The organism is Streptomyces sp. NPDC101165 (assembly GCF_044768135.1).
Classification (GTDB): Bacteria; Actinomycetota; Actinomycetes; order Streptomycetales; family Streptomycetaceae; genus Streptomyces.
Window position 1 is genome coordinate 284,719 of sequence record NZ_JBIWPG010000012.1, and the last position, 50,790, is coordinate 335,508.

General features: G+C 69.4%; 52 protein-coding genes, 1 tRNA gene, 5 pseudogenes and 1 riboswitch. Of the genes and pseudogenes, 31 read left to right on the forward strand and 27 right to left on the reverse strand.

What is annotated here, in order from left to right; translation table 11 throughout:
* From ACIRVH_RS26925 to ACIRVH_RS26940, 4 genes and pseudogenes are all read left to right on the forward strand, one after another.
* Positions 1 to 2,311, forward strand: a 2,311-nt coding sequence (locus ACIRVH_RS26925; protein ID WP_403957842.1) for a Pls/PosA family non-ribosomal peptide synthetase, incomplete at its 5' end; no start/stop codon positions are given.
* Positions 2,312 to 2,477: 166 nt separating this feature from the next.
* Positions 2,478 to 2,947 (forward strand): annotated as a pseudogene (locus ACIRVH_RS26930) (MFS transporter); the annotation flags it as partial.
* 173 nt (positions 2,948 to 3,120) lie between these two features.
* Positions 3,121 to 3,315 (forward strand): annotated as a pseudogene (locus ACIRVH_RS26935) (hypothetical protein); the annotation flags it as partial.
* Positions 3,316 to 3,433: 118 nt separating this feature from the next.
* Complete coding sequence (locus tag ACIRVH_RS26940) at positions 3,434 to 4,012, forward strand: histidine phosphatase family protein (RefSeq protein ID WP_403958016.1); 579 nt, start codon at positions 3,434 to 3,436, stop codon at positions 4,010 to 4,012.
* Between the two features lie 6 nt (positions 4,013 to 4,018).
* Here the strand turns inward: ACIRVH_RS26940 and ACIRVH_RS26945 are convergent, their stop codons facing one another.
* From ACIRVH_RS26945 to ACIRVH_RS26965, 5 genes are all read right to left on the reverse strand, one after another.
* Positions 4,019 to 4,372, reverse strand: a complete 354-nt coding sequence (locus tag ACIRVH_RS26945; RefSeq protein ID WP_403957844.1) for a hypothetical protein — start codon at positions 4,370 to 4,372, stop codon at positions 4,019 to 4,021.
* 92 nt (positions 4,373 to 4,464) lie between these two features.
* Positions 4,465 to 5,217 (reverse strand): CbtA family protein, encoded by a 753-nt coding sequence (locus ACIRVH_RS26950; RefSeq protein ID WP_403957847.1) that lies wholly within the window; start codon positions 5,215 to 5,217, stop codon positions 4,465 to 4,467.
* Between the two features lie 21 nt (positions 5,218 to 5,238).
* Positions 5,239 to 5,460, reverse strand: coding sequence for a CbtB-domain containing protein (locus ACIRVH_RS26955; RefSeq protein ID WP_086692985.1), 222 nt, complete (start codon positions 5,458 to 5,460; stop codon positions 5,239 to 5,241).
* A gap of 36 nt (positions 5,461 to 5,496) precedes the next feature.
* Positions 5,497 to 5,639: riboswitch (cobalamin riboswitch) on the reverse strand.
* A 112-nt stretch (positions 5,640 to 5,751) separates the two neighbouring features.
* Positions 5,752 to 7,938 carry an MMPL family transporter gene (locus ACIRVH_RS26960; protein ID WP_403957851.1) on the reverse strand — a complete coding sequence of 729 codons (2,187 nt, stop codon included), beginning with the start codon at positions 7,936 to 7,938 and terminating at the stop codon, positions 5,752 to 5,754.
* A gap of 578 nt (positions 7,939 to 8,516) precedes the next feature.
* Positions 8,517 to 9,104 (reverse strand): rhodanese-like domain-containing protein, encoded by a 588-nt coding sequence (locus ACIRVH_RS26965; RefSeq protein WP_403957855.1) that lies wholly within the window; start codon positions 9,102 to 9,104, stop codon positions 8,517 to 8,519.
* Positions 9,105 to 9,185: 81 nt separating this feature from the next.
* Between ACIRVH_RS26965 and ACIRVH_RS26970 the strand changes: the two genes are divergently transcribed.
* Entirely contained in the window at positions 9,186 to 9,473 is a 288-nt protein-coding gene (locus tag ACIRVH_RS26970; protein ID WP_403957858.1) for a metal-sensitive transcriptional regulator, read from the forward strand.
* Between the two features lie 34 nt (positions 9,474 to 9,507).
* On the opposite strand, the gene ACIRVH_RS26975 is transcribed toward ACIRVH_RS26970, so the two are convergent.
* The 4 genes and pseudogenes from ACIRVH_RS26975 to ACIRVH_RS26990 form a co-directional block, all read right to left on the reverse strand.
* Complete coding sequence (locus ACIRVH_RS26975) at positions 9,508 to 10,254, reverse strand: sulfite exporter TauE/SafE family protein (RefSeq protein WP_403957861.1); 747 nt, start codon at positions 10,252 to 10,254, stop codon at positions 9,508 to 9,510.
* Positions 10,251 to 10,640 (reverse strand): rhodanese-like domain-containing protein, encoded by a 390-nt coding sequence (locus ACIRVH_RS26980; protein WP_403957864.1) that lies wholly within the window; start codon positions 10,638 to 10,640, stop codon positions 10,251 to 10,253. The genes ACIRVH_RS26975 and ACIRVH_RS26980 overlap by 4 nt, the downstream gene beginning before the upstream one ends.
* A gap of 26 nt (positions 10,641 to 10,666) precedes the next feature.
* Entirely contained in the window at positions 10,667 to 12,034 is a 1,368-nt protein-coding gene (locus ACIRVH_RS26985; RefSeq protein ID WP_403957867.1) for a rhodanese-like domain-containing protein, read from the reverse strand.
* A 413-nt stretch (positions 12,035 to 12,447) separates the two neighbouring features.
* A pseudogene (locus tag ACIRVH_RS26990) lies at positions 12,448 to 12,687 on the reverse strand (substrate-binding domain-containing protein); the annotation flags it as partial.
* A gap of 206 nt (positions 12,688 to 12,893) precedes the next feature.
* On the opposite strand from ACIRVH_RS26990, the gene ACIRVH_RS26995 reads away from it, so the two are divergent.
* Complete coding sequence (locus ACIRVH_RS26995; RefSeq protein WP_403957870.1) at positions 12,894 to 13,643, forward strand: alpha/beta hydrolase family protein; 750 nt, start codon at positions 12,894 to 12,896, stop codon at positions 13,641 to 13,643.
* Positions 13,644 to 13,958: 315 nt separating this feature from the next.
* Here the strand turns inward: ACIRVH_RS26995 and ACIRVH_RS27000 are convergent, their stop codons facing one another.
* The 3 genes from ACIRVH_RS27000 to ACIRVH_RS27010 all read right to left on the reverse strand — a co-directional run bounded on the left by ACIRVH_RS27000 (position 13,959) and on the right by ACIRVH_RS27010 (position 16,803).
* On the reverse strand, positions 13,959 to 14,849 hold the full coding sequence (locus tag ACIRVH_RS27000) for a DUF6895 family protein (protein WP_403957873.1): 891 nt from the start codon (positions 14,847 to 14,849) through the stop codon (positions 13,959 to 13,961).
* Between the two features lie 232 nt (positions 14,850 to 15,081).
* The gene (locus ACIRVH_RS27005) at positions 15,082 to 15,462 is read right to left on the reverse strand and encodes a hypothetical protein (RefSeq protein WP_403957876.1); all 381 of its coding nucleotides are present in this window, start codon (positions 15,460 to 15,462) and stop codon (positions 15,082 to 15,084) included.
* Positions 15,463 to 15,636: 174 nt separating this feature from the next.
* On the reverse strand, positions 15,637 to 16,803 hold the full coding sequence (locus ACIRVH_RS27010) for an acyl-CoA dehydrogenase family protein (RefSeq protein WP_403957879.1): 1,167 nt from the start codon (positions 16,801 to 16,803) through the stop codon (positions 15,637 to 15,639).
* A gap of 262 nt (positions 16,804 to 17,065) precedes the next feature.
* Between ACIRVH_RS27010 and ACIRVH_RS27015 the strand changes: the two genes are divergently transcribed.
* Together ACIRVH_RS27015 and ACIRVH_RS27020 are read left to right on the forward strand one after the other, a co-directional pair.
* On the forward strand, positions 17,066 to 18,016 hold the full coding sequence (locus ACIRVH_RS27015) for a LysR family transcriptional regulator (RefSeq protein ID WP_403957882.1): 951 nt from the start codon (positions 17,066 to 17,068) through the stop codon (positions 18,014 to 18,016).
* A gap of 32 nt (positions 18,017 to 18,048) precedes the next feature.
* A complete protein-coding gene (locus ACIRVH_RS27020; RefSeq protein WP_403957886.1) occupies positions 18,049 to 18,870 on the forward strand; it encodes an alpha/beta fold hydrolase in 822 nt (273 codons plus the stop codon).
* A 110-nt stretch (positions 18,871 to 18,980) separates the two neighbouring features.
* Here the strand turns inward: ACIRVH_RS27020 and ACIRVH_RS27025 are convergent, their stop codons facing one another.
* A complete protein-coding gene (locus ACIRVH_RS27025) occupies positions 18,981 to 19,268 on the reverse strand; it encodes a hypothetical protein (protein WP_403957888.1) in 288 nt (95 codons plus the stop codon).
* Between the two features lie 351 nt (positions 19,269 to 19,619).
* On the opposite strand from ACIRVH_RS27025, the gene ACIRVH_RS27030 reads away from it, so the two are divergent.
* Together ACIRVH_RS27030 and ACIRVH_RS27035 are read left to right on the forward strand one after the other, a co-directional pair.
* Positions 19,620 to 20,192, forward strand: coding sequence for a TetR/AcrR family transcriptional regulator (locus ACIRVH_RS27030; protein ID WP_403957891.1), 573 nt, complete (start codon positions 19,620 to 19,622; stop codon positions 20,190 to 20,192).
* Between the two features lie 38 nt (positions 20,193 to 20,230).
* Entirely contained in the window at positions 20,231 to 21,196 is a 966-nt protein-coding gene (locus ACIRVH_RS27035; protein WP_403957894.1) for an alpha/beta hydrolase, read from the forward strand.
* 20 nt (positions 21,197 to 21,216) lie between these two features.
* On the opposite strand, the gene ACIRVH_RS27040 is transcribed toward ACIRVH_RS27035, so the two are convergent.
* A complete protein-coding gene (locus tag ACIRVH_RS27040) occupies positions 21,217 to 21,801 on the reverse strand; it encodes a PadR family transcriptional regulator (RefSeq protein ID WP_403957897.1) in 585 nt (194 codons plus the stop codon).
* 490 nt (positions 21,802 to 22,291) lie between these two features.
* Here ACIRVH_RS27040 and ACIRVH_RS27045 point away from each other — a divergent pair, with 490 nt between their 5' ends.
* From ACIRVH_RS27045 to ACIRVH_RS27055, 3 genes are all read left to right on the forward strand, one after another.
* Positions 22,292 to 22,465, forward strand: coding sequence for a hypothetical protein (locus ACIRVH_RS27045; protein ID WP_403957900.1), 174 nt, complete (start codon positions 22,292 to 22,294; stop codon positions 22,463 to 22,465).
* Positions 22,465 to 22,707, forward strand: coding sequence for a hypothetical protein (locus tag ACIRVH_RS27050; protein ID WP_403957902.1), 243 nt, complete (start codon positions 22,465 to 22,467; stop codon positions 22,705 to 22,707). The genes ACIRVH_RS27045 and ACIRVH_RS27050 overlap by 1 nt, the downstream gene beginning before the upstream one ends.
* A 243-nt stretch (positions 22,708 to 22,950) precedes the next feature.
* A complete protein-coding gene (locus ACIRVH_RS27055) occupies positions 22,951 to 23,157 on the forward strand; it encodes a cold-shock protein (protein WP_403957905.1) in 207 nt (68 codons plus the stop codon).
* Between the two features lie 256 nt (positions 23,158 to 23,413).
* Here ACIRVH_RS27055 and ACIRVH_RS27060 read toward each other — a convergent pair whose 3' ends face one another.
* Both ACIRVH_RS27060 and ACIRVH_RS27065 read right to left on the reverse strand, forming a co-directional pair.
* Positions 23,414 to 23,890, reverse strand: a complete 477-nt coding sequence (locus ACIRVH_RS27060; protein WP_403957908.1) for a hypothetical protein — start codon at positions 23,888 to 23,890, stop codon at positions 23,414 to 23,416.
* Between the two features lie 206 nt (positions 23,891 to 24,096).
* Positions 24,097 to 24,561, reverse strand: coding sequence for a GNAT family N-acetyltransferase (locus ACIRVH_RS27065; RefSeq protein ID WP_403957911.1), 465 nt, complete (start codon positions 24,559 to 24,561; stop codon positions 24,097 to 24,099).
* Between the two features lie 270 nt (positions 24,562 to 24,831).
* On the opposite strand from ACIRVH_RS27065, the gene ACIRVH_RS27070 reads away from it, so the two are divergent.
* Positions 24,832 to 25,209, forward strand: a complete 378-nt coding sequence (locus ACIRVH_RS27070) for a hypothetical protein (RefSeq protein ID WP_403957914.1) — start codon at positions 24,832 to 24,834, stop codon at positions 25,207 to 25,209.
* 72 nt (positions 25,210 to 25,281) lie between these two features.
* On the opposite strand, the gene ACIRVH_RS27075 is transcribed toward ACIRVH_RS27070, so the two are convergent.
* The 5 genes from ACIRVH_RS27075 to ACIRVH_RS27095 all read right to left on the reverse strand — a co-directional run bounded on the left by ACIRVH_RS27075 (position 25,282) and on the right by ACIRVH_RS27095 (position 32,286).
* Positions 25,282 to 25,467 carry a hypothetical protein gene (locus ACIRVH_RS27075; protein ID WP_403957917.1) on the reverse strand — a complete coding sequence of 62 codons (186 nt, stop codon included), beginning with the start codon at positions 25,465 to 25,467 and terminating at the stop codon, positions 25,282 to 25,284.
* Positions 25,454 to 26,107 (reverse strand): DUF6338 family protein, encoded by a 654-nt coding sequence (locus ACIRVH_RS27080; RefSeq protein ID WP_403957920.1) that lies wholly within the window; start codon positions 26,105 to 26,107, stop codon positions 25,454 to 25,456. The genes ACIRVH_RS27075 and ACIRVH_RS27080 overlap by 14 nt, the downstream gene beginning before the upstream one ends.
* Complete coding sequence (locus tag ACIRVH_RS27085) at positions 26,104 to 27,159, reverse strand: hypothetical protein (protein WP_403957923.1); 1,056 nt, start codon at positions 27,157 to 27,159, stop codon at positions 26,104 to 26,106. Before ACIRVH_RS27085 ends, ACIRVH_RS27080 begins: the two co-directional genes overlap by 4 nt.
* Positions 27,156 to 30,671, reverse strand: coding sequence for a CHAT domain-containing protein (locus tag ACIRVH_RS27090; RefSeq protein ID WP_403957926.1), 3,516 nt, complete (start codon positions 30,669 to 30,671; stop codon positions 27,156 to 27,158). Before ACIRVH_RS27090 ends, ACIRVH_RS27085 begins: the two co-directional genes overlap by 4 nt.
* A gap of 832 nt (positions 30,672 to 31,503) precedes the next feature.
* Positions 31,504 to 32,286, reverse strand: coding sequence for a TIGR03084 family metal-binding protein (locus ACIRVH_RS27095; protein WP_403957929.1), 783 nt, complete (start codon positions 32,284 to 32,286; stop codon positions 31,504 to 31,506).
* 286 nt (positions 32,287 to 32,572) lie between these two features.
* On the opposite strand from ACIRVH_RS27095, the gene ACIRVH_RS27100 reads away from it, so the two are divergent.
* Positions 32,573 to 32,827 carry a transposase gene (locus ACIRVH_RS27100; protein ID WP_403957931.1) on the forward strand — a complete coding sequence of 85 codons (255 nt, stop codon included), beginning with the start codon at positions 32,573 to 32,575 and terminating at the stop codon, positions 32,825 to 32,827.
* Here the strand turns inward: ACIRVH_RS27100 and ACIRVH_RS27105 are convergent.
* A complete protein-coding gene (locus tag ACIRVH_RS27105; protein WP_403957934.1) occupies positions 32,745 to 33,092 on the reverse strand; it encodes a transposase in 348 nt (115 codons plus the stop codon). The genes ACIRVH_RS27100 and ACIRVH_RS27105 overlap by 83 nt on opposite strands.
* A gap of 207 nt (positions 33,093 to 33,299) precedes the next feature.
* Between ACIRVH_RS27105 and ACIRVH_RS27110 the strand changes: the two genes are divergently transcribed.
* From ACIRVH_RS27110 to ACIRVH_RS27130, 5 genes and pseudogenes are all read left to right on the forward strand, one after another.
* Positions 33,300 to 33,674, forward strand: coding sequence for an SAM-dependent methyltransferase (locus ACIRVH_RS27110; RefSeq protein ID WP_403958018.1), 375 nt, complete (start codon positions 33,300 to 33,302; stop codon positions 33,672 to 33,674).
* The gene (locus ACIRVH_RS27115; RefSeq protein ID WP_403958024.1) at positions 33,598 to 33,774 is read left to right on the forward strand and encodes a hypothetical protein; all 177 of its coding nucleotides are present in this window, start codon (positions 33,598 to 33,600) and stop codon (positions 33,772 to 33,774) included. Before ACIRVH_RS27110 ends, ACIRVH_RS27115 begins: the two co-directional genes overlap by 77 nt.
* Positions 33,771 to 34,868, forward strand: a complete 1,098-nt coding sequence (locus tag ACIRVH_RS27120) for a hypothetical protein (RefSeq protein WP_403957937.1) — start codon at positions 33,771 to 33,773, stop codon at positions 34,866 to 34,868. The genes ACIRVH_RS27115 and ACIRVH_RS27120 overlap by 4 nt, the downstream gene beginning before the upstream one ends.
* A 131-nt stretch (positions 34,869 to 34,999) precedes the next feature.
* Positions 35,000 to 35,277, forward strand: a pseudogene (locus ACIRVH_RS27125) (hypothetical protein); the annotation flags it as partial.
* 217 nt (positions 35,278 to 35,494) lie between these two features.
* Positions 35,495 to 36,013: a protein-L-isoaspartate O-methyltransferase gene (locus ACIRVH_RS27130; protein WP_403957940.1), complete on the forward strand. Its 519-nt coding sequence runs from the start codon at positions 35,495 to 35,497 to the stop codon at positions 36,011 to 36,013.
* Positions 36,014 to 36,018: 5 nt separating this feature from the next.
* Here ACIRVH_RS27130 and ACIRVH_RS27135 read toward each other — a convergent pair whose 3' ends face one another.
* A complete protein-coding gene (locus ACIRVH_RS27135; protein ID WP_403957943.1) occupies positions 36,019 to 36,471 on the reverse strand; it encodes a YbhB/YbcL family Raf kinase inhibitor-like protein in 453 nt (150 codons plus the stop codon).
* A 109-nt stretch (positions 36,472 to 36,580) separates the two neighbouring features.
* Here ACIRVH_RS27135 and ACIRVH_RS27140 point away from each other — a divergent pair, with 109 nt between their 5' ends.
* Positions 36,581 to 37,141, forward strand: coding sequence for a nucleoside-triphosphatase (locus tag ACIRVH_RS27140; RefSeq protein WP_403957946.1), 561 nt, complete (start codon positions 36,581 to 36,583; stop codon positions 37,139 to 37,141).
* A gap of 526 nt (positions 37,142 to 37,667) precedes the next feature.
* Here ACIRVH_RS27140 and ACIRVH_RS27145 read toward each other — a convergent pair.
* Positions 37,668 to 38,189: a transglycosylase SLT domain-containing protein gene (locus ACIRVH_RS27145; protein WP_403957949.1), complete on the reverse strand. Its 522-nt coding sequence runs from the start codon at positions 38,187 to 38,189 to the stop codon at positions 37,668 to 37,670.
* A gap of 646 nt (positions 38,190 to 38,835) precedes the next feature.
* Between ACIRVH_RS27145 and ACIRVH_RS27150 the strand changes: the two are divergent.
* The 6 genes and pseudogenes from ACIRVH_RS27150 to ACIRVH_RS27175 form a co-directional block, all read left to right on the forward strand.
* A pseudogene (locus ACIRVH_RS27150) lies at positions 38,836 to 39,351 on the forward strand (Scr1 family TA system antitoxin-like transcriptional regulator); the annotation flags it as partial.
* 545 nt (positions 39,352 to 39,896) lie between these two features.
* The gene (locus ACIRVH_RS27155; protein ID WP_403957951.1) at positions 39,897 to 41,159 is read left to right on the forward strand and encodes a phenylacetate--CoA ligase family protein; all 1,263 of its coding nucleotides are present in this window, start codon (positions 39,897 to 39,899) and stop codon (positions 41,157 to 41,159) included.
* Entirely contained in the window at positions 41,156 to 42,439 is a 1,284-nt protein-coding gene (locus ACIRVH_RS27160) for an MFS transporter (RefSeq protein ID WP_403957954.1), read from the forward strand. The genes ACIRVH_RS27155 and ACIRVH_RS27160 overlap by 4 nt, the downstream gene beginning before the upstream one ends.
* Positions 42,439 to 43,575, forward strand: coding sequence for a GNAT family N-acetyltransferase (locus tag ACIRVH_RS27165; protein ID WP_403957957.1), 1,137 nt, complete (start codon positions 42,439 to 42,441; stop codon positions 43,573 to 43,575). Before ACIRVH_RS27160 ends, ACIRVH_RS27165 begins: the two co-directional genes overlap by 1 nt.
* Positions 43,572 to 44,738, forward strand: coding sequence for an acyl-protein synthase (locus ACIRVH_RS27170; RefSeq protein WP_403957960.1), 1,167 nt, complete (start codon positions 43,572 to 43,574; stop codon positions 44,736 to 44,738). The genes ACIRVH_RS27165 and ACIRVH_RS27170 overlap by 4 nt, the downstream gene beginning before the upstream one ends.
* Positions 44,735 to 47,260, forward strand: a complete 2,526-nt coding sequence (locus tag ACIRVH_RS27175) for an acyl-CoA reductase (protein WP_403957962.1) — start codon at positions 44,735 to 44,737, stop codon at positions 47,258 to 47,260. Before ACIRVH_RS27170 ends, ACIRVH_RS27175 begins: the two co-directional genes overlap by 4 nt.
* 5 nt (positions 47,261 to 47,265) lie before the next feature.
* Here ACIRVH_RS27175 and ACIRVH_RS27180 read toward each other — a convergent pair whose 3' ends face one another.
* Positions 47,266 to 47,634, reverse strand: a complete 369-nt coding sequence (locus tag ACIRVH_RS27180) for a hypothetical protein (protein ID WP_403958021.1) — start codon at positions 47,632 to 47,634, stop codon at positions 47,266 to 47,268.
* A gap of 188 nt (positions 47,635 to 47,822) precedes the next feature.
* Between ACIRVH_RS27180 and ACIRVH_RS27185 the strand changes: the two genes are divergently transcribed.
* The gene (locus ACIRVH_RS27185; protein WP_403957965.1) at positions 47,823 to 48,188 is read left to right on the forward strand and encodes a helix-turn-helix domain-containing protein; all 366 of its coding nucleotides are present in this window, start codon (positions 47,823 to 47,825) and stop codon (positions 48,186 to 48,188) included.
* Entirely contained in the window at positions 48,185 to 48,505 is a 321-nt protein-coding gene (locus ACIRVH_RS27190) for a hypothetical protein (RefSeq protein WP_403957968.1), read from the forward strand. Before ACIRVH_RS27185 ends, ACIRVH_RS27190 begins: the two co-directional genes overlap by 4 nt.
* 385 nt (positions 48,506 to 48,890) lie before the next feature.
* Here ACIRVH_RS27190 and ACIRVH_RS27195 read toward each other — a convergent pair whose 3' ends face one another.
* Positions 48,891 to 49,304 carry a DUF4345 domain-containing protein gene (locus ACIRVH_RS27195; protein ID WP_403957970.1) on the reverse strand — a complete coding sequence of 138 codons (414 nt, stop codon included), beginning with the start codon at positions 49,302 to 49,304 and terminating at the stop codon, positions 48,891 to 48,893.
* 90 nt (positions 49,305 to 49,394) lie between these two features.
* Here ACIRVH_RS27195 and ACIRVH_RS27200 point away from each other — a divergent pair, with 90 nt between their 5' ends.
* Both ACIRVH_RS27200 and ACIRVH_RS27205 read left to right on the forward strand, forming a co-directional pair.
* The gene (locus ACIRVH_RS27200; RefSeq protein WP_403957973.1) at positions 49,395 to 50,024 is read left to right on the forward strand and encodes a TetR/AcrR family transcriptional regulator; all 630 of its coding nucleotides are present in this window, start codon (positions 49,395 to 49,397) and stop codon (positions 50,022 to 50,024) included.
* A 315-nt stretch (positions 50,025 to 50,339) separates the two neighbouring features.
* A tRNA-Met gene (locus ACIRVH_RS27205) sits at positions 50,340 to 50,413 on the forward strand.
* 65 nt (positions 50,414 to 50,478) lie between these two features.
* On the opposite strand, the gene ACIRVH_RS27210 is transcribed toward ACIRVH_RS27205, so the two are convergent.
* On the reverse strand, positions 50,479 to 50,748 hold the full coding sequence (locus ACIRVH_RS27210; RefSeq protein ID WP_403957976.1) for a hypothetical protein: 270 nt from the start codon (positions 50,746 to 50,748) through the stop codon (positions 50,479 to 50,481).
* Positions 50,749 to 50,790 lie beyond the last annotated feature (42 nt).

The window sequence follows — 50,790 nt, forward strand, 5'->3', positions numbered from 1 at the left end:
CTACCGGCACCCGACGATCCGGAGCATGGCCACCGCGTTCACGGAGGCTCCAGCCGCTGGCCAGTCCCCGGCACCATCGCACGCCACATCACAGACCGCCTCGCCAGTCCCTGCGGCGAGCGACGCCCGATCCGGCGTATCGGCCGCGCCCCGGTGCGGCCCATGGCAGCACGCGCTGTGCGGGACGGCCCAGCTGTTGATCTTCCTCGTCTTCTCCTCCCTCGGCGCCACGATCGCCGTACTCGGCTACGAGTGGACCCTGGAAGGCTCGGGGACGGCCGACGTCTACCTGAGGGCGGTCCTGTTCAGTGCGGCGCTCTTCATGGGCGCTTGCGCATGGCCCATCGCGGCCAAGTGGATACTCATCGGCCGCTTCACCCCCCGCAGGATCCCCCTGTGGAGTCTCGCCTACCTGCGCTTCTGGTGCGTCAAGACCCTCATCCGCACCAGCCCGGTACGTCTGTTCACCGGTTCGCCGCTGTACGTGCTGTACCTCAGAGCGCTCGGCGCGCACATCGGAAAGGGCGTCACCATCCTGTCCCGTGCCGTCCCGGTCTGCACCGACCTCCTGACCATCGGCGACGGCACAGTCGTCCGCAAGGACGTGCTGCTGTCCGGCTACCGGGCGCACGACGGCTGCATCGAGACCGGTCCCGTCACCCTCGGCGCAGATGTGACCGTCGGCGTGCAGGCCGTCGTCGACATCGACACGTCGATGGGCAACCACAGTCAGCTGGGCCACGCCTCCTCCCTGCACTCCGGGCAGACCATCCCGGACGGAGAGTCGTGGCACGGCACGCCGGCCGAGCCGACGACGACCGACTTCCGCGCCGTCGAACCCGTCGCGTGCGGCCCCCGTCGCAGGGTCCTCTACAGCCTGTCGCAGCTGCTCGCCATGCTGCTGCTGTACCTGCCCCTGTCGCTGGCCGGAGTGAGCCTCCTCTTGACCGCGGTGCCGCAGTTCAACGCGGTGTTCGACCCGGGGCCGGCGGCCTTCACCAGCCCCGTGTTCTACGTCGAGGCACTGGTTGCGTCCCTGGTGGCCTTCTTCGGCGCCATCGTGGCGGGACTGCTGGTGGTGAGCACGCTCCCGCGGCTGCTCAGCCGGGCGATCGAACCGGGCAGGACCTACCCGCTGTACGGCTTCCACCACGGCATCCAGCGGGCGATCACACGGCTGACCAACATCAGGTTCTTCAACATGCTCTTCGGCGACAGCTCCGCGATCGTGCACTACCTGAGGTGCCTCGGATACGACTTGTGCCACGTCGAACAGACCGGGTCGAACTTCGGCACGGCCGTCAAGCACGACACCCCCTACCTCAGCACCGTGGGGAGCGGGACGATGGTCGCCGACGGCCTCTCGATCATCAACGCCGACTTCTCCAGCTCGTCCTTCCGCTCTTCCCCCACCGCGATCGGGCCGAACAACTTCCTCGGCAACCGCATCGCCTACCCCTCACACGGCCGGACCGGCGACAACTGCCTGCTCGCGACCAAGGTCATGGTTCCCGTCGACGGCCCGGTACGCGAAGGCATCGGACTGCTCGGCTCACCCAGCTTCGAGATCCCGCGCACGGTGCTGCGCGACACCCGGTTCGACCACCTCGCCCAGGGTGACGAACTGCGCCGCCGGCTCACCGCGAAGAACAGGCACAACGCGCTCACCGCGAGCCTGCACCTGCTGGCGCGCTGGTTCCACTTCTTCGTACTCGCCCTCATCACCATGGCTGCCGTCGATCTCTACGAGACCATCGGTGCGCCGGCCTATGTGCTGGCGAGCCTGCTCACCCTCGCGTTCACCGTCCTCTACTTCACGCTGATCGAAAGAACCGTCACGGGATTCCGGCCGCTGAGGTCGCTGTACTGCTCGATCTACGAGCCCGACTTCTGGAGCCACGAGCGCTACTGGAAGCTGACGTCCCACGACTACATACAGGTCTTCAACGGCACGCCGTTCAAGGCCATGGCTTGGCGGCTCCTGGGCGCCAGGATCGGTCGCCGGGTCTTCGACGACGGCTGCACGATGACCGAGCGGGCCCTCGTCAGCATCGGAGACGGCAGCACCCTCAACGCCGGCAGCGTCATCCAGTGCCACTCGCAGGAGGACGGCACCTTCAAGTCCGACCACGCCAAGATCGGCGCGGGCGTCACCCTCGGCGTGGGAGCCTTCGTCCACTACGGCACCACGCTCGGCGACCAGGCACAGCTCGCCCCCGACTCCTTCCTGATGAAGGGCGAGGAAGTCCCCCCTGCAGCACGGTGGGAGGGAAATCCCGCCCGGGAAGCAGATGCCGCCGGCGAACGGTAGGCCAACCGACCGATCTACAGCCGACCGTCACGGTGCCCGTATCGGCAATGACCGCAAGGACGCCGGGAGAGACCCGGAGTACAGCTCTCGAAGCACCATGAGGATCCCGTCACGGTCGTCGCCGGGGGTCAAAGGCAGAGTGCCGGGCAGGCGGCTGCTGCGGATCGTGACCAGCCTCAACACCCCTTCCAGCGGGGCCGCACTGCCCGCACTGTGCGTCACGCAGATCACCAACTGGGGCATCGTGTACTACGCGTTCCCCGTCCTGAACCCGCAGATCACCGCCGACACCGGATGGTCCACAGGAGCGACCACGGCCGCTCTCTCCACGGCACTGCTGGTCTCCCCCCTGGCGGGGATCCGCATCGGTCGCATGCTCGACCCCCGCGGGCCGCACACAATGATGACCGCCGGCTCGGCCCTTGGCGCGCTCAGCCTCCTGATCGTGGCCACAGTCCCAACACCGCCATCTTCACCCTCGGCTGGCTGCTCGCCTGACTCGCCAAGGCCTCCACCTTCTACCAGCCGGCCTTCGCCGCCCTGACCCGATGGTGAGCCCCGGACCACGTCCGCGCCCTGACCGTCGTGACACTCGCGGGCGGTTTCGCCTCCACCGTCTTCGCCCCAGCGACTGCAACATCCCATACTTGCGCCCACCTGGCCCATTGTGAGTTGCCCAGTCGCCGACGCGCCTGCGACACAGAAGATGAGCCACTGGGGCAGCGTCATCGTGTTCAGGATGGGCCCAACTGCCACGGTGGCCTTCTTGGCCTCACCTGCAGAGCACCGCTACAGCCCCACAATGGCATGTCTACGACATCCACTCCCCGCGCGTGCCCGGCGCGGGCGAGGCGGCCGACCTCCTGCGCCTCGGGCTCGCGGCCATCCCGGCCGAACGCCTGTGGGTCAACCCGGACTGCGGGCTCAAGACCCGCGGCTGGCCGGAGGTACGGGCCTCCCTGGAGAACCTGGTCACCGCGACGCGGACCGTGCGCACGGAGATCCAGTCACCGAGCCCGCCCCGGCCGGGGCGGGTCTGCACGGCTGCCCCGCAAGCCCGTACCGTCGTACGCACACAGTCCAGACACCCCGCCCCACGGCGGAAGCAGGAGGAGCAACCGCGTGACCAGCCGCGTCACTCTCATCTCACCCGCGACCACGCCCTCGCTGCGGCGGGCCCGCTTCGACGACGGCGACTCGATCGAGGACGGCGCGGCGGCACGGGCCAGGTCGGCGGCCGGGTCCCTGCCCGCACCAGGCCGCGTCCTCGCCTCTCCCAGCGTGCGCTGCCGGGAGACGGCCTCCGCGCTCGGCCTCGACGCCTCGGTGGAACCGGAGCTCTCGGGCCTCGACGTGGGCCGGTGGCGGGGGCGGACGCTGGACGACGTCGGTGCCGCCGAGCCGGAGATGGTGACCCGCTGGCTGGCCGATCCCGGGGCTGCACCGCACGGCGGCGAGTCGGTGCGGGAGCTGTGTGCACGGGTCGCGCGCTGGCTGGACACGAGTGGACTGGCGGACGGCAGGACGATCGCCGTGGTGGAGCCCGATGTCGTACGGGCCGTGGTGGTACACGCGTTGGGCGCGCCCGAGGCGGCGTTCTGGCGCCTCGACGTCCCGCCGCTCACGGCGACGGAGGTCACCGGCCGGTCCGGGCGCTGGAACGTGCGCCTCGGACACGGCCTCGCCCAGCCGGGGGACTGACGGCGGTCAGGGAGTGGCGTCCCGATGGCGACGCAGCAGTGCCGCGATGGCGCACCGCAGGCAGTCGGTGTCCGTGTCGCCGGTCGTGCCGTGGTCGCCGTGGCAGTCGACCGTCGTCCGTCGGCCCGCGCCCTCATCCGGTGTGCGGCAGGCAGCCGTTGGGCCATCGACCAGGGCTGCCAGCTCGTCGAGAAATCTCTCGGTCCGTTTGACCTGCTGGGCGAGCACCCGTACCCGCGCGCTCTGGCCGCCGATCTGGCGTCGGCTGGCGATGAGTTGGGCGTACTCCTCCATGGTCAGGGCGACCGCCTCGCGTCCGCCGAGAGTGATGTGGCACGGTTCGGGACGTTGTCTGGCCACTCGGCTCCTCCGCTCGTCGCCTCCGCAGGTGTCCCGGAAACGGGAGAGGGCCCCCGGACGGTTCCGAAGGGCCCTCTCGTGTCCTGAACAGATCAGTGCGTGGCGGGAACTCTCCGCCCGGACGCGGCCGTCGCGGGCTTCGGGTTCAGCTGCCGCTCGGCCAACTCGCCGAAGAGCAGGCCGAATCCACCCCACAGTACGGCCTGGATGGCCAGTGCGGAGAGGCGGAACCGCCACAGCAGGGTGGCTGGGAAGTCCTTCGGCACCTCGTTGACGGCCGGCAGGAAGGCGTAGGCCAGGCCGATCACGACGGCGAAGGCGGCGACCGCAACGACGGTCGCGTACCAGGTGCCCAGGGAAGGCGCCAGGCGCTTGCCCAGGATGGTGGCGGCGACCACCAGGAGCACGCTGAGCAGCATCATCAGGAAGTACAGGGTCGTCCGCTTGCCGATGGTGTCGGGATCACCGACCGACGGCGGGTTGGCCGGGTACTTCAGGAACGGGACGACGTACACGGCGAGCAGTGCACAGCTGGACAGCAGCAGCGCGGTCGCCCGCGGGCTGAAGCGGCCGACACGGCCGAGCGCGACGCAGAAGGCGAGCGCGGCGATGCCGCCGAAGGCGACCCCGTAGATGAGGACGCCGGTGGCCAGGCCCGCGGTGGACTGCAGGGAGCGGGAGACGACCTCCATCCCGTGCTCGTGGGAGTGGGCGTCCTCGAAGCTGATCGCGCTGTCGACGTTCGGCTCACCCAGGAAGTAGGCGGCTACGAGGGCGAGCACGCCGGCGGCCAGGCCGGCGAGCATGCCCCGCACGAGAAGGTTTCTCACGGTTGCGGAGTTCATGGTCGAGCGGCGTCCCTCGCGTCAGTGGCAGGGGAAGCCGAGAAGGTGGCGTGCGTCGTGCACCCACTCGTGGACGTCCGTGCCGTTGAACACGGAGGTGGCGCCCTGCTCGGCGCCGACGAAGTACAGCAGGACGAGCATGAGGATGCCGAAGAAGACCGCCCACGGTGCGATCGCCTTCAGCGGCAGCGTGGCGGGAACGGCGGGGGTGGTGGCTGTCGGCTGGGCGACGGTCTGCGCCATGGCAGGACCTCCTCTGGGAGTTCGCGTCCCATCTCGGTGGTGCACATGACGACGGCCACGGGTCTGACTCACGGGCCACCCAGGGGTGTTCCGCATACAGTGGCGCGACCGTTCCGGATTCCCACCGGCTTCCGACTCGCCGTCGTCGATATCGGACAGACCGTACCGCGTGGCGCGTGCATGGCCAAGACCGCGTGGTCCGTCGTGATCTTCCTCTCGCGTCGGCGCTGCGCCGACGGGCTGGGTCTGCCGGGCTGTGCGGCCCGGCAGACCTGCTCCGTCCTCGTGTCGCTAGCCGCGCCGACCCGACGGATCGGATGCGACCGTGTCCCGGTTCTGGCCGGGAACCGAGCCGGCGTCAGGAGATCCGGCACCGGTTGCCACTTGCCGCGCCTGGTCCCCGTGGCCCGGCCACCAGGCGGCGTGGCCGATCAGCGCGGTGAGGCTCGGCGTGAAGAACATCGCCATCACGAAGGCGGCGACCGCGATGCCGAAGGAGACCGCGAAACCCATCTCCGTGAGCAGCGCGTTGCCCGCCAGCATCATCGTGGCGAAGGTCGCCGCGAGGATGAAGCCGGCCGCCGCGACGGTCGGTCCGGCGTGCCGGAGCGCCATGCCGGCCGCCTCGCGGGGCTCGCGGCCCTCGCGGGCCTCCTCGCGGAGCCGGGCGATCATGAGGATGTTGTAGTCGGTGCCGATGGCCACCACGAACAGATACATGATCACCGGGAGCATGAACATCAGACCCGAGTGTCCCTGTCCCTCCTGGAAGATCCAGACCGTGGCGCCGAGCGTGGCACCGAAGCCGAGCCCCACCGAGGCCATCAGGTACCAGGGGGCGACCACACTGCGCAGCAGCAGCCCCAGGATGACCATGATGAGGAGGGCGGCCACGGGGAAGACCGTCCGGTAGTCGTGGTTGACCGCCGTGGCGATGTCCTTGAAGATCGAGGACATACCGCCGACGAGGGCTTCGGTGCCCTCGGGTGCGTCGGAGTGCGCGACGTCGCGCACCTCGCCCACGGCGTCGATCGCCTTGTCCGTCGACGCCTCGTACTTGAGCGTGACGGTGAAGTCGGCGGTGGTGCCGCCCTTGTTCAGCTGGGCCAGACGGGCGTTCGCGACGCCGTCCACGGCACCGAGCTTCTGCGCGTACGCGTCCAGGCCGGACTTGTCCAGCGGCTTGCCGTCGGTGCTGGACAGGAAGACGTCGGTGGGTGCGGCCGCGCCCGCCGAGTACGCCTTCTGCATCTCGTCCTGGACGACCATGGACTCCTTGGTCTTGGGCATGGAGCCCGCCGCCAGGTCGAACGTGGCGTTGAAGCCGAGGGTGCCGAGCGACAGTGCGACCAGGACGAGGCCGGACAGCGCGGCGGTCAGCGCCGGGCGGCGCTGCACGCCCCGGCCGAGGGCGGCGAACCGGGCGTTCTCCGGCTCCCGTTGCCAGGACTTGGAGGGCCAGAAGACCTTCGGTCCGATGAGCGAGACCACGGCCGGGATCAGGGTCAGGCCCGCGACCAGCGTGGCGGCGACCGCGATGGCGAGGGCGGGGCCCATCTGCTTGAGGAAGCCGAGCGTGGACAGCGCCAGCGCGAGGAAGGCGATGATGACCGCTCCGGCGGCCGAGGCGATGGCCTCGCCGACCCGGTCGACCGCGTTGATCATGGCCTGCTTCGGCTCGTCGCCGGCGCGCAGGCGCTCGCGGTAGCGGAACATCAGGAAGAGGAAGTAGTCCGTGCCCACACCGAAGAGCACGACGATCAGGATCGACGAGATCGAGCTGTTGGCCTGCAGGTCGAACAGCTTGGTGGCGTAGGCGATCAGGCCGTTGGCGACGGCGGACACCACGCCGATCAGGACCAGGGGGAGGATCGCCAGGATCGGCGCCCGGAAGATGATCAGCAGGGTGATCAGGATGATCGCGAAGGTGCCGATTCCGATCAGCGCCTGCCCGCGTTTGGACGAGTCCTGCTGGTCGAGGGCCTGCGCGGCGGAGCCTCCGAGCTTGACGTCGAGGTTCGTGCCCGTGGTCAGTTTCTTGACGTCATCGCGCAACGCCTTGGCCGCGTCGATCTGTTTGGGCTGGCCGGCGTTCCTGCTGTCCATCTGCACCAGGGTCAGGTCATACCTGCCGTCCTTGGACGGCTGGCCGGGGACGACCTTCTGCACCTGGTCGATGTGCTTGCTGCCCAGTTGTGAAGTGATCCGGGCGATGTCCTGTTTGTCGGCGGCGGTGAGCTTGCCGCCGTCGGTGCGTTGGTACAGCGCGATCGCGGACGGGGTGAAGGCGCTGGGGAACGCCTTCGCCTGTAGCTCCGCCGCTTTGATCGACTCGTAACTCTTTGGCAGGAAACTGCTCTCGTCGCTGTTCGAGGGCAGGCTCGGCGCGGTGGCGACGATCGCCACCGCCGCGATGAGCCATGCCACGATCGTCCAGACGGGATGACGGACGACGGCATTCCCAATGCGTCGGAACATGCGGAAGGTCCTCCTGGACAGGAAGATCACCGCAGCCCGGGGAGCGGACCCTGGCATCGGCGACCCTGACCGGCCGTCACTCTCGGGCCGGTCGAATGGTTGTCTTGTGATGCGATCGTAGTGACCGCACGCCGAGATCATTCCATCGCGCGACGCCTGGCCGGGAAAAACCCTTCTCTTTTCAGTCACGGCAGTTCATGCGGGGCTTGACGCGTGAACTCCCGTCTGAATGACGGGTGTTGGCGTGCGCCGCGCAGGACGGCGGCCGACACATGGACGCCCTATGGTCGCGCCTACCGCACGCCACTGTCCGGATCCGGCTCCGGCGTACGGACTTCCCCGGCGCTCACCTGCCGTGCCCCGTCGGCGCCCGTGAGGCATGCGCGCGAACACCGTGCACCCGGGGTTCGTCGAGACCGAGATGACCACCTCCGCGCCGCCGGTGGCCTCACCCCGCACGGCGGCGGCAAGTCCGTCTCGGACACGCTGCGTTCGTGAGCCGTTTCTCTGTGGAGTGAGGGCCTTGCGAATCTCCGGGGCGGCCGCGCAGCGTGCGTGGGCGCCCCGGAGCGTGTGGCTCAACGGCTGCGCAGGGCGGTGAGCGTGGCGTCGAGGTCGGCCGCGCGGGGACGGTTGTGCGGCAGCTTGCCGAGCAGGGCGGCCATGCCGCAGGTGTTGGTGAGCGCGGAGAAGACGAGACCGCCCGCAACGCCCGCCGACAGGATCTGGAAGGCCGGGTGCACGAGCAGCCCAAGGCCTATGCCGGCGAGCACCAGTGCGCCCGCCGTGAACCGGACCTGCCGCTCCATGCTCCAGCCGGCCCGGGTGTCACAGGCTGCGGGTTGCTGCAGGTCGTGGCCCGCGGCGGCCCAGCCGCTGGTGCCGCCGGCCAGGGTGGCGGTGGGTATGCCCTGCTCCGCGAGCAGCTTGCAGGCGTTCTCGGAGCGGGCTCCGGAGGCGCACACGACCAGGACGTCGCCGCGGTCGGCGGCGTGCCGGATCTCGGGCAGGGCGCGCCGGATCTGGTCCAGGGGGATGTTGAGGGCGCCGGGCAGGTGGCCCGAGGCGTACTCACCGGGGGTGCGTACGTCGATGACGGTCAGCTCGTCCAGCCGGGTGCGGGCCTGGTCGGTGCGGAGGGCGATGGGGGCGAGGGGGGCGTTCATGGCAGATGTGATCCTTGGTGTTCGACGCCGTCCCGTACCGGGACGTACAGTACCCCTAGGGGTATTTTTGGAGGAGTGATCGTGGAACTGGAACTCGCTGGTACGGAGCTGAAGTCCGTCCTGAACCGGCTGCGTCGCGCGCAGGGCCAGATCTCCGGCGTGATCCGGATGATCGAGGAGGGGCGCGACTGCGAGGACGTGATCACGCAGCTCGCCGCCGCGTCGCGGGCGCTCGACCGCGCGGGTTTCGCGATCATCGCCACCGGCCTGCAGCAGTGCATCACCGACATGGAGTCCGGCCGCAAGAACGGCGAGGACCCGGAGCAGATGCGGACCCGTCTGGAGAAGCTCTTCCTGTCGCTGGCGTGAGGGGGGCCGGCGCGGGGCTGTGAGCGCGGGCGCATCACAGCACCGCGTCGATCATCATGAACGCGGCCACGGCCAGCAGCACCAGGGCGAAGGTCCGCTGGAGCACGCGCCCGGACACCTTCGCCCCGAGCCGCTTCCCGTCCCATGCGCCGAGCACCGCGGCCCCGGCGAAGGGCCCAATGACGGCCCAGTTCAGACCGTCGGCCGTACCGGCGCGCATCGCCAGCGCGGCCAGGGAGTTGGCGGTGATCACCAGCAGGCTGGTACCGACCGCTTCACGCATCCGCATGCCGAGCACGCTCACCAGTGCGGGCACGGCGAGGAAGCCGCCGCCGACCCCGAGGACGCCGGTGACCGCGCCGAGCCCGGCACCCGCGGCCGCCGCCCGGTCCGGTCGCACCGGCACCGCTGTCTCCGGCACGGCATGGGGCCGGAACATCCGCACCGCGGCCGTTCCCGCCACCACGGCGAAGGCGGCCGTCAGAGCGCCGGCGGGCAGCCGTCCGGCGAGCGCACCGCCCAGCATGGCGGGGATCAGCCCGGCCGCCGCGAACAACAGCCCGGTCCGCCATCGCACATGACCGTCCCGGGCGTGCGCGGACAGCGCAGTGGCCGAGGTCACCGTGACGATGACGAGGCTGGCGGTGGTGGCCGCGACCGGGGTGAAGCCGAGCAGGTAGATCAGGGCGGGGACGGTCAGGACACTGCCGCCGCCCCCGAGCGCGCCGAGCGCCACGCCGATGACGGCACCGGCGGCCAGGGCGAGTACGACAGCGCTCACGCGACGGTCCCGTTCCCGCCCCGCGAGTCCACCACGGGAAGTCCCACTGCGGCCCAGTCCCGCATGCCGCCGATCACGTCCACGGCCTCGGCACCGCGCGCAGCGAGCAGATCGGCCGCCTGCCGGGAGCGGTTCCCCGAGCGGCAGATCACCACGAACGGACCCGCCTGCGCGCCCGCGGGCAGCCCGGCCCCGGCGGCCAGCGCGGAGAGCGGCAGGTGCACGGCCCGTGGCGCGTGCCCCGCCTGCCATTCATTCGGTTCGCGGACGTCCAGCAGTACGGCGTCAGCGCCACCGTCTCGGGCACTGCCGTGGCCGGTGCGGGCGGCAGCCTCCTGGACGGTCACCCGGCCCGGAACGCTCCGGTCTCGTCGGAAGATGCTCATCTTGGCTTGTCGCTCCTGTCGTGCGGTCAGGCGGTACGGACCGTGAGCCCTGCGCCCCCGGCCGCGTCGAAGCCGTCGTCCACGGCGACGACGTCGCGGCCGGCCGCGTCCAGCAGGGAGGCGGCGATGGCGGCGCGCATACCGCCCGCGCAGTGCACCCACACCGTGCCGTCGGGGATCTCGTCGACGCGGCGGTGCAGGGTGTGGACCGGTATGTGGACCGAGCCCTCGATGAAGCCGCCCGCCCGCTCCGCGGTGCGCCGGACGTCGAGGACGACGACGCCGTCCGCCGGGTACTGACCGGCGAGGTCCGCGAAGGTGGCCCGGGGGAAGGAGGCGAGGGTCTCGTTCTCGCGGATCCAGCCGTCCGGTTCCCCGGTGGCCGCGGCGGCCGGCCGGTCGATGCCCACGCGGACCAGTTCTCGCTGCGCCTCGGCGAGCTGCTCGGCGGACTCGGCGAGCAGCGTGACGGGCTTGCCCCACGGGATCAGCCAGGCGAGATAGGTGGCGAGCTGTCCCTCTGCCTCGAAGTTGACCGAGCCCGACACGTGCCCGGCGGCGAACGCGACCCGGTTGCGCAGGTCCACCACCCACTCCCCCGCGGCCAGCCGGGCGGCGATCTCGTCCGCGTCGGCCACGGCGGGCGGGGTCAGGTCGACCGGCGCGGGCCCCGCGGCGTTGGCCGGACCCATGTGCGCGTAGTACGCGGGAATGTCGCCGAGACCGGCCAGCAGGTCGGCGACGAAGGTGTCCACGTCCCGGGTGAGGGCCTCGTTGGACGCCTTCTCCTTGCCGATCGTGCTGTACTCCCCCTCCGCCTGCGACGACGCGCAGAAGCTGCCGAAGCCGTGCGTGGGCAGCACCTCGGTCTCGTCGGGCAGCTCGGTGGCCAGGCGGTGCGCGGAGGCGTACTGCGCACGGGCGAGGCGCTCGGTGAGCCGCGGCTCCACGAGGTCGGGGCGGCCGACGGTGCCGATCAGCAGGGAACCACCGGTGAACACCGAGACCGCCGTTCCGCCCTCCTCCAGCACGTACGAAGTGTGGTGCGGAGTGTGGCCGGGCGTCGCCACGGCACGCAGGGTCAGCCCGGCGGCGGCGTCGATCACCGTACGGTCACCGTCCTCGACCGGCACCCGCTCGAAGGAGACGGCGGCCCCGGCGGGAACCAGATAGGCGGCGCCCGTGATCCGGGCCAGCTCCAGGCCGCCGGTGACGTAGTCGTTGTGGACGTGCGACTCGACGACGTGCGAGATCCGCACCCCACGCAGGGCCGCCGCCGCGATCACCTGGTCGATGTCGCGCGGCGGGTCGACCGCCACCGCCGTCCGCTCGCCACCCGCCAGATAGCTGCGGTTGCCGAGCCCCGGCAGCTCGATCGTGTCGACGAAGAACACGAGGTACTCCCTTCCATCGGACGTCCCTCGAAGAATTACCCCCGGGGGTATGTATTCGACAGTACACGATTACCCCCGGGGGTATCTTGGAGGGAAGGCGGACGAGGGGACCGGGGGTGAGTGGCGAGCGACGGACGTACGACCCTGCGTAACCCCACCCGCATCAGAGATCGCCGAGCGCATCTCTGACCTCAGGGGAAGCACAGCGACCTGGAGCATGCCGGTGCTCTACCTCACGGGCATTGCGTACGGATCGGCACCGCGACTCGGGATCAGACAGCGTCCAGGAAGACCCTCAGGGCTAGGAGCGTGAGGGGTGCAAAAAGAGCTGGCGAGGGCCGTTCAGGCCGGGTTCCGTGGGGGTCGCGGTCGACCCAGCAGCATGCAGCGTGCGCGGGCCCGGCTTCGCCGGTTCAGCCCTGTGTCGCCCGCATCGGCCCGCTCGTCCCGCGCACCACCAGCTTGGGGTCCAGCACCGCCTCGCGCGGCGCCCGCTCCGGGTCCTCCAAGCGCTCCACGGCGAAACGCACCGCATGTTCCGCCATGAGCATGGCGTCCTGGCGGCCCGTCGTCAGGCCGATCGGCATCAGGTGGGAGAGATGACTGTCGTCGTAGCCGATGACCGACAGGTCGCGCGGGACCTCTAAGCCGGCTGACGAGCAGTGGGTGGTGCTGGAGCCATTGCTGCCGGTAGTGGTGCGGGGTGGGCCGCCGGTGAATAGGCGGAGGTTGATCGACGGAATCCGGTTGCGGGTGCGGCGAATGGCTGTGACCTGATCCTCATCGTTCTGGCCGAACGAGTCCAGAGGCGGAGGAGGAACCGCCGTACCCGTAGGCAGAGTCTCCCTACGATGTCGCCATGACGATCTCTGGGCGGCAGCCGCTGATACGTGTCTTGTATGACGAGTCCCGCAGTGACCTGCGGGATCCGGCCCGTCCGCGTCCCGTCCGTCTCTACTTGTGGGAGCCGAATCATCCGCTGGCTCTTCCCGTTCCGCTGGTTGTCGTCTCGCACGGCACCGGAGGCTCGGGCAGCAGTATGGAGTGGCTGGTTGGACCGCTGCGCGAGGCAGGTTTCCGAGTCGCGGCCCTGGACCACCACGGCAACAACTTCGTCGACGGCTACGAGCCGGAAGGCTTCCTGCACGTGTGGGAACGGCCCCGAGACGTCTCCTTCGCCCTCGATGCGCTCGCTCGTGAGCAGCCCCCTGGCCCGGTCGGCGTGGCGGGTTTCTCCCTGGGCGGTTACACGGCGGCGGCACTTGCCGGTGCTCGTGTCGATCCGCAGATCCTGCGGGCGGTGATGATGGGGGAGGTCCCCTTGCCGGAGATTCCCGAGTTCCCCAGCGCACTGGAGGCACTGGAGGCACTGGAGGCACTGGAGGCACTGCGCAAGAAGTACTCGCTGAATGAGTCATCGCGGCGTGCGCTGGACGCAGCTGGAGCGGACCTCTCGGATCCCCGAGTGCGGGCGGTCTTTCAAGTTGCCCCCGGAGTCGGCACTCTCGTGACACGGGAGAGCCTGGCAACCGTGCAGGTGCCCGTGGGCTCCGCTGGGGCGGAGCGGACACGGTCAACCCGTACGAAGTCGACACGCAGCCGTACCTGAAACACATCCCTACAGCGAGTGGCTGCTCGGCCGGCCCCGACGTTCGCCACGAAGACTTCTTCACGCCGGAACCCGCCAACTCTGCTGTCCGCGTCCGGGTAGGCAGGGAGGCAGCCGCCTTCTTCCATCAGCACCTTGTCTGACCCCTCGACCCGCTCGGGGGTGCATAGAAGCGGACCATACAAAGGCTGCATTGGCGTCGCGGGGATTCGCGAGTTTTGAGCCGCACCCTGGCGGAAGAGCGCGCATCAGGCCGGCGCGCCCAGCCTCACGACGGGCTCCTCGGCGCGTGGGCGACCGACACGGGGCCTGCATTCACCGGGAGTAGGGCGTTCGCCGGTCGTATTCGGCCAGCGCCGCCAAGGCGACCAGGGTCGGATGGTAGCGATTGGCGAAAGCACCGCTCGTGTCGTCCGCATGCCGGGGGTGCGGCGGCATACCGCTGCCGCGTTCCGCGACGGCGGCGAGGGCGTCCGCTGCGTCATGAACGTAACGGCTCGTCGGGGAGCCGGTGATGAGCAGGCTCAGCACGCACTCCGCCACCAGGTCGAGATCATGGCGGCGCAGGAAGACTGCCCCGCCCTCTTCCAGAAAGGCGCGAGCCCATCTGGCCGTGCCAGGGCTCCAACGCGCCGCCCGCCGTCCCAGCATGGTCGCGTAGAAGGCGAGATGAGTCAGGTCGTACATGTCCTGAACGGACTCGCCCGCAGGCCCGGCCGCGCCCGCCAGCTCGGCCAGCCGCGTGCGCGTCGTCTCACTGCAGTCCCGCATGCCTGCCACGTCGCAGGTGAAGGCCAGGTCCATCTCCACGCGTCCCGTAGGGCCTGCTTTCTCGGAGAGCAGAGCCCTCACCAGCGCGTGGTTGTCGAACCTGCGCCGTGTGATCGTTTCGAGTGCCGGGAACGGCAGCAGCAGAGCACGCGCGTGGGCCGATCGCGTGGCGGCGAGCGAGCGGAGAATGTGTTTCTCCTTGCGGTGCAGATCGGCCCACAGGACGTCGGCGACGCCGCGGGCCCAGCGCGTGTACGCGTCGCCTGACGCTCCCGAGGAAAGCGGGCGAGTCAGACCGAGAAGGACGATCGCGAATTCTGCGACTCTGATGAGCCCGTCGAGCCGGTGCGTGTCGGCGCAGAAGTCCGGCACATGCTGCTCCAGCCACTGACAAAGACGGCGTGCCGCACGCATGCTGCCATCCATCGCAGCCATCTGCCCTCACAATGCACGCACCGGTACCCCCGCGGACGCGGTGTCAGTTCCCGCGGGGGTCGTGCCGGCGTCCTGCGCCGCGCAGCCATCGCGGGAACGGGAACATCTTGTTGAGCAGATCTCTGCGATGGTGGCAGCCGCAGCCCGGGCCGGGTTCGATCCCCAGAGCCCTCGCGGCAAGGGCGAACACGTCTCCCAGCCCGGTCATCGTGCGGAGTCGTCCTGTGCGCGGTCAGCCCACCTGGTGCAGCTCGACATCGCACGAGCTCGACTTCGGCGGTGCGACGTGCAGGTTGTTCTTCGTGATGGTCAGGATCACCGGACCACCACTCTCCGCGTCCTCGCTGGTGAGGAAGCAGTAGAAGTCGTCCTTGCAGGTCCAGTTCTGACCGTCGGCCCGGAAGACCACGTTCCAGTAGTCCTTTCCAGTGCGCAGGAAACCAGTCCAGAAACCGGCCTGCATACCGGTCGCCTCTTTGCCGTTCTCCAGGGTCTCCCAGGTGTCGTTGTCGTAATGGTCCCTGTCGTAACGGTGGTTGGCCGTCAGGTTCGAGATGGTCCCACCCCACTGGTTCCGCACAACCACGGGAAGCCAGCTAGTCGGATTCGACATGATCACTCCTCTCTGCGCTGGGCAGCGATTTCTTCCGGAATATTCCGGCAGAATATGCCTCCCCATCAAACCCCGAAGAACCCCGAAGAGAACGTCGTTTCACCCTTTTGGATCATCTGTCCAGACACCGCTCGTCGGGGCAGCACGGGCAGGCGTCGCCGCAGCCCACGAGGTTCAGGTGTCGAGTCCTCCCCGCTTCACCAGCTGGGCCGCGATGACGTTGCGCTGGATCTCGTTCGTGCCCTCGCCCACGATCATCAGCGGGGCGTCGCGGAAGTAGCGCTCCACGTCGAATTCGGTCGAGTAGCCGTAACCACCATGAATACGAAAGGCGTTGAGGGCGATCTGCATGGCGGTCTCGGACGCGAAGAGCTTCGCCATGCCCGCTTCCATGTCCACCCGTCGGCCCGCCTCGGCCTCGCGGGCCGCGTACAGGGTGAGCTGGCGTGCCGCGGTCAGTGAAGTGGCCATGTCGGCGAGGAGGTTGCCGATGGACTGGTGCTGCCAGATCGGCTTGCCGAACGACTCACGCTCCTGGGCGTAGGCGAGCGAGTCCTCCAGCGCCGCCCGGCCGACCCCGAGGGCGCGAGCGGCGACCTGGAGCCGGCCAGTCTCCAGTCCCTTCATCATCTGGGCGAACCCCTTGCCCTCGACCCCGCCGAGCAGGCCGTCGGCCGCCACCCGGTGGTCCTCGAAGGAGAGCTCGCAGCTCTCCACGCCCTTGTAGCCGAGCTTGGGCAGGTCGCGGGAGACGGTGAGCCCGGGGCCGTGCTCGGCAAGGAGGACGGAGAGGCCCCGGTGCGCGGGGCTCGCCTCCGGGTCCGTCTTGCACAGCAGGGCCATCAGCTGGGAGCGGCGGGAGTTGGTGATCCATGTCTTCGCTCCGTTGACCAGGTATCCGTCGGTGTCCTTGCGGGCGACGGTGCGGATGGCCTGGAGGTCGGAGCCGCCGCCGGGCTCCGTCAGGGCCATCGTCGCCCGGACCGCCCCGGTGGCCATCCTCGGCAGGTAGCGGCGCTTCTGCTCCTCGGTGCCGAAGTGCAGCAGCAGCTTGGCGACCACCGTGTGCCCGCCCATCGCGCCGGCCAGGCTCATCCAGCCGCGCGCCAGCTCCTCGGTGACCAGGACGTAGCAGGGCATGGAGACGGGTGTGCCGCCGTACTCCTGCGGTACGGCGAGGCCGAAGATGCCGAGTTCCTTCATCCGGTCGATGAGGGCTTCCGGGTAGGTGTCGGTGTGCTCCAGTTCCCGGACGACCGGCCTGACGTCCTTGTCGACGAAGTCGTGCACGGTCCTGACGACGAGCCGTTCGTCCTCGGAGAGGATGTCGAGGGTGCTCATGGTGTGACGACGCTCCTTGGTGTCGGTGCTCGACGCTGCTCGTACTCGACTCTGTCCGTACCCGACTTTGTCCGTACCCGACTTTGTCCGTGCCCGACTTCAGATGACGCGGTTGGCGTGCAGCTCCGGCGTCGGGGCTTCCGGCAGGACGGTTTCCGGCCCGGACCAGGCAGTACCATCATGAAGATTCATGACAGGCCGAGTGAAATAGCAATGTGTGATCGAGCCATGCGTGCCGCGTATGACTCCGGAGGGACCGACCGTGGACGTCAAACAGCTCAAGGCCCTGGTCACCGTCGCCGAGGTGGGCAGTGTCACGCGGGCCGCCGAGCTGCTGCATCTGGTGCAGCCTGCGGTCACCCGGCAGATCCGGACGCTGGAGCAGGAGCTCGGCGTCCCCCTCTTCGAGCGCACTCGTCAGGGCATGCGGCCGACGGAGGCCGGCATGATCATGGTGGACCGCGCCCGCCGGGCGCTGAACGAGCTGGAGCGGGCGCGCGCCGAGGTGCGTCCCGTCCCCGGTGCGGTGACCGGGATCGTCACGGTGGGCCTGCTCGAGAGCACCTCAGAGCAACTGGCCGAACCACTCGTGAGTGCCGTGGCCCGGGAGCACCCGGGGATCGAACTGCGGCTGATGACCGCCTACTCCGGGCATCTGCAGCAGTGGCTCGACGACGGGGACATCGACCTGAGCCTGCTGTACAACCTGGACAGCACGCCGTCGCTCAACGCCCGTCCACTGGTGCGCGAACACCTGTGGGTGGTCGCTCCCGCGGCGGCCGGTCTGCGGGCCGGCCGTCCCGTCCCGTTCGCCGAGGCTGCCGCCCACCCGCTCGTGATGCCCGCCTCCGGCCACGCGCTGCGCGTCCTGATCGACGCCGCCGCGGGGCGGGCCGGGGCCGAGCTGGACGTCGCCGTCCAGACCAACTCCATGCGGGTGCAGAAGCAGCTCGTCCTGGCCGGGCACGGCTGGACCGTCCTGCCCGGCGTCGGTGTCGCAGCGGACCTCGCCGCCGGCACGCTGAGCGCCGCGCCGCTCGCCGAGCCCGACGTGTGGCGCTCCATCGTTCTGGCCACCCCGAGATCCGGGCGCACACCGCCCGCGGTGGAGGTGGTCGCACGCGAGTTGGTGCGGCAGATCCGCGCCGAGGTGACCAGCGGCGGCTGGCTCTCGGCTCAACTCCAGGGAACCGACGCCAACGAAGCCCAGTGACCCACACCCCCAGCTTGCACCGAAAGGCCGTCATGTCCGACACCGAGTCGCCGCTCCCCACCTACGCCCGCGCAGAGGACGGCACCGCCCTCGCCTGTCAGCGCCGCGGGGCCGGCTTTCCGCTCGTGCTGCTCGCCGGGCAGGCGAACAACCACCACTGGTGGGACGGCGTACGCGAGGACTTCCACGGCACACACTCCACGATCACGTTGGACTACCGGGGCACCGGAGCGAGCGACAAGCCCCAAGGCGGCTATTCGACACGGCAGTTCGCCGGGGACGTCATCGCCGTCCTCGACCACTTCGGCATCGAGCGGGCAGACGTCTACGGCACCTCGATGGGGGGCCGGGTCGCCCAGTGGGTGGCCGCCGACCATCCGGAGCGGGTACGGCGCCTGGTGCTCGGCTGCACCTCACCCGGTGGCCCGCACGCCGTCGAACGCGACACCTCGGTACGGCTCGCGCTGGCCCAGTCCGACCCGAGGGCCGCCCTGCATGCCCTGATCGACCTCATGTACTCCCCCGCCTGGCGGGCCGCCCACCCCGGCCCCTACAACACCCTCTGCGACCCCGACATGCCGCCGCACTCCCGGCACGGCCATCTGCTCGCCAGCAACCGGCACGACGCCTGGGACGCCCTGCCCGGTATCAGCGCGCCGACGCTGATCCTCCACGGCGACCAGGACCGGATGGCCCCGCCGGACAACCTCGCCCTGCTGGCCGCCCGCATCCCCCACACCCGGACGCACCTGTTCCCCGGCGCCCGGCACGCCTACTTCGAGGAGTGCCGCCCCGAGGCGAGCGCGCTGGTGGCGGCCTTCCTCGGAGATGCGGAGCAGTCAGGCGATGAGTAGTCAGATGAGGAGTAGCCATACGGGCAACGCACGGCGGGAGCACCCCTTCCTCTTGTTCTGCGGGACTCAGGAAGTCGCCGCCGTCCGACATTGCTCACCGGCCGGTGGCGTCAGGCGCGTTCCCGCTCGCTCGTCTCCTCGACGGCTGCGGCCCGCGTGCGACGGCGGCTCAGCAAGGTGCCTCCCACAGTCACCAGGCCGATGGCGATGACCTTGGAGGCCACGTAATAGCCGGAGGCCGGCTCCTCCGGGGTGCCGGGCAGCCGGAGAAAGACCCACGCTGCCGCGAGACCCCCGAAGACGATCAGTGCGACAGCCCCCCAGGTCCCGAGATCCGCCCACCAGGGCTCCGGGGCGCAACCCCGCTCGTCGGTCTGCTCAACGTCCTTGTCGGCCACGGTCTGTTCTCCTGAGTACGGGGTGGCGGTCGCGCGGGAAGACGCGGGCCCGGCGCAGAAGGTTCATCGGGCAAGAACCCGACCTGACCCTCGCGGCGCTTGCTGGACAACGTCCACTTCGGCGAGACCGGGATGCAGCTCAGCAATACCGGCCTCGGCACCGATCTCGTCGCCGTCGCTCAGGACGTCGGGGCATCCAGGAAGTCGTACGGATCACCGACCCGCCGCAGACCGAGGACCTCGCCGTACGGATCGAGGCGCGTGCCGCGACGACGTAGGCGAGCACCGTCAGGGAGCGCCCCCCTCTTGATCAGATTTACGCTCTTGCCGTTGAGTGTTAAATTCGTAGACATGCCGAAGGTCCCACTCGCCCAGGCCGTGCTCGACGCCGCCTATCGCTGCTTCTGCCGCAACGGATACCGCCGCACCACGATCACCGACATCGTGGAAGAGGCGCAGCTGTCGCGCCCGACCGTCTACAAGTACGTCGGGACCAAGGACGAGGCGATCGTCAAGGTCGTCCAGTCGCTGTTTGAGCAGGCCCTCGCGGCAGCACAGGCCGCGGCAGCCACGCCGGGCACGCCCGCGGAGAAGACTCTCGCCGTGCTCACGGTGAAGCTGGAGGTCGCCGTCCGGCTCTGGCACGACAGCCCCGCGCACGCCCGGGAACTGCTGTCCGCCGCCACCTCACAGGCACCCGAGCTGGTCACCGCCTACACCGACGGCCTGGCCGGACTCCTGACGTCGGCCCTGGCCGAGACCATCCCGGACACCGCGCGGCAGGCCGCCGCCGTACTACTCACGTTCACCCGCGGCCTGGAGGACGACCTGCGCGACATCGAAGCGGCTCGCCTCGAACTCGAGGCGGGCGTGCGGATGATCACCCGAGGGGCGCTGAGTCGCCCCGCACCACCGCCGGCCTGACCCGACAGCAGGCCGCACCCAGCCGGAAGGCCCCCACCATGCCCACCTCCGCCCCCGTGCACTACCGCGACCAGCAGGCCTGGCGCGATCTCCAGCAGTTCCTGCCCGCCCGCCTGCGTCTGGCCGACGACACGGCGCCCGAGGAGGAGTTCTGGACCTGGCGCGGACACCGCGTCCATCTCGACCGCTACCCCAACCCGAAGGCCGGGGCCAAGGTCGTCCTGCACCACGGCGTAGGCACCAACGGACGCCAGATGTCCCTCATTCTGGGCGCCCCACTCGCCCGGCGCGGCTTCGAGACCGTCGCTCTCGACAACCTCGGCTACGGCCTCACGCAGGTCAGGCCGGGCACGACGCCCTCCTACGACGACTGGGTCGACCTCGTCGTCGACTTCCTCGCCTTCGAGCAGTCGCGCGACGACCGCCCCATCGTGCTCTACGGGCTGAGCGCGGGCGGCATGCTCACCTACCACGTCGCCGCCAAGGCCCCTCGCGGCACGCTGCGCGGCATCGTCGGAATGACCTTCCTCGACCAGCGCGACCAGCAGGTTCGCGACGAGACCTCCCACGACAGGCTCACCGCCCGCGCTGGCGCCCCCCTCATGGGCCTGCTCGCCAAGACGCCGGCCGCCTCGATGAAGTACCCGATGAGCCTGGCATCCAAGATTTCCGCGCTCGCCAACGACCCCTCCGCCATGAAGGTCCTCATGAAGGACCGCACGTCCGCCGCCAACTGGGTCAGCGTCCGTTTCCTGGACCGCTACCTGAACTACGTTCCCGCCGTGGAGCCGGAGGACTTCGACGCCTGCCCGGTCCTGCTGACCCAGCCCGCCGAGGACCGCTGGACCCCGCACCATCTGAGCGTGCCGGTGCTGTCCCGCATCACCAAGGTGCCGGTCGACACGGTCCTGCTGGACAACGCCGGCCACTATCCTCTCGAAGAACCGGGCCTGCGGCAGATGCAGGACGCCATCGCCGACTTCGTCACCAAGCACACCCGCTGACGCGAAAAGCCGGCAGCGGCTCAGGAACCCTCGGCCCGTGCGGCAAGTGCCGCGGTGCGCTGGTCGAGCCGCTTCAGAGCGACCTCGCCCCACCGGAGGTTGTCCTGCTCAAGTGACAGGCCACGCAACAGGGTGAGGTAGGGGCCGATCCGTTGGGCGGTGGTGAAGTACTCGTCCTCGGTGCGTCCGGCCAGCAGCCGCTCCCGCATACGCTCGAAGCGGGCGACCTTGGAGGCGGCGAGTTCCATGCGCTGGGAGATCGCCGCACGGACGGCCTCGAGATCGCCGACATCGACACACTGGACCTTGACCAGCAGTTCGTCCCTGATCGCGGTCGGCTTGGCCGGAGGTTCGGTCGTGTAGGCGTGCACGGCCGCGAATCCGGCCTCGGTGAGCGAGAAGAGCCGCTTGTTGGGCCTGCGCTCCTGCTGGACGAAGCGAGCGGCGACGAGGCCCTCACTCTCCATGCGCTCCAACTCGCGGTAGATCTGCTGCGGCGTGGCCATCCAGAAGTTGGCGACCGAGGACTGGAACCCCTTCGCGAGGTCGTACCCGGACGCCTCACCCTCCAAGAGTGCGGCCATCACCGCGTTACGCAGAGCCATGGAGGTCAATTTAGCACCGGATGATAATATTCAACTGGTTGCATATTCGCATCCGGTGTCTGGCTGCGACCAGGCGGGATCCGCGGCCCGCTCGTTCATCGCTGTGAAGAGGGTGCGATCGACGTCGTCGCCGCGGCCGACGGTGCCCAGCTCGGCTGCGAGATCGCCGATCGGCTCGAGCGGATGGTCGACCTGGTCGATGACCAGGGTTGCGCCTTCGGCGAGCCGCTGGTGCAGCTCGACCGGATGGACACGCTGAAGCCGCGCTCGCCGTGACCCACGAACTCGCCGTCCCGCCCGCCACACTCAGAACGGCACAGCAGTTCCCCACTTCAGGGCTCGGCGGCCAATCAGGGCAGTGATCGCGCGGTTGCCTCCCGCGAGGCAACCGCGCTCCCGTTCGGGACACGCCCCGCCTGCCGCCTTCATAGGCTGTCGCCATGGAGTCGTCTGCCCCGCCGAAGTCCTGCTGCTCGTAACCGTCAGCACGGTGCCCGGAACCGAACCGAATGTCCTGGGCCAGCGGCTCGCCGACGCCGTTATCCACCTTCCGGTGCCCGCAGCGGTGGTGATCGGCGCCGGTGAAGTCCCCGCGGATATCCGCGAACGCACCCGGGAACTCGCCGAGCGCCAGGGAATGGCGATGGCGCCGCAGACCTGGTGATGTACTTCGCCCGCCTCTGGCTGCGACCCGGCACAGCACTGTCCGCGCACGCCATCGAGATCGCCATCGCCTGCCGACGCCTCTGGGAGCAGCACCTACGCGGCGCCGACCGCTCAGGCATGACGGACCTGACCTGCCTGCCCGCCCCAGATCCGGACAACTGGCTCCGCGGCGCCAAGTCCTGCACCTCGCTGGCGGCAACGACCAACGCCCCGGCAGGCCTTATCTCGGATGCCTTATGAGCCGGCCCGGCCCCCAGACTGTGCCCGAACGACGGTGATCTTGTAGGGGTGTCACCCGTGTGGGTGGGTCCGGGGTCGTACAGCTGCGCGGGGCCCCTGGGGCGCGCCCGGTGTCCCGTCGCGCTGAACATGGAGCCGGGCCGTAGCCGTATCGGCTCAACTCAAACGATCGCAGGATTCGTCGCTGCCCTGTTCCGGGGACTGTGGATCAGGCAATCAACAGCGAGCGTGCGGGGACGTGCCATGGCTACCGGAACCGTGAGACATTTCAACGACGCCAAGGGATTTGGATTCATCGCCCAGGACGTCTGCGGCCCGGACATCGTCGTCCACTACTCCCAGCTTCAGCCGCCCGGGACCAGGCTCGTGGAAAACACCAGGGTCCAATACGACCTGGGGACGGGATCGAAGGGACCGCAGGCGCTGAACGTCATCACCCTGGAGCAGTAGGCATCGGCAGCGTCAGATCGTGCGGTAAGCCGATGTCGGCACTTTCCGCACCTCAACTACTCACACATTACGTTCTGGACAGGAGTCCCGGCGCGGTCGGATCGCGGGGCGTTCCCCGCCGTGACGCTCCAACTCCGGGAGAGGTGAAGCGAGACCCCAGCGGGATCCGGCAGCTTGGACGGACATCGTCGATACGTACATAGCTGCGGTCCCAGCAGCACTCAGCGGCGCTGCCGCCCTCGCCGCGTGGCAGGTGTCACAGCAGTCGACCCCCTGAGACTTCCCGGACGCAGGCTATGTACTCTTCACGATCGAATACAAAGCTGAGAGGTTCCGAGAACCAGTCGACCGGCTCACCGATGTGCCGGGGAAGAGGCCGCTGCGGCGAGAATTCGGTGTTGTTCAAGCCAAACCGCCGCCATCGGACAACGTCATTAGCTGCAATGACCTCAACGATGACACACGTGCATGCGAAGTCGTAGTCATCGGGACATAGCAGGATTGGCAGTTCACACGTCAGCCCCTGAAGCTTGGTGCGACTCCGCACGTAGTCGAACCCTGCCTGGCTCTCAACATCGGCACCCCACCAGTGCAGCCACGCCGGAACCAGACCGTCGAGGTCCGGCTCGTGAAGGCGGGTGGCAAGGAGCGTGTCCAACCGCTGGCCATTCACGAACACGTGCGCAAATTCGGCGCCGGACAGAGCTACGCGGCCAGGCAGGATCCGATCCATTACTGCCTCATTTTTCAAGGAAGGTCACGAAGAAACTACTGAACTTGATTGAGTGATGTCGGGGCCGCTCGCCGGACGGCGGCGGGCCGGCTCCGGTAGCTCTGGGGCGTGAGGTACGCGCAGGGCGATGGGCTGACCGATGCACTCAGCGAAGAAGTGTCCTCCGGCTCGACGCCTGCCACCGTCCGCAATGACCTGTGGTCAGTTCACCGTGCCTCCAACAACTCGGTCGGAGACTGGAACCCGGATCGGCGGTAGAGCGGGACACTGCCTTCAGACGGCCAGACGATCAAGACGTCCATGCCGCTGCCCTGCGCATGCCTTCTCAGAGCTTGAAGAAGGGCTGCCCCGAACCCTCGATTGCGGTGTTCAGGCACCACGTAGAAGTTGGTGACGTAGCCGACCGGGGTGTTGTCCTCGTAGGGCTCCGGCATCCTCTCCACCAGGTGGAGGAAGACATGCCCGCAGATCTTGCCGTCGCTTTCGGCGACCCAGGCCAGCCAGCGTTTACTTGCGAGCCGGTCCCGGATCCAGTCCTCAGCGTGTTTCATGGGACGAACCGGCTCGGAGAGGTCCCCGTCATGGTCCTCTTGCTTGAATGCCCAGCGCAGACGGGCCAGTACTGGCGCATCAGCCGCGTCAGCCTCGCGCACGTTGACGTCTGTGATCATCACGCAATTCTCGCGCACCCCGTGTTGTCGCGCTCGCAGTTTTCTAGGCTCAGCTCCATCAGCCTGCCGGTAAGCCGTCCATGATCGGTCCGGTGGCGGCCAAGCAGCCGTCGACCAGGTCCGGGCGGTACTGGATCTGCTTGAGCCGGTGCTTCACGGCCCTGGTGATGTGACCGAGGTCAGCAGCGGCCAGATTGCCGATGTCGCGCTTGACCAGGGACCAGCGCCTGGTATCTGGAACTGGATCTTGTAACGGGGCAACGGAATCTCGTGACCGCAATCGTCCCTGACGAGGATCCGGCACGAGATCCGACGGTGTGCTTCAACCCGCGCGTAGGGCACGTGGACGTCCCCTACGAGGTTATGCGCTGGTTCATGCGCCAGGTCGATGAAGAGATCCGTACCTCCCGTGCCTGGATGCGGCTGAGACCCGAGCTCGTCGAGATCATCTACCAACTCCGTCAGGAGCACATGGGCGTCATCGACGATGACGACTTTTCTCAGGTTCTGGCGGAGGTGCGCGCTACGGTCCCGGAGGCAGACCTCCCCGCCGTTCTGGAGGCCGCCTTCGGGCGGAATCCTGACGGCACCGCCATGGACCATCCGCAAGCGCCCCGGTTTGCAGACGGTCAAGGAGACAGGCCCTGAGGGCGCCCGGGCCGAGGCTCCCGGTCCATGGCGGTCCGGCGGGCGCCGCCAGGAACCGCGCACGCGGTCACATCAGTGCGGCGACGTGTCGCCGTCCCGTTCCACGGTGGTGGAGACACCGGCCGGTCCCTCCGGAGGCAGGACCTGGTCCTCGGGCACGTCCTCCTTCTTGGGATGGTGGGTGCCCCGCGGCGGGCCCGCCCAGCTCGCGAAGTCGTCGTCGAGTTCCTCATAGTCGGCGGCGTCAGACTGCGTCATCGGCGTCTCCTCGCGTGTCGCGGCGCGGTTCGTGGAATTCCAGGAGGTCGACGTCGGCGGCCCGGACGTACAAGCCGGCCGTGCCGCTCATCCGTGGTCCGAAGGTGCCGTCCGGCTCCATCCGGTACTGGGACTCCAGGTAGAGGTCACCGGGCTGCGGATAGGCGGAGGCACGCGAGCGCGTTCCGTACCAGCCGCCGACCCAACCGCCGTTCTTCAGCCGGACCCGGACGAAACACGCCCCTCGGTCCTGGAAGAGAGCGTCCCACGCGGTGGGGGTCCCCTCGTGCACGGCGGCACGCCGACGCCGGATCCAGTACGCCTCCGCCCACGCCACCAGCGTCGGCACAACGACGACGAGAAGCAGCAGCCACAGCCCGGCCTCCCGCGGCTGCTCGGCGACACCGGTCACAGGCCGCTTCCCCCCGCCCCGCAGCAGACGTATCAGGTGTGGACCGACGGTGATCAGATATGCGGCGTCGAGCAGGACTCCGACGGCGAGGGCGCGCACAAAGCGGTTGTTCACCTCCTGCTCGGCCTCGCGGATCCCGAGGAGCCGCTCCCTCGCGAAGAGGTAGGAGGTGCCGGGCAGAATCAGCAGCACCAGGATCGCGAGCTGCTGGACGGTACTTGGTGTCATGGTCCGCTCCCCCGCTCGCGCGCGCTGACGGCCGCGTTCCGGGCCAGCGTGCTCAGTGCGCCGAGGTCCAGATGATAGGCACGGGTCTTCACCCACTCGGCCAGGGACGGCTTGATCAGCTCCACTTCCTGCCCGGCCCGCTTCATCAGCTCGATCGTCGCCGGCTCATCGTCCTCGTGGAAGGCGAGCTGGGCGCCTACGAGCAGCAGGAATGCCGCCAGCAGGCGTTCCCGTGGCCGGGCGCGCCGCTCCAGCAGGGCCAGGGCACGGGAGAAGCACGTCCTCGTGCGCGGCACGATGCCCCGCAACGCGCTCTCCACACCGTCGTCGACCAGAGCGCGCACCTCGCGCAGGGTGCCGGGGCCGAGCGGCGGTGCGTCCGCAGGGTCGCCGATGCGCCGGTCCGCTTCGAGCAGGAGCCGGGTCGTCTCCCGCCGCATCGACCGGGCGCCCCCGAGCGACTCGGTCAGCACCAGGACCCGGTCCAGGACGGCGATCGCGTCCGCCACCTGTCCGCGGTCGAGGAGCGCCTCCCCGAGCAACCGGGAGGCCCGCGCGGTTTCCGGCTGCCGGTCCGCCGCCTCGAAGACGGCACGGCACTCCTGGAGGAAGGCGAACTCGGCCTCCCCGGTCGGCCGCCCGGCCTCCAGCGCCAGCAAGGCGTTCGCACCGGCCTTGAACAGCGTCTCCTCGTCGCCGCCACGGCGTGCGTGCGTCCAGCTCTCGAGATACGCGGCGAGGCCCTTTTCGAGGTCACCTGCCTGGCTGTGAGCGACCCCGAGGTTGAGCAGGACGTGGCCGAGCAGCGCCGGGTCGTCCGTCGCCCGGCCCCTGGCGATCCGCTGTGCCCGCAGCCCTGCGGCGAAGGCCTCGTCGTAGCGTTCTTCCATTGCGTAAGCCAGGCAGAGCGAGCCCAGTATGGAGGCCACATCCCTGTCCGAGACCGTGCGCCGGACGGCCGGGGTGTCGACGAGCGCGAAGCGTGCGACCCGTTCGTAGGCGGGCATGTGCAGGAAGTCGGCCGCGGTCGTGTCCGGCACCTCGGTCATCATGCCCCCACCATGCTGAAGGGTGCCCACAGGAAGGGGTGCCGGAAGGGACGCGCCGGCACGCGGCGGGACATCAGCCGCCGGCGGATCTCGGCGGGGAGCCAGTGCAGGCCCAGCAGTTCGGGCACGGTGGCCGAGCGCAGCCACAACTGGGCCCACCGCAGCGCTTGTGTGGGCGATTCGGCAACGCCGGGCGGTGTGCCGTACGGGGGCGGCTCGACGCCATGGCCGAGCAGCCGCCGGTAGAACGCGATCATCAACAGCACGGCCGCGGTGTCGTTCGTCCTCCAGCGCGTGCAGACGACGCCCGCTCCCCCGGCCAGCAGGATGCCGGTCGGCAGCCCGATCGCCTCGTCCGGCAGGCTGGGGTCGACGAGCCCGGTGTCACAGGCCGACAGGGTCACCAGCCGGGCCCGCTCCAGCGGCCGGGGACGTGAGTTCAGCAGGTCGGCCAGGGTGATGCGCTCGCCGCCGAGGTCGAGCCTGGAGGCGAGCGGATCGGTCGGGTCGTAGGCGCCGTGGCATGCCAGGTGGACGTGGCTGCCGCCGGACAGCGCGTCGACCAGGTCCCCTTTTGTGCACCCGTCCTCCGCCCCGGGCGGATCGCCGGTGACGTCCCGGCTCTCCCCCACCGCGGCGAACAGCCGCCGCAGCGTCTCCACCTCCTGCGCGGCGAGCAGTCCTCCGTCCTGGCCCGGGGTGGACGCCGCCACGAGAAGGGGTTCCGACAGCGGTGCAGCGGCCCGGTGTCTGGCCGCAAGGAGCAGTCGCACCGACGGTGCGTACGCGACCGCACATGTCGCAAGCAGCGGCTCGCCCGTCGAAGGAAGGTGCGCGGCGTGCAGGGGCAGATGGGCGGTAGGGCCACAGGCGATCACGACCACGCCGGTCGCCGTGCCGAGCGCCACGGCGACGGGTCCGATCAACTCCTCCCCGAGCCGCGGGAGCAGCTCCCGCAGCTCCCCTCCCTTCTCGGCTACGGTTGCGGCGAAGGCGTCGGCCAGCGCACGGGCGTCCGCGGCGGTCAGCGTGGACTCCACGGCTTCGACGCGGAGCCCGGGATCGCTCTCGTGCCGGACGATCAGGGACAGGCTCCCGTTCTTCGTCGCGGCGATGTAGCAGAGCGGCTCTCCCGGTCGTGCGGCCCCCAGGATGTCGGTCCGCGTCGTCTCCCGCAGGAAGGACTCCATACCCGGCAGCGCCCTGACCCGAGCCAGGGCGGCGGCCAGCTCCGCCCTGGCTTCGTCGAGAACTCCGCCCAGCTCGTACTCGGCCGCCTCCAACTCCCGCCCGCCGTCCCGCGGGGCTCCCTGGCGGCTCAGCTCACGGTTACGGGCCTCCAGGGTCTGTACGGTTTCGGCGGCTCGCACGTAGGCGGTGTGGGTCTCCGGGTCCGTCTGCGCCAGCCGGTGAAGCTGGTCGTGATCCGGTGACAGGGCCAGATTGAAGTTGCGTGTTCTGCCGCGCTCCAGGCAGAGCAGCGCCTCTTCCAACCGGCCCGCGCGAGCGAGTGCGTAGGCGGCTCGCTGATGCAGATCCCCGGCCGAGTTCAGCTGCAGCTCCCGCGAGGAGCTCACCAGGCAGGCACGGAACAGCTGTTCGTCCGCCTCTACGGCCTGCTGGTACGCGTCGGCCGCCGCGGACCATTCGGTCCGTTCCGCGAGGGCGTCACCAAGCTCTTCTGCCGCGGTTCGCAGCAGGCCGCTGTGCCCGTAGGCACGCTCCATCGCTTCCCGCAGAACGGACAGCTCCCGCTGACGAAGTTCGTCCTCCCGCGAGGGGTCCAGCTTGCGACAGACCCGGCACGCCAATGCCAAGGAGATGAGCTGAAAGCCGAGTTCGAACCCGGTCGGGAGACCCTCGTAGGCGGCGACGGCGTCTTCGATGTGCCCCAGACCCCGCCGTGCCCTGGCGGCAGGCTTTTCCGCCTCGGCTCTCTCGGCCTGCTCGAGCAGGGCCCAGCCGAGCTTGGACATGCTGCGTGCCCACAGGTGGGGAGCGGTGTCCTTGTGGCGGTTCACGAGGGCGGCCTCGTGGCAGCGGATCTCCTCGTCGTACTCGCCGAGTTCGCCTGCGACGACGGCCAGCTTGTCGTAGGTGCTGGAGGCCTCGCCGCGGTCGCCGACCCGCTCGTAGACGGCGAGCGCCCGCAGCAGGTGCTCGCGTGCGCGAAGGCTGTTCTCCCGGCTGTCCCCGCGCATTCTCTTGGAGAGTGAGACCGCCAGTCGGGCCTGCGTGTTGGCCCACTGTTCGGGGTCGGTCTCTTCCGATTCGACGGCGTCCAGCTGCTCGTACAGCCGCACCACATGTTCCCTGTTGACGGCCGGGTCGCCTTGTTGCCGTACGTTGTACGCGCCGGCGAGGAAACTCTGAGCGTCGCACCAGAGCTCCTTGTCCCGGGCGGGGTCGAGCCGGGCGACGACCGGTTCCAGCAGGCCGATGGCCTCTTCGATCTGGCCGGGTGCGGACTGAGTGCCCTGATCGATCAGCACCTTCGCCAGCTCGCTGCGGACACGTGCCCACGTCCCGGTATTGCGCTCCGGCTCTGTCTCTTCCAGAGCCGCCCGCAGGTGCCGGATGGCCAGCTCCTGGTTGGCGTGGACGTCGCCCGTGTAGCGCTGGCCATAGGCGCGTGCCAGCTCGTATCGCGCTATGGCCCAGCCCTGCGGGTCCTCCTCCCTCGAAACGCTGCGCGCTCTGCGCAGCAGCAGGCCGATGGCCCGTTCCAGGCCGATGACGTCCTGCCCGCGGTTCACACTGCTCAGCATCATGCCCAGCGTCATCTCCAGGTCACCCCGCAACTCGGGCTGGTCACGGTCGCCCAACAGCTCCAGCGCCCGCTCCGCCAGACGCGCCAGCTCCTCCGCGAGCGGCCTGTCGCTCAACGACCGGCCGAGCCCGGCACGCCCGGACGCCACCAATTCGGCGCCGATCCGCAGCACTTCAGGCGGTGGTGCCGAGCGCCGGGGCTTGACCCTGCACATGCGCGGCCCTCCGCCCGCCGAGGCGCCGCGCGCAGTCGGCCCCAGCACTCCCCGTGCCGCGTCGAACGGCACGGACAGGACGCCGGAGTTCTCCGCCTCCTCCGCACTCACCGGCCCCAGCCTGTCGAGCAGCGCCTCCACGTAGAGCTTCTTGTTGGCCTCGTCCTGCTCAGGCGGGGTGTGGGGTGGATAGAAGTAGACCAACTGCCCAGTCGCCTCGCCGCGGTACACCAACAGTGGGAAGAACCGGGCCCTTCTCGCGCCACAGGACGGACAAGTGACCGACGGCACCTTGCCCTTGATCACTCCCTGCACCAAGTCCGGCCGCGCCAGGGCGTCGACGACCATGTACGTGTCGTCCTGGACGTCTTCGCCGCACCTGCGGCACTGCCAATCGTGCCTGATCCGAACCGAGTAGTTCACCGGCCCCCCAACCGACGTCACACGCTCCGAGTGAGGCCCCCCGTGCGCACCGGAGGTCCTCGGGGTGCAGCCGCCGAACCACAGACGCACCGTCACCCGCTGCCCCACTGTAGGGACACACAGTGACAGCCGCCGCGTGAACCCGTGATTCCGCCATCGGGCGCCTCACGTGGGCTCCCGATGCCTCCCCGCGCACCACCGAGGAGCGACAGCAGGTCGGCGCACTAGGATCCGTTTTCGAACAGATCTTGCCCAGAGCAGGGACGCGTGAGGCTGACCGCCGCTTCGTACGAGGTGGCGGTCTTGTCGTACCTGGTGGCAAGTCCGCGGGAGCCCTTGAGCCGGTTGAAGCAGCGCATGCCCGGAGTTGATCAGGAACCAGCGAGCATGCCTCACGGTCGGGCCTCACGAGGCCCACGCAGGTTCGAATCCTGCCCTCTCCGCCAGTACGCTTCCGGATGCACGCCTCAAGTTTGCCGATCGGTGGTCGCTGGTCTGCTCGTCACTGGCGTAGCAGGCGCCGTGTCTCCAGCCGCCAGGCGGTGTGCTCGAACGTCGAGAACAGCCGGTCGAACTCGTCGCCGGCGTTGATGAGCCGGGGCGCTCTCGTACCGCGGCCCGAAGTCCACCAGCGTGTTACGCGGCACAACGATTGCAACCTCATCCGGGCCCACCTGCTGCAGCTGGGCCAGATCGGCGGGGTCGATGAGTGGGGCCCCTGGACGATGACCTCCCCAGTGTCGAGGTCCTCGTGGACGCTGGGGAAGCCACCGCCGCCTGAGAGCCTGTCGGGTGGCCAGCTGATTACGCCGACATGAGCCGCTGACGGCCTCGGAGTTGTCGCACTGGCACACACCACGTGATCGGGACCGTCGCCGTGTCTGGAGGGCAGATCGCAACCGTCACGCGTCTCGCATGACCCAGGCACCCCGACACGCTTTCAGAGGAAGACGCGCGCCACCTCCAGCCACTTCTGGGCGTCCTCGCCGGTCGCCGTCATGTTGGTCTCGGACCAGGGGCGACGCCGGGTGACACACAGACAGAAGTCGATGGCGCCGCCCTGCACCCGTTGCGCGGCAGCCTCGGGGCCCCACACCCAGGTCCTGCCGTCAGGTGCCGTCAGCTCGACGCGGAAGGAGTCCGCCGGCTCAGGCAGTCCGACGGCGGCGAAGGACAGAGCCCGCCCCAATACCCCCAGCGACGCCACGTGCTGCAGTCGATCCGTCGGGCGGTGTGCCACGCCCACAGCATCGAAGACGTCCTGCCCGTGTGCCCAGGTTTCCATCAGACGAAGGGGCGCCATCAGGGCCGGGGTCACCTTCGACATGTACCAGGGGAATGCGTGATCCCATGGCGTGTCGCGCAGTGCCGCCGCCAGTTCCGCTCGACCGGCCCGCCACTCGTCCAGGAGTACCGACCGCGGTTTGGCCGCTCCCGCGGCGGCGGCCTTGTCTGCATACCCGCTGCCTTCGGCTTCCGCCCGCCCGAGCTCGGCGCCGAACGCGTCCGGAGTGCGTAAGGCGCTGAGTGCGTTCGCGTCCGCCCACGCGAGGTGGGCTATCTGGTGGGCGACCGTCCAGCCCGGCGCCGGTGTCGGTATGGACCAGTCCTCCACTGCCCTGACCAGGACGTCGAGCTCGTCGCCCTCAGCCACCAGCGCGGACAGGACACCGGCGTCATCTACATCGGGTACGGCGAGGTTGTAGTTCAACATGGGCGCCATGGTGCCACTCCCTCCTGGCCAACGGCGGAGACGAAGTGTGGGGGCAGACTCCGATGTCGCCGGAGTCTGCCCACTCGGTGGTGGGGGCCGTGGCACCACGGGACCACCGTGCTTCCTCGACGACGGCGCAGAGCGTGTCGGGCCGGCTGGTCATGCGAGACGCGTGACGATCGCGATCTGCTGTCCAGGCACGGCGACGGCCCCGGAATGATCACGTGGTGTGTGCCAGTGCGACAACTCCCAGGCCGTCAGCGGCCCGTGCTGTCCGTCCAGCCTGACCTATGAGATGTGGGAGGTCATCGGGCCGCTCCTTCCCGTGCGTAACCTGCGGAAAGGCGGTGGGATGCGTAAGTACGGAGACCGATTGGTGCTCGACTCGATCTTCTATGTACTGCGCTCGGGCTGCCAGTGGCGGATGCTCCCGCGCGACCTGATGCCCTGGTTCGACGCCGAACCGCTCATGGTGAGCATCGATGAAACGGATCAGCGCGGCGTTCGGGGGTCGAGCTCCGCCACGAAAGAGAGGCAGCCGCGGCCTTGAGGGTCTCGTTCGCCCACCGCAGCTCGGCGTTCTCCTTTTCCAGCTGCCAAATCCGCACGGACTCGTCACGGGCGTCAGCAGCCTGCGGGGCAGCCTGGGCATCGTGCTTCTTCACCCAGTGCCGCAAGGCTTCGCGATGAATGCCGAGCAGGTCACCGACCTCACGGATGATCCCCGGCCGTCCCGGGGTCTCGCGCTGCTTGTCTGCGACCATCCGCACCGCTCGCTCGATCAGCTCCGGTGGGTACTTCCGCTGGGCAGGCACGGACGCATCGTTCCAAGCATCAGCGCTCTCTACCGAGCCTGGAGAGGTTCACTCTCGGCTGCTCCGGGAGGTGTCCACCCACCGGTTCCTTGGGCTTGCGCTGCCGCTCGCGATGGGGGTCGGCGAGCCGTGGCCACGCTGCTTCTTTGATTTTGTCCCGGCCCCAGCCGGTCACCTGGGAGACCTCACCGAGTCGTGGTCTTCGGCGTGGGGCTGCCCACCCAGGTGGGCGTGCACCAGATCGCGCAGAGCATCGATGTGCGCTGCCGGATCGTCTACGCGGATGATGATCCGCTGGCGCTGACCCACGCCCGGGCCTGGTGGGAACGGCCGCGGCGCACCCTGGTCCTGCGGGCCGGGCCCGAACAGGCGGCCCAGCTGCTGCTGGACCCTCGGTTGCGCGCCCGGATCGCCCCTGCGCTGCCCAGGGCGGTGTTGTTCGTGTCCGCCGACCTCCGCAAAGGCAACCCCGACCCTGTCGATAGGCCTGCAGGAGCTCCCATGGGTGATCCGTGGCGCGATGCTGGACGGCCTGGTTGCCGCCGCCATGCTCACGATGGGTCGGCTGCTGCCAGCGCCTGACAGCCCCGCGTTCCGCACCGCTTTGCGCTCGTCGAGCTCCATCGCCCCCGCTGCGCGCATCATCAAAGGAGGGGAGGCCGTCGACGAGGAGTGGCGATGAGGTTGTCGTTCCTTGAACCCCTCTACGCGGAGCCGGGCCCGTTCGCCTCCGTGTACCTGGACACCTCCCGAAACGTCGAGCATCCCGAGCGGGCGATCGCGCAGCGCTGGCGACGGCTGCGCGAGAGCCTGTCCCGTCAGGGCTCGGACCGGGCGCTGCTGAACGTACTGGAGGAGGTGGTCGGCGCCGACACAGAGGTGCCGGGGGTCCACGGTCATGCCATCTTCGCCGCCCACGGCACGCTCGTCCTGGACGGGGAGCTGCCCAGGCCACCGGAGCACGACTCCGCCCGCTACAGCACCCTGCCGGACGCGATGCCCCTGGTCACCCAGCACCTTCCGGAGATCCCCTACATGGCCGTAGTCGTCCACTACGGCGGCCTTCCGACGGCCGAGACCCACGGCTGGGTAACTCTGGAGGCGGAGACCGGCGCCTGGCCCGTGTCGACCGTCACCCCGGGTGAGCGGATCCACTACAGGGTCGCGGTGGCGACCTGGCACCGTACCTCCCTCCGGCTCGGTCACCGGCTGGACGAACGGGCGCGGCGCGCCCATGCCGACGCCGTCGTCGTGGGCGGGGACGAGTGGGCGTGCAACGTACTGATCCGCCGACTGCCGCACAGCCTGCGGGACAAGGTCGTACGCGTGGGCGGCCGAACCCCGACCGACACCGGACGCGCCCTGTTGGAGCCGCAGCTCGACGGCGTCTTCCGCGGCCGTATGGCCGCGCACGACCGGGAACTCGTGGACATCTTCATCGGCCGGCGTGCCCTGGACGGACCCATGACGGACGGGCTGGCCGCCACCGTCGCCGCCCTCCAGCGCGGCCAGGTCGCGGCACTGCTGCTGAACCGGCCGCCAGGGTCTTCGCTGCGGCTCTGGACGGGCTCCCAGCCCACTCAGCTCGCCCTGACCGAGGCGGAGCTGATGTCCTTCGGCGTGCGGGCCCCGCGCGAGGAACGCGGCGACGAGGCCCTCGTCCGGGCCCTCGTCGGCACCGGTGCCGAGCTGGTCGTCGTACCGGAGAGCGAGCTGAGGCTGTACGAGGGCGTTGGCGCCCTGCTGCGGTACACCGACCCGGGGACCCCGTCCTGACGCCGCTGCGCTGCGCCTTCCGGATCATGGGTCGCACCCTTCGGCCCACCACCGCGCCGGATCGCGCCGCGCGGAACATGCCGACACTGGGCTGGAACGGCAGCGCGACGTATGAGCGGCGGGTGGGGCACATGCGCAGGAACAGGAGCAGAGCGGAGGAGACGGACGTTTCGATCACCCCGCCCAAGACCTGGGCGGTAGGCGTTCCGGCGGTGGCCAACCCGCTGCGGTACACCCGGGAGCAGACGATGGTCCGTCGTACGGCGCTGGCGCTGCTCAACCTCGACCAGACCAAGGGCTACGGCTGCCCGGGCTGCGCCTGGCCGGAACCGGGCCCCGCGCACCGGCACGGCAACGAGTATGCGAGAACGGCGCCAAGCACGTGAGCGACGAGGCGACGAGGCGACGAGGCGACGACGGGCGGCGAGCACGATTACGCCGCGCGGTTTCCGGAACGCACCACGACCGGGGCCGCCGGCGCCATCGCCACGGCCCCGCGGTCCGATGGCCCATGAAGGGGCCCCCGAGGATCTGGTCCGCGCGGCCTACGCCGTGGGCGTGACCGACGCCCGTCTCCTGGAGGCTGTACGGAGCATCCCGCGGGCGGATTTCGCCCCGAGGACGAGGTGGCATCCGCGTACCGGGACACGCCCGTTCCGCTCCCCCACGGACCGGTGACCACCCAGCCCTCGCTGATCGCCATGATGGTCTCCGCTCTCGGCCTCACCGGAGACGAACTGGTCCTGGAGATCGGGACCGGATACGGGCAGACCGCGGTGCTCGCGCGCTTGGGCGCGTACGTCGTCAGCGTCGAGCGCTGGCCCGACCTGGTCGACGAGGCCCGTCTGCGGCTGGCCGGGCAGGGCGTCGGCAATGCCGAGGTCGTGCTCGGCGACGGGACCCTCGGGATGCCGCCCCGTGCCCCGTACGACGCCGTCATCGTCTGCGCGGCCTTCCCGCGAGTGCCTGAGCCGCTCGTGGATCAGCTCCGCACCGGTGGCCGGCTCGTCCAGCCGAGGGGCCAGGGCGGGCAGGAGCGCGTCGAGCTGTACGAGCGGCGGGCCCACAACCTGGTGCACCGCAGGACGGTCACCGCGGCCCGGTTCGTCCGGCTGTACGGTGCCCATAGCTATGACCAGCGGTGACGCGCTCAGCGCTGGTAGGTCCCGACCAGGGTGCCGGAGGCCAGCTCCCTGCCCTTCAGGGCACGGTGCACGTCCTCGGCGCCCGGGTGGCCGTGCAGCGGCAGCGGCTCGGACAGGGCGTGCAGGCGGAAGAAGTAGCGGTGCGGCCCGTGCCCCGGTGGAGGCATCGGCCCTCCCCAGCCCACGCGGCCGAATCCATTGGGCCAGGGCAGGCCGCCCTGGGGCTTCTGGCCCTCCGCCGTCCCGCTGGTCCCCGGATCGATGCCGGTCACCAGCCAGTGCAGGAAGGTCGTCCCCGGCGCGTCCGGGTCCTCGCACAGGAGCACCAGCTCCGTGGCCTCGTGGGGCACCCCCGACCAGGTCAGGGGCGGTGAGATGTTCTCGCCCTCCCCGCTGTACCGACGGGGGATCACCGTTTTGTCGTCGAACGCGGTGCTGCTGAGTTGAATTCCGCTCATGCGCGCCGCCATACCCGCAACGGCGGCACCGGCACCGGTTCACAGCCCAAAACCCCCGCTCGGCCGACCCCACCCGGCCCGCCTCCGAAAGGGGGGTGAAGATGGCAGTGTGCCGACAAGGATCCTGCTCGAGGGCCGCCCTGGCGCGGGCAAGACGACCGCCCTGCGTCGGCTCGCCGCGCTGCTGCCCAGCCACGCGGCCACCGGCTTCACCACGGAGGAGATCCGGCAATCCGGCGCCCGCGTCGGTTTCGCCCTGGAGACCCTGGCAGGCCGGCGGGAAGTGCTCGCCCATGTCGACCTGCCCGGTCCGCCACGGGTAGGGAAATACGGCGTCGACCCGGGCGTCATGGAACGACTGGCGCTGCCGTCGCTTCGGCCGGCAGCAACCAAGGAGGCAACAGGGCTGCTGGTGCTCATCGACGAGCTGGGGCGGATGGAACTGGCATGCACGGCGTTCCGGCACGCGGTCGACGCGCTGTTCGTTGCCGACGTCGACGTCGTCGCCACGGTCCACACGCACCGCGATCCGTTCACCGACGCCCTCAAGCGGCGCGCCGACGTCGAGGTCGTCCAGCTCACTCCGGCAAACCGGGACGTCCTGCCGGGGGAGCTCGCGGCCCGGCTGCAGCAGCCCCGGATGCACGGAAGGCCCCCCTCTCACGGATGAGAGACCGCACTCCGACCTGCTGAAAGCAGAGTCGGGGCGACAGGATGTGAAGTCGCCCGGTCGGTACGACCGGAGGCGCCCATCACCACCTGACCGTAGGTGGCAGCAGTGGCGAGCAGGGTGCCGCCGAGGGCCACGCCGGTTGCACTGCCCAGCTGGCGGGTGGTGTTGACCCTGATGTGCGCGGAGGACACCTGTGGGGCCCGCGATCCTCGGCCTGCGTGGCAAGCCCCGACAGGAACCGGTGTGGAACTATCTCACCGACGCCTGGACCGCTGCGCGGTTGTGGGAGGCGAGCTGCGATTTGAGTGGTGTCGGCCTCCGTACGTTCCCGGGATAGCCTCACGACACGCACTCGCCGTCCGGGGAGTTCGAGACTGCGAAGGCGTCCATGACGGCTCCCCCGCCGCAATGACGTTGGTGACGGCGCGCACTGGCCCGGCTTTCACCGTGGCCGAGCCGAATCCCTGTCCACTGTGCTGGATGCGCTGGATGTGCACACCTCACGGCACTGCTACCCGTGGCGTCAGTACGCGGAGTTGACGTTGTCGATGGAACCGTAGCGGTGCGCGGCGTAGTTGGCGGCCGCGGTGATGTTCGCCACCGGGTCGGTGACGCTGTGAGCGGTGCCGGCGACGTGGTAGGCGTTGAAGGTGGGGTCGATCACCTGCAGGAGGCCCTTGGAGGGGGTGCCCTTCTGCGCGTTGACGTCCCAGTTGTTCTGGGCGTTGGGATTGCCGCCCGACTCACGCATGATGTTGCGGCGCAGGCCCTCGTAGCTGCCCGGGATGCCCTTCTCCTTCATGATGGCCAGGGACTTCTTGATCCAGCCGTCGAGGTTCCCCGCGCTGCCGCTGGTGCCCTTGGGTTCGGTGTGGCTGTCGCGGGCGGGCGCCGCGATGCTGTGGGCGGCCTGCGGCGCCTCCGCGGCCTGCGCGGAAGCCGGCATCAGCGTGAGAGCAGCGGCCGCGGCGCCGGTGGTGGCGATGCCGGTCAGGGCGAGAGTACGCAGGCGGGCAAGGCGGCGGGGGGCGGTGATCGCGGTCATGAGAATGGGACTCTCCTGTGAGACGTCTTAGAGGCGCCGGCCGGTGTCGGTCGCGGCCTGTAGGGCGTCGGGGCGAGGCCCCGTGCTGCGCGGCGGGAACGGACAGGCCTGGCGTTGAACGCCCGGTCGGCCTCGCAGCTCCCGGCAACGAGAAACATGATTAGCGGCGGCCAGAAACAGGCGCAAGAATGTGACGTACTACCCCACTACGGAGAAATGCCCGGAATGAGCATTTCGGTGGGTTCCCTCCCTGCTCACAGCGAAGCCCGCCTACGATCCACGATAGGACGTGACGTGGGTCCTATGGGTGGCGTCACGCCCCAGCCCCCATTCGCCCCCCCGGCAAGAGCAGACCACGGCCCGACCGCCGCACATCCCGCCACGGAGCCCACGACGACGGGGCCTGGGCGCCACGAAAGCCCAAGGTCGATCAGCACGCGGCGATCCACTGCGACGCCAGGACCTACGTGCCCACACCCACCGTCACACGGAACCTCGGCGGCAGCTTCAACACCGTGCAGCAAACTCTGATCTGGACCCCGGGCCCGGCCACAGCACGGCGGAGTGCCCCGGTGTGCGGCACACCGCCCACCACTTACCCCGGTAGCCGGACCTCAGGGCCCTGGACGACATCGCCCGGGTGGCTTTGTTCACGAGAACGGGTTCTGGCACAGCTCCCGGCCTCCTGCAGACCAAGGGCGAGGCCGCAGGCATCCTCGGGATCAGCGCCCGCTTCCGGGACGTGCCCGTGGACAACAGCGCCGAGGCGGCCCGGATCCGTGTCGACCGCAGCCGCATCATCCACGAGCCGGGACTCCGACTGGTGGCCGTCATCAAGGAGGCGGTACTGCGCCATCAGGTGTGCGAGGCCGACGCGATGGCGGCACAGCTCGGGCACCTTCTCACCGCCGGGACCCTTCCCCAGGTGTCTCTCGGCATTGTCCCCATGGCGACGGCCGGAAGAGAACCGTGGCCGCGCGAGACCTTCCACGTCTGTGACGGCTGCCTCGTTGGTGTGGAGCTGGTCTCCGCACGCGTACGAATCACACAGCCATCCGAAACTGCGCTGTACCTGCAGGCCTTCGAGCAGCTGCGCGGCATGGCTGTGTATGGCGCCGCCGTTCGCGCGCTGATCGTGAAGGCTATTGACGCGTTGCCATGACGCGGAAGTTTCGCCCACTTCATGCACCGCCACCCGCCCTGGAGCCCCCTGCGGTCGCCGGTGTCGACGGCCGGATCGACTGGAACCCCCTCCGTCCCGCTGATGACCCGACGCCTGGCTAGTCCCGTTGGTCAGCGGCCACGCCGATGGCGAATGCTTGCTCAGGCGCATCGGTTCGGCGGTGCATTCGGCCAAGCCCGAGGCGTTCCTCGGCGCCCTTCCATAAAGGGCACTTGAGGGACACTCAACAATTACTTATGGAAAGACGGTTTCATGTGACAGGCGTCTCTGGTTCTGAAGGAACCAAAAGCAGTCACAGCTCGTCCGCCCACGCACCTAAACCTCCTTGCCCACATGGCCAGTTCATGTAAAGCCCGTTCCGAATGTTGAGATATCCTTCTGCCCCGGATGCCCCGCTCATCGCGGGTGCACCGTTGATTGAAATCGTCAACGACAGGGCCTTCCTCCGCGCCGGAGCAGCCCCACTCGTCGTACCGCCGTCGGCTATTTCCATTCCGACGGTTCACGCCTTCGAGCAGGAATTGATGCCCGTTCAACCACTCGCGGAGCTCGTACGCTTCGCGCGCCACAACTCGCCTTTCTACCGTGAGCTCTACGCTCACCTGCCCAGTCATGCGGCACACCTCACGGATCTTCCAGTGGTGCCACAGGCGGACTTCTGGCGGGCCAACTCCCCCCGCGACAACAGGCTGCTGACCGCCCCGCTCCACGAGGCGGTCGTCTTCCGCAGCGGTGGCACCACGGGATCCCCGAAGTTCTCCTACTACACCCGCACGGAGTGGCGGGAGTTCACCACGGCGTTCGGCGCCGGACTCGTCAATGCCGGGCTGCGACCGGGCCATCGGGTCGCCGACCTGTTCTACGCGGGTGATCTGTACGCCAGTTTCAGCTTCGTCCTGGACTCACTGCACCGTTCCCCGGCAGCCAACGTCCGCCTCCCCATCGGCGGCGCGACGCCCTGGGAGTCCACCGCGGCCACCCTGGAGGAATTCCAGGTCCAGGTCGTCGCCGGAACGCCCACCACCCTGTGCTCCCTCGCCGAGCGCCTCACCTCCGCCGGCCGGTCACTCCCGGATGTGGAGCTGCTGTTCTTCGGCGGTGAATGCCTCTTCGGCGACCAGCTCCCCCTGCTTGCGGGCGCGTTCCCGAAGGCACAGGTGCGCTCCCTCGGCTACGCCAGCGTGGACGCCGGGCTGCTCGGGGAGGCCGTGCCCGGCGGCGACCCGCGCGTGCACCGCGTGTTCACCCCGTACACGATGGTCGAGATCCTCGACGAGGAGACCGACCGGCCCGTCAACGGCGACGGCGTTCCGGGACGGCTGGTAGTCACCGACCTGCGCCGACGGCTCATGCCGGTGCTCCGCTATCCGGCCGGTGACCGGGCCGAGTGGGTGGATCGGAACGCCGGTGTCTTCCGCATCCTGGGCCGCGCCGAGGAGGGCGTGCGGGTCGGTCCCGTCTCCCTCTACACCCAGGACGTCCACGACATCGTCATGGCTGCCGACACGGCCAATGAGGTGACGGGGCTGCAACTCGTGGTGCGCCGCAGCAACGGACGCGACGGCTTGGTACTGCGGCTCGCGACGGGTGAAGCCGACGACGGGAACACCGCGTTGGCAGATGCCGTCGCCAACGCGGTCCTGGCGCAACGCCCGCTCTATCGGAGCGCGACCGCCGCCGGTCATGTGAACCCGCTCACCGTCCAACGGGCGCGGCACCAGGACCTGGCCGTCAACTCCCGTACGGGCAAGCTCATCCGCGTCGTCGACGAACGGCCGCATTCATGAGCGCGGTGGAATCACGCGCACGCCGTCTGCCCCTCGTGCTGCGCAACGCGTCGTTCGGCCGGGTCTGGGCCGGTCAGCTCCTCACCCAGGCCGCGAGCAGGATGTTCCAGGTCGGCGCGGTCTGGTGGCTGGTCGGATTCGCGGGCGGCGGGCACCGCGGGCTCGACTCGGGCCTCTTCCTCATGGTCAGCGCGCTGCCCGCGGTAGCGCTCGCACCCGTGGTCGCCCGCATCGTCGCACGTCACGCTCATCGGACGGTGCTGGCCGGCGCGGCGGCCGTAGCCGGCGCGGTGGCCACGGTGGCGGCCGTCCTGGCGCAGTCAGGGCCACTGCCGATGGCCGTGATCTACGTGGTGGGGCTGGCACTGGCTGCCTGTCAGGCGCTCTTCGACCCGTGCCTGACGACATCGGTGCCGGAACTCGTCGAGGACGCCGACATCGAAGCGGCCACCGGATTCGAGCTGTCCACCCAGTCGGTCGCCGGGCTCGGCGGAGGACTGCTCGGACCGCTCATGGTCGACGCGGGCGGACTCCCGGGCGTCGCCGCCGCCTGCGCGGCCGCCTACCTGCTCGCGGCCCTGCTGGTCCGCTCGGCGCGCTTCCCGCACGCCACGGCCCAGGCGCACGGACCGGAGAGCGGCACGGCACCCGCATCGCGGACGCTGCGCCAGGTCCTGGCCGGGCTGCCGTTCATCCGCCGTGTGCTGGTCTGCTTCGCCGCCGCCAACGTCTTCACCACCGGTGTCTACGTCGTGATGCCGCTCTACACGCGGGGGGTGCTGCACTCCACCGGCTCGACCGTGGCCTCGCTGGAGGCCGCCCTCGGTGTGGGCACTCTCGTCGGATCCTTCACCGGTGCCCGCGTTCCGGGGCGTCCCGTCACCGTCGGCACCGTGAGTCTGACCGTGATGGCCGCAGCCCTCGGACTGCCGGGCCTGGCCCCCGGGCACGCCGTGGCGTTCGGTGCCCTGGCCGTCGTCGGCTGGTGCGTCGGCGTGATCGGCGTCCGGTTCGTCGCGCTGTTCCAACGGCTGGTGCCCGCCGACGACAAGCCGGAGTTCTTCGCAGTCATGCAGGCACTGCTCGGTGCCACGTTCCCCGTCGCCTCACTCGTCTTCGGCGCACTGGGTGACCATCTGACGGCCCGCACGCTCTGCCTCGTGCAGGGTGCAGGTCTCGTACCGGTCGCGCTGGCACTGTGGTGGGTCGGCGGACCGACGGACGCCGACGGACCCCGGACGTCCGCCACGCAGCCCCTCGCCCGGGCGGGAGAAGCGTGATGAGCGTCGTCGTCTCCCCCACCGCGGTCCAGGACATCGCGGAACTGAGGCAGTTGTACTTCGAGGTGTACGGGCACGGCTACCCGGTACCGCTCGGCAGTGACCCGGCCGTCATGCGCCGCCTGATCACCGACGGCACCGCCCACTGGCTCACCGCCCGCACACACCGCGGCGGCCTCGTCGGGTCCGCCGTCGTACAGACCGATCCGGGCAGCCGCATCGGCAAGCTCGTCGGACTCGCCGTGCATCCCGGCCACCGGGGCGGCGGGCTGGCTTCCCGGCTGACCGGTGCCGTCTGCGAGGAAGCGTTCGCCACCGGCCGCCTCGACTCGGTGTACACCACCGTCCGCGTCGTCACCGAGGGCCCCCAGCGCGTCGTCGTACGCAACGGCTTCCGGCCGCTCGGCCTGATGCCCAACGCGGTCGAGGTCGAGGGCTGCGAGAGCCTCGCGCTGTTCGCCCGCTACGCCGACGGCGTGCTGGCCCGCCGCGCCCCCGTCGAGTACGTGCCGGAACGGCTGTCGGCCCTGCTGTCCGCCGCCTCCAGCGGCATCGGCATCGACTACGGCGCCACCGGGCTCGTGCCCGGTGGCGGCGCGGCGCGCGCCACCGCGGTTGCCGCACCGATCGAGCTGATCAACGCCCCGGCCTTCGTCCGCCGCCGCTTCCTGGAACGGTTTCCCGAGGCGGACGAACTCTTCTTCCCGCTGCACACCCCGAACGCGCTCCTGGTGGCAGCCGACGGTGGCTTCGAGGCGTACGCCGACCTCGACCCGGTGGCGGGCAGCTGCGCGCTGGTCGCCGTCCATCCGCGCCCGGCCGCGGTGACCGGCGCGCTGGAGGCACTGATGACCGAGGTCACCCGGGCCGGCGCTGACTACGCCGAGACGCTGCTCCCACTGGCCGACACCGAGGCCCTGGAGGTCTATCTCGCCTCGGGGTTCGTACCGAGCGCGGTCTATCCCGCCATGCGCCGCATCCACGACCGCTTCCACGACTACGTGGTGCTGTCCCGCACCAGCCGCCAGATCGACTTCCGGACGGCGGCCGTCAGTCCCTTGCTCCAGCCGTACCTCGGCGCCTATCTGAGCGCCTGGACCGCCACCTACCTGCCCCTTCACGAGGTGTCCCGATGAACCCCCATCTCGCTCCCGTCGAGGTCCCCGACCCTGCGGCGCTCGGCCACGTGCAGCGGCTGTGCGACCTGGCGGAGCCGTACGCGGCCGGCGCCGGCACCGACGAGCTGTTCGCCGCGGCGATGGCCGAGATCCATGCCTGGCACGCCCAGCGCTCCGCGTTCTACGCCGCCCTGCTCCAGGACGCGCCCGAGGTCCCGGCGCCCACGGTCGGCGCCGGAGTGCGCACCCCACTGGTGCCCGCCACCTTCTTCAAGCGCCACGAGGTGCTCTCCATCCCTCGCGAGGAGGTGTTCCTGCACCTGACCTCCTCGGGCACTACGGGCCAGAAGTCGCAGATGTTCTTCGACGAATGGACGATCCGCTCGGCGCAGCGCATGGTGGCCCGGATCTTCGACCACTACGGCTGGATCACCCCAGACCAACCGGTCAACTACCTGCTGTACAGCTACGAGCCCGCGCCGTCGCTGAAGCTCGGCACGTCGTTCACCGACAACTACCTGTGCGACTTCGCCCCGGCCCGGCACACCGCACACGCGCTGCGGCACACCGGCTCCGGCCACGAGTTCGATGTGCACGGCTGCATCGCGGCGCTCCAGCGGTACGCGGACGACGACGTGCCGGTGCGCATCCTGGGCTTCCCGGCCTTCCTGTACTTCACCCTGGAACGGATGAGGGCCATGGGTCTGCCGCCGCTACGCCTGCCCGAGGGATCACTGGTGGTGCTCGGCGGCGGCTGGAAGGGCCATGCCGACCGGCAGATCGGCAAGGCCGTGTTCTACGCCGAGGTCACCGAACGCCTCGGCATCCCGGGCGACCGTGTCCGGGACACGTTCGGCTCCGTCGAGCACTGCGTGCCGTACGTCGAGTGCGCACACCATCGGCTGCACGTGCCGGTGTGGTCACGCGCCGCGGTCCGCGACACGGCGACGCTGCGTCCGCTGCCGTACGGAGAGCGCGGCTTTCTTCACCTGGTCAGCCCTTACATCACCGCTGTTCCGGCGCAGAGCGTCCTGATGGGCGACCTCGCCTCGCTGCACCCGGGCGAGGACTGCCCCTGCCCGCTGTCCACCGACTGGTTCACCGTGCACGGCCGTGCCGGGGTGAGCCGCAACCGCAGTTGCGCGGTCGCCGCCGCCGAACTGATGAAGGGAATGTCGTGACCACCTCCGCACTTCACCTCTGGCAGGGCGAGTTCATCGACGACGCCGAGGCCGGCCGACGGCTCGCCGGGCTCTCGGAGTTGACCGGGCGGGTCCTGGCACGTCCGCTGCCCACGGACGTGGTGCTCGGCGCCTGCGCCGCGGTCAGCCGTGACCTGGCCGATCCCGGCTCCGACCTGTACGCCCGGCTGGCCGAGCAGCTGACTGCTGTCGAGGCCGCGGCCACCTCGGCCGAGCTGGCCGGCGCGCTCACCCGGCAGGCGCTGGAACGCAAGCTGCGCCGGGAACTGGGCGGGCTGCGGCCGGAGCGGCTGACCCGGCCGGACGGCCGTGAGACGGTGTACGAGTCCTGGGCGCCCGTGGGCCTGCTGGTGCACATCGCCCCCGGAAACGCTGCCGCCGTGGCACCGCTGAGCGTCGTCGAGGGCCTGCTGGCGGGCAACGTCAATGTCCTGAAGACCAGCAGCTCCGACACCTCACTCGCCCAGGACGTGCTCGCAGCCCTCGGGGCCGCCGACCCGACCGGGCTGATCTCCGAGCGCGTGGTGGCCCTGCGCTTCTCCTCATCGCGGCAGGACTGGATCCAGGCGCTGTGCGGGCAGGCCGACGCAATCGCCGCCTGGGGCGGAGAGGACGCCGTGCGCGCGGTGAGCGACATCGCACCGCCGGGCTGCCGGATCGTCGAGTGGGGGCACCGCATCTCCTTCGCCTACCTGACCCGGGAAGCAGCGACCGACGACAGCACACTCGACGCGCTCGCCGAGGATGTCTGCCGCTTCGAACAGCAGGCGTGCTCCAGCCCTCAGGTGATCTATCTCGACACCCCGGAAGCCGACGACGTCTTCGCGTTCGCCGGGCGGTTCGCCGAGCGGCTGGCGAAGGTGTCCGACGCCCTGTGCGCGCCACTGTCCGGACCGGCCGAGCAGGCGGAGATCACCACCGTGCAGCAGCTGGCCCGGCTCGAACAGCACCTCGGCCTCACCCGCGTGTTCGCCGCCGACGACGGTTCGTGGCGGGTCATGGCGGACACCCGGTCGGCGCTCGACGCCTCCCCGCTGCATCGCAGCGTCTGGGTGAAGCCTCTCCCCCGGCGCACGGTCACGGCGACGCTGCGGCCGATGCGCCGCTATCTGCAGACCGCGGCCGTGGGCGGCAGCCCGACTGACGTGGCCGAGCTGTCACGCGCCCTCTTCGCCGCGGGGGTCACCCGGGTCACCCCGGTCGGCTCCATGCTGGAGGGCTACGAGGGTGAGCCACACGACGGGGTCTACGCGTTGCAGCGCTACAGCCGTCGGGTGAGCGTGCGTGCGCCGGGCGATGCGTTCCGCACCGTCGCCTGCCTGGACGACCTGGTGGCGCCCCCGGTCCTGCCCCCGGCGCCCAAGGCACCGCTGCTCGGAAAGGAAGGCGTGCAGCGCGCTCTCGTCTCGCTGGACCCGCGCCACGCTCACCTGTACTTCCGCAGCGGGGGCTCCACGGGCACGCCCGCCCTGTCAGTGTTCACTTGCGACGACTACGACAACCAGATGCGCGCCGCAGCCGACGGGCTGCTCGCCGCCGGCTTCGACCCGGCCCGTGACCGGGCGGCCAACCTGTTCTACTGCGGCGGGATGTACGGGAGCTTCATCAGCTTCTTCTCCATTCTGGAACGCCTGAACGCCACCCAGATCCCGATGGCCGCAGGTCCCGACCACGCCATGACCGTCGAGGCACTGGTCACCCACGGGGCGGACACCCTCTTCGGCATGCCGTCCTACTTGTGGCAACTGTTCCACGCCGAGGCGGACCGGCTGCGTGCGTACGGCGGGATCAGGAAGGTGTTCTTCGGCGGAGAGCACTTCACCCCTGAGCAACGCCGAGTACTGACCGAGGAGTTCGGCGTCGAGGTCATCCGTTCCGCCGCGTACGGCAGCACCGATCTGGGGCCGCTGGGCTACCAGTGCACGGCGGGTGAGGGGTCGGTCCACCATGTGCTGACCGATCTGCACACGCTGGAGATCCTCGATCCGGACACGGACCGGCCGGTGGCACCGGGCGAGCCGGGACGGCTGGTCTTCACCTCCCGGGCCCGTGCCGGACAGCGGCTGGAGCGCTACGAGATCGGTGATCTGGGCCGAGCGGTGGAGGGCGCGTGCACGTGCGGCAGCCACGTGCCGAGGCTGGAACTGCTGGGGCGCTACGGCGACGTCGTGCGCGTCGGCACGTACTTCGTCAACTACCGGCGCATCCTGCGGGCCGCACAAGAACGCCTCGGCTACCACGGTGAGATGCAGTTGCTGGTCGCGTCCGGCTCCGGCCGGGACGTACTGACCGTCCGGCTCGACGAGCAGTACGCGAGCGACCCCGAGGAAGCGCGGCAGGCCCTCCTCGCCGAGGTGACGGAGCTGGCCTCGGCCGGGGCGGAGGGTCTGCTGGCCTTCGTCGTGGAGACCATGCGGAGCGAGATGTTCGAGCGCACCTCCAGCAGCGGCAAACTGCGGACGGTCATCGACCTGCGCCAGTACTGCAGTGCGACTTCGTGATCTAGCTAGGCGTCGAGGTAGTGGTAATCCCCATCCGGGAGGCCGATCACCAGGCCGCCGTTGTCGACCCTCCACTCGCTCATGCCGTCGACGTCGTGGCTGACCAGAAACAGCCCCCGGGGCCTGTCGTCGTACTCGTCATCCTGGTAGGAGGCCGGGATCTGGGCGATCTGACGCAACCGCTCCTCGAACCAGTCGAGGGACACCGCGCGGATGTCGCCCCCGTAGAAGGCCCACCTGACGTTGTTGTACTGCCGAGCGGGGAAGGCCCAGCCCCCGCTGTAGGTGCGCTCCGGATCGTCTGCTTCCACGATCTCCTTGATCTGAGCCAGCTGTCCGTCGTCACACTGCAGCCAGCCCCTGACCGAGACCATGGTTCCCACGGCGGTTGCTCCTCATTCGTGTGGTCTAAAACTGACGATCACCGTTGACACCTGGGTCTCCGATCACTACGGGGATCCACATCCCGAAGTCCACGCCCACCACACCGCCGCTTGACCGTGAGGCCAAGCGGCGCCTGGCCGTCATACGCCACGTCGAAGAGGTCAGCGGAAACGTCGCGATGTCCTACCGGTACTTCGGGATCAGCCGGCAGGCGTACTACACCTGGTACCGCCGCTACCAGGCCGACGGCGTTGAGGGCCTGCGTACGCGTTCCAAGGCCCCGAAGACGTCTCCGAACGCGACCCACGTCGAGGTGGCCGGGAAGATCATCTATCTCCGGCAGAACTACCACTTCGGACCCGAGAAGATCGCCATGTACCTCAAGCGGTACCACGACGTCACCATCAGCAAATCGGGCGTCTGGCGCATCCTCAACCGCCTCGACATGGCCGCCTGCCGGCCTCCCAGCGCTACAAACGCCACGACCGCAGATGGAAGCGATACGAGAAGCAGCTGCCCGGCCACCGGGTGCAGATCGACGTGAAGTTCATCGAGCCGCTCGCCTCGATGCCCCAGGACCGCCGGGGCGGCCGCAACAAGTACTTCCAGTTCACCGCGATCGACGACTGCACCCGCCTGCGCGTCCTGCGGATCTACCCGACGCTGAACCAGGTCACCGCCATCCAGTTCCTCGACTACGTGCTGCAGCGCCTGCCGTCATCGACGATGCCAAGGTCTTCAACGACAAGCTGCGCGAGTGGGAGGACTACTACAACTGCCATCGCCCCCACGGCGGTCTCGGCGGTCAGACTCCCTATGAGCGCCTCAAGCAGAAGACCACGGCCCAGGCGTGATCGGTGATCGTCAGTGGCACAGGTCCAGCGCGCCGCGCTGGACGGGCCCGGTGCGGTAGACAGCCGGGAGACCGGAAATGACGGCGGCGGTGTGCCTGCACGCCGTGCCGTCACCCGGCGACCCGAGTACGGCACGTACTCTTGCGCCGCACGGACGGTGCCCGCCGTCAGGACGCGTTTGTTCCGCGTGCGATCTCTTCCAGTATCCGCCGACAGCTGGCGAGGCCTTCCGCACGCTCGAGGAAGAGCGACTTTGCGGGGTTTCGAGTAGGCCCTGGCCTCGTCGCCGGCCACGTAATTCCTCACGACCAGCGCCGGCTTCCCCGCCCAAGCGTTCGATAGGTGCGGCGGCCAACAGGGAGCTGGGCCCCGGCTCGTCACCTCGAGGGCGTTCAGCGCCCGGTGGCCACGGTCTCCACATCGCTGCGCGGGATGCGCTCTTCCGCGCTGGCCAGCCAGAAGAAGACCGGGGGAAGGCTGAGTTCGATCACCGCCAGCACGGTCTGAAACCACTGCGGCCAGCCGTGCACGGCGAGCGAGAGTAGCCGGCCCATGCCGCCCAGCAGGAAAACGCCGGCCAGCCACCGCACCGCCCGAGCCGGGATCGGCCGCTGCCGCGCGGCCCACAGCCACGCCAGTCCATAGCCGACGAAGCTGGCCCCCATGAACCGGCCCCAGCTGTCGACCGTCGCGCCGGCAGAGCTGGCTCCGGGGATCGCCGCGTTACCGAGGACCACGTGGTACAGGCCGATCGCCACGCTGGACCAGCCCATCAACTGTGTGAGTGTGCGCAGAGTCCTTGCCATGATCCCTCCGAGCTGTCTCGGTGGAGCTTAGTTGACATGTGCCTACTAGACTGGATGTGCTAGTAGACGCATGTCAAGTAGTCTTCGTTCGTGCCTCCCCGCCGACGACTCAGCCCCGCCGACCGCCGCGCCCAGCTCCTCACCGTCGGAGCGCGGCTCTTCGCCGCACGCTCGTACGACGACGTCCTGATGGAGGAAGTCGCCGAAGAGGCCGGCGTCTCCCGAGCCCTGCTCTACCGTCACTTCCCCAGCAAGCACGCCCTCTTCGCGGCCGTCTATCAGCAGGCTGCGGACCAGCTGCTCGCCGAGACCCGGCTTGACCCGGCCGACTCCTTGGTGGAGCAGCTCATCCAGGGCATGGAGGTCCATCTCGACTACTTCGTGGCGAACCGCAACGCCGTCCTCGCCGCGAATCGGGTTCTCGCGGGCGATCCCGTGATCCAGACGATCATGACGAACGAGCTGGACGCACTTCGTACGCGACTTCTGGCCGTACTCCCACTCGCGGACGAGAGTGCTCGTGAGGCCGTGTCCGGCGTCCTGAAAAGCTGGCTGGTCTTCGTCCAGGTCCTCTGTGTCGACTGGCTCACCCACGAGACCTGCACCCGCACCCAGTTGCGCGACGTCTGCATCGGCGCGGTTCTCGGCGCTCTCCGGCCGCTGCTCGCCGAGGACCCCGCCCCCGAGTGGCCGCCACAGCGACCCAACGCGGGCGCGTAGGGTCAGCCGTAGGACGAGGGCGGGGTACCCGATACAGTCCCGGTCGGGCTCGAACGTCTGAGTGGGGAAACTGACGCTGCCGGTGGGGAATTGCGTGGCGTTCCACAGGCCTGACCTGGGGGCAACGGACAGAGGCTCGGCATCTTGCTCCAGGGCGCCCAGTTCACCTCAGTCATCTGGCCGGCACATGTCCCCTGGTGTCCGAGCTGGGATTCCAGTGCCGTTCCCCTGCGGGCGCCTCGCGCGCTCCGTTTCTCGGACCACTCGGGGTGGTGGCCTTCAGCTCGCGCGTATGACGTAAGCTGGGCGTATCGCCGCGGGGTGGAGCAGCTCGGTAGCTCGCTGGGCTCATAACCCAGAGGTCGCAGGTTCAAATCCTGTCCCCGCTACTAACAACACCGGCCCCCCTCGACACCGACGTCGAGGGGGGCCGGAAGTATGTGGGGCGCAGGGCCTAGGGGGCGGGCGAGGCGGCCGCGGCCGGCCGGGTGGCGATGCGCATCCGGCCGCCGTCGTACTCCGCCACCTCACCGGGCAGGATCAGCAGCCCCGGCTCCCCGTCCTGCCACGCTGCGCCAATCCGGCGGACCTGGACGGCCGGACCCCGCGCGCCGGCCATGAACACCGTCGGATCGACCTCCCACCCGTGCTTGCCGAGCCACTGCTCCAGGGCCGCGGAGTCCTCGCTGCTCGCATCGCGCGGCCACTCGTACCTACTCGTCACGACGTATCCCCCTGTCCGTGAACGGATCACCGGGCGATCCTG

Coding starts and splice junctions, on each gene's coding strand:
- ACIRVH_RS26950 (WP_403957847.1), bottom strand. CDS start 5,217: ATGAACTCCGCAACCGTGAGAAACCTTCTCGTGCGGGGCATGCTCGCC.
- ACIRVH_RS26955 (WP_086692985.1), bottom strand. CDS start 5,460: ATGGCGCAGACCGTCGCCCAGCCGACAGCCACCACCCCCGCCGTTCCC.
- ACIRVH_RS26960 (WP_403957851.1), bottom strand. CDS start 7,938: ATGTTCCGACGCATTGGGAATGCCGTCGTCCGTCATCCCGTCTGGACG.
- ACIRVH_RS26965 (WP_403957855.1), bottom strand. CDS start 9,104: ATGAACGCCCCCCTCGCCCCCATCGCCCTCCGCACCGACCAGGCCCGC.
- ACIRVH_RS26980 (WP_403957864.1), bottom strand. CDS start 10,640: ATGAGCATCTTCCGACGAGACCGGAGCGTTCCGGGCCGGGTGACCGTC.
- ACIRVH_RS26995 (WP_403957870.1), top strand. CDS start 12,894: ATGACGATCTCTGGGCGGCAGCCGCTGATACGTGTCTTGTATGACGAG.
- ACIRVH_RS27000 (WP_403957873.1), bottom strand. CDS start 14,849: ATGGCTGCGATGGATGGCAGCATGCGTGCGGCACGCCGTCTTTGTCAG.
- ACIRVH_RS27005 (WP_403957876.1), bottom strand. CDS start 15,462: ATGTCGAATCCGACTAGCTGGCTTCCCGTGGTTGTGCGGAACCAGTGG.
- ACIRVH_RS27010 (WP_403957879.1), bottom strand. CDS start 16,803: ATGAGCACCCTCGACATCCTCTCCGAGGACGAACGGCTCGTCGTCAGG.
- ACIRVH_RS27020 (WP_403957886.1), top strand. CDS start 18,049: ATGTCCGACACCGAGTCGCCGCTCCCCACCTACGCCCGCGCAGAGGAC.
- ACIRVH_RS27030 (WP_403957891.1), top strand. CDS start 19,620: ATGCCGAAGGTCCCACTCGCCCAGGCCGTGCTCGACGCCGCCTATCGC.
- ACIRVH_RS27035 (WP_403957894.1), top strand. CDS start 20,231: ATGCCCACCTCCGCCCCCGTGCACTACCGCGACCAGCAGGCCTGGCGC.
- ACIRVH_RS27040 (WP_403957897.1), bottom strand. CDS start 21,801: ATGGCTCTGCGTAACGCGGTGATGGCCGCACTCTTGGAGGGTGAGGCG.
- ACIRVH_RS27050 (WP_403957902.1), top strand. CDS start 22,465: ATGTACTTCGCCCGCCTCTGGCTGCGACCCGGCACAGCACTGTCCGCG.
- ACIRVH_RS27055 (WP_403957905.1), top strand. CDS start 22,951: ATGGCTACCGGAACCGTGAGACATTTCAACGACGCCAAGGGATTTGGA.
- ACIRVH_RS27060 (WP_403957908.1), bottom strand. CDS start 23,890: ATGGATCGGATCCTGCCTGGCCGCGTAGCTCTGTCCGGCGCCGAATTT.
- ACIRVH_RS27065 (WP_403957911.1), bottom strand. CDS start 24,561: ATGATCACAGACGTCAACGTGCGCGAGGCTGACGCGGCTGATGCGCCA.
- ACIRVH_RS27075 (WP_403957917.1), bottom strand. CDS start 25,467: ATGACGCAGTCTGACGCCGCCGACTATGAGGAACTCGACGACGACTTC.
- ACIRVH_RS27080 (WP_403957920.1), bottom strand. CDS start 26,107: ATGACACCAAGTACCGTCCAGCAGCTCGCGATCCTGGTGCTGCTGATT.
- ACIRVH_RS27085 (WP_403957923.1), bottom strand. CDS start 27,159: ATGATGACCGAGGTGCCGGACACGACCGCGGCCGACTTCCTGCACATG.
- ACIRVH_RS27095 (WP_403957929.1), bottom strand. CDS start 32,286: ATGGCGCCCATGTTGAACTACAACCTCGCCGTACCCGATGTAGATGAC.
- ACIRVH_RS27100 (WP_403957931.1), top strand. CDS start 32,573: ATGTGGGAGGTCATCGGGCCGCTCCTTCCCGTGCGTAACCTGCGGAAA.
- ACIRVH_RS27120 (WP_403957937.1), top strand. CDS start 33,771: ATGAGGTTGTCGTTCCTTGAACCCCTCTACGCGGAGCCGGGCCCGTTC.
- ACIRVH_RS27135 (WP_403957943.1), bottom strand. CDS start 36,471: ATGAGCGGAATTCAACTCAGCAGCACCGCGTTCGACGACAAAACGGTG.
- ACIRVH_RS27145 (WP_403957949.1), bottom strand. CDS start 38,189: ATGACCGCGATCACCGCCCCCCGCCGCCTTGCCCGCCTGCGTACTCTC.
- ACIRVH_RS27155 (WP_403957951.1), top strand. CDS start 39,897: ATGCCCGTTCAACCACTCGCGGAGCTCGTACGCTTCGCGCGCCACAAC.
- ACIRVH_RS27160 (WP_403957954.1), top strand. CDS start 41,156: ATGAGCGCGGTGGAATCACGCGCACGCCGTCTGCCCCTCGTGCTGCGC.
- ACIRVH_RS27165 (WP_403957957.1), top strand. CDS start 42,439: ATGAGCGTCGTCGTCTCCCCCACCGCGGTCCAGGACATCGCGGAACTG.
- ACIRVH_RS27170 (WP_403957960.1), top strand. CDS start 43,572: ATGAACCCCCATCTCGCTCCCGTCGAGGTCCCCGACCCTGCGGCGCTC.
- ACIRVH_RS27180 (WP_403958021.1), bottom strand. CDS start 47,634: ATGGTCTCGGTCAGGGGCTGGCTGCAGTGTGACGACGGACAGCTGGCT.
- ACIRVH_RS27185 (WP_403957965.1), top strand. CDS start 47,823: ATGTCCTACCGGTACTTCGGGATCAGCCGGCAGGCGTACTACACCTGG.
- ACIRVH_RS27195 (WP_403957970.1), bottom strand. CDS start 49,304: ATGGCAAGGACTCTGCGCACACTCACACAGTTGATGGGCTGGTCCAGC.